The organism is Peribacillus frigoritolerans (assembly GCF_030676415.1).
GTDB classification, from domain to species: Bacteria; Bacillota; Bacilli; order Bacillales; family DSM-1321; genus Peribacillus; species Peribacillus frigoritolerans_A.
In genome coordinates this window covers 1-43,181 of record NZ_JAUUTW010000039.1, presented here as the reverse complement: position 1 = coordinate 43,181, position 43,181 = coordinate 1, and the positions used below count along the sequence as shown (strand labels likewise).

Sequence of the window (43,181 nt, the reverse complement as noted above, 5' to 3'; positions counted from 1 at the left end):
TTCGCAGATGCAAAAGAAAAGCATGGTATGCGTTGGACTACTTTAAGGGGACTTAAAAAATTGTCGATGCAGGCGATGCTTACTTTCGCTGCCATTAATTTAAAGAAGATGGCCAATTGGACATGGCAAGGTCCAAAAATGGCCTAACATAGTGGGCTCGTAGAGCCCCAATCTCTTAACTTTAGGAGAAAATTCAAAGGGAATTTCAAAAGGGGTTCAGAATTTTTTAATTCCGAACCCCTTTTGTCTACAAACTGAAAACAAAACTCTATTCTATGATAGAGTTTTTTTATTATAGTATTCCGTATTTTTTTACAGGAAATCAATCGTTAGAAACATAGAGTGAAGTTTATATTATAATAAAGTTATTAGTTTTTATTTAAACATATTTGTTTTATGATTGTTTTAGAAGATGATACTGTATAAATTCTTATACTTTCTCATAAAATATATAATAAAAGGGGTTTATTATGTTTAAAATGGAACAAATTAACCTAGACAACTCCTTCACTATAGTGAAACCCTATACATCTTTAATTGATATAAGGAACAACTTTTTAAAGTTTGATTTTGTGATTATTTCAGCGAAAGAATACTACATTATTTCAAAGAAAGAATGCAATTTCTTGGCATTAGTGGATGATTCACTGTCTGTAATCGAGTGGATTGAAAAGGTAAAGTGGACTCCTTGTACCATTTCTACAATCGCTGAACTTTCTATGTTACAAACTGATTGGAGCAGGCCCGTTCTGATTAAAGATCCAGATAAAGAAGAAATTATCGGAATTATAACTGCAAATCAATGGGTTCAGCAGCTGGAATTGAAAAATGAGGAGCTATCCGCTTACTTTTCTACATTGGCGGAAACCATTAATGACGCAGTCACAGCTGTTGATCAAGAGGGGAAAGTCATCTGCTGGAATACCGTTGCTGAGGGAACATACAGCATTAAACGTGAAAATATCCTTGGTCAAAAGATTGGAGAGCATTTTCAATCAGAGTCCATTATATTACATCGTATATTAAATGAGGGGCGTCCCGTTCGTGGGGCTTATCATCGCCCTAATAATGATAATCACGTATTAGTAAATGCCTCTCCAGTTATAAAGGGTAATACAGTTATTGGAGGCATAGCAACAGAACATGATATTACTCAAATTGTTCGTTTGAACGAGGAACTTGATTCTTCGTTACCGTTACTTATTCATCAGGACAACCCTTTTTCCTCTATCATTGGAGTTAATGGAGAAATTCAAAAGGCAGTGAAGGTAGCGCAAAAAGTTGCCTACGCAGACATTCCTGTCCTGTTAACCGGAGAACCCGGTTCAGGAAAAGAGATGTTAGCGCAAGCTATTCATTACGGCGGTTCAAAGCGTACCGGTCCTTTTGTATCTATTAATTGTTCGGCCATTCCTTCCACTCTTTTAGAGATTGAATTATTTGGATATCAAAAAGGAGTTTTTACAGCTGATAAGAAAACTGGAAAAAACGGAAAAATTGAACAATCACATAATGGAACATTATTTATAGAAGAAATTGATAAAATGCCATTAGACATTCAAGAAAAATTTCTTCACTACTTAGAACATGGATCATTTTATCGTGTAGGTACAACCGAATTATTGACGACACATACACGTGTTATTGCTTCTACTTCTCAGGCATTAGAAGCAATGGTAAAGGAAGGGAAATTCAACGAAAATCTTTATTATCGCTTAACTGTAATTAACATTGATATTCCCCCTTTACGTGAAAGACCAGAAGATATTGTTAAATTAGTTGAACAGTTTGTGCAAGAGTTCAGTTCTAAGTATAAGAAACCAATTCCAAAAATTGCATCAGAAGTTATAACTATATTAGTTAACTATGAATGGCCAGGAAATGTCCGCGAGCTTAGGAATGTAGTGGAACGTGTCATCCTTCTGAATGATGAAAATATTATTAAAAGCAATCATCTTCAAAAAAACATAACTAGTAACTATTATGTTCATAATAGCGATATCTCAGGCCCACATGAAACCTCATTACAGGAAGAGGAAAAAGAAGAGTTATTCATGATTCAAGAAGCCTTAAGCAAGACATATGGAAACAAAAGTGCGGCTGCAAAATTACTCGGTATGTCTAGAGGAACACTCTACAATAAGATTAAAGAATATGGATTAAACTGATTTATTTGGTAGGATTTTTGAAGAAAAAGTAAGGATCTTTACAAAAACAACATGGTATCGAAACTCTTGTTATGGTTAATAACAAATTAAAACGAGAGCTAGTTTCCGAAGACTGTTTTGATATTATCCCCTTAAGGGTTCAGTGTGAAAATACCACAAACAATCGTGGATATTGCACTACTACCTGGAGGGGATTTTATTATGGCTTAAAAAGGGCAAAATTTCGTGAAAATTCAAAGGAAAGAAAATGAAAGCTGTACAGATGTATTTGAATGGGAAGTCAGTTTATGAAACGATTACGAAGAACGTAGGCCTTGGAGCAGCACTCAATTGAAAGCATGGGTAAAGTAGTTTTTAAAGAAGATGGAGAATTCGAAGGTTTACAATGGTCTGATGATAATAGAGGCGAAAATCACTACTTCAATAGCTTGGTATTAAAGGAAACGACCATGATAATGTCTGAGTGGAATCGTTCCCCCATTATAAAGCAGGGATGTTGTATCTAAATCATTTAAAAAAACAGAACAAGAATTGATTCAAGGCGTGGAAGAATATCTATATATTACAACAACAAACGATTCCAAAAACGACTCAGCCACCGAGCTCCGATTGAATATCGAATCTCGATGACTGTAGTCTTTTTATGACTATCTACTTGACTGGGGTATATCAAATGACTAATTTGAGTTGGGATTTTTTAATGCGCTAGCCGTGCCTAAGTTCTATAGGAATAGAGTCGATTGTTTATGACATATTTCCTTTTGTTTTGTTATTAAGAGGCATTTTTTTCTTTGTTCGTTGATATTAAGTCTGATGATTTATTTTTCTTTAAGACAAAGAAAGAACCGACAATCAGAATAGTGATAAGTAGTGTTAAAAAGAACTGTAAACGTAAGGAATCAATAAATATCATCGCGATAAAAATACTAGTGATCGTAATAATCGTGGCATATGTTAAATAAGGAAATAACCACATTCTGATCTTAAGTGCTTCAGGATTTTCTTTTTCGTATGTTCTTCGCATACGTAACTGAGAGAAGGCAATCACTAGATAAACAAGAAGTGCTATCCCTCCGGAGGCATTAACTAAAAACAGAAATACTTTATCTGGAGAGACGTAATTGAACCCAATACTAATATAAGCAATAACGGTACATCCTAAAATCGCATTCATTGGTATCCCCTTCTTATTTACCTTTAAAAACATTCGGGGAGCATCTCCATTTTTCGCCATCGAAAATAACATACGTGAGCTCGTGTAAATACCAGAATTTAAACAAGAAAGGACTGCCGTAAAAAGAATGAGGTTCATGATTTGAGCTGCTGCTGGTATATTTAAAAGTTCAAGGACAGAAACAAAAGGACTTTTCATCAAACTAGTAGAGTCCCATGGAAGAACGGTTACGATTATTAAAATTGAACCTAGATAAAAAGTTAAGATACGATAGATAACGGAATTTGTAGCAATCTTCATGGCTTTTTCAGGATGTGATGTTTCCCCTGCTGCAGTCGCCACAATTTCACTCCCCATAAAAGAGAACATAACAAGGGCAACTCCTATAAAGACAGAACTTATTCCAGATGGCAGGAATCCCCCTCTATGTAGAAGGTTTGAGGTTCCTGGTGATTCTATACCTGGTATGAATCCGAATATAATGGCACCTCCAAGGATTAAAAAGAGAACAATACTGACAACTTTGATCATAGAAAGCCAATACTCAAACTCACCAAATGATTTAACAGAAAATATGTTAGTTAGGGTTAATAGAAAAGTAAGCACAAGGCTGACTGACCAAGAAGGTATAGAAGGGAACCAATATTGAATAATTGTCGCACCTGCTATTGCTTCAACTGCAATTGCAATTACCCAGAAAAACCAGTATAACCAGCCAATCGTGTATCCGGCCCATGGGCCGATCGCTTCTCGGGCGTAAGTGGAAAAAGAGCCACTTGATGGATTTGCTGTTGACATTTCCCCAAGCATCCGCATTACCAAAATTACCAGTAATCCTGCTAGCGCATATGAGAAAATAGAACCTGGTCCAGCCGTATTAATTAACGGGCCACTTCCAACAAATAACCCAGCACCGATGATTCCTCCAAGAGAAATCATGGTAATATGCCGAATTTTCAACTCTTTTTTTAATTCAGGTTGTTGATGATTCATATCCTACATCCTCTCTAAAAAAACGTAAAAACCAATAATTATTAAGGGGATTCAAATCTTTTTAAAAAAAATAGCAGAAAGTGAAAACCCTTAAAACAAGAAACAAAATAATTAACAAATCTCCTCTTTTATTTCTTCTACTTATTAGAATTAAAAATTCAACATATAGACTGCTAATAAAAGATGAAAAAATATTAAGAATTATATGATAATACATTTTGTTCATATTTGTCCATTTATTTCCCGAAACGAAACACACGCTATACAGTTTTGTTTACTTTATAGTTATTTGGAACATAATCATCGGTTTATTAAAAAGCGAGCTCGTTCTGATATTAGGATTGAAGGCTTCCTCCAGCCATTTACATACTGTGTGGGTTTAAAAATTTAAAAAGAAGCGGGTTAATATAGGGTGAATTCTGCTCAAGATAAAATGAATTCATCCATTTACTGTATTGAGTAGCTTCATAAGCTAGTATAATATCTACTTTTCGAAAAAATAAATACAATCGCTTTATTGATTGAACAAAAGTGTGTAATTTTATTTTTTTGTTAAAAACAGTATACAAAAGTGTATAAACAGAATTATAATATGTTTAGATTAAGTTTTTGAATATTGTTTGTATTATAAATTTTCCGTTAATAAAGGAGGGCAATATTGTATTAGCAAACTTTTTTCACAAAAATTAATAGAAGAATTAGTATTCAGTTAAAAAAATTAGAGACAGCTTCTATCATTTGAAAATTATGCATTACATTTAATTAACTTATGAAAAGCACTATTACATCGATTATACAAATCTATTTTTTAGGGGAGAGAATAACATGATTACAGCAAACAATACGGACATTAAAACATATAAACACGAACCATTTACAGATTTTACGCTTGAAGAAAATAAAAGTGAATTTAAAAAAGCTTTAGAAGTTGTAAAATCAGAGCTAGGAAAAAATTATCCACTTGTCATTGGAGAAGAATTTATTACCACAAATGAACAAATTGTATCGATTAATCCAGCTAATAAGGAAGAAGTAATCGGTCGAGTTTCTAAAGCGAATAAAGATTTGGCAGAGAAAGCAATGCAAGCAGCATTATCTACATTCAACACATGGAAAAAAGAAAAACCAGAAGTACGTGCAAACATTTTATTTCGTGCTGCGGATATCATTCGTCGTCGCAAACATGAATTTTCAGGCTATCTTGTTAAAGAAGCTGGAAAGCCATGGAAAGAAGCTGATGCAGATACGGCTGAAGCAATTGATTTCCTTGAATTCTATGCCCGTCAAATGATGCAATTAAAAGATGGAGTACCTGTAAAAAGTCGTGAGGGAGAAGCAAATAAGTTCAATTATATTCCACTTGGTGTAGGTGTCATTATTTCTCCATTCAACTTTCCATTAGCTATTATGGCCGGAACCGCAGCTGCAGCGATTGTTGCTGGAAACACGATTCTTCTGAAACCATCAAATAACACACCAGTGATTGCAGCGAAATTCGTTGAAGTGATGAAAGAAGCAGGTCTTCCTCATGGTGTACTTAACTATATTCCAGGAGGTGGCGCGGAAATAGGTGATTATCTTGTTGATCATCCGAAAACTCGCTTTGTTTCCTTCACAGGTTCCCGTGAAGTAGGATGCCGCATTAATGAGCGCGCGGCAAAAGTTCATCCGGGTCAAATTTGGATAAAGCGTGTGATTGCCGAAATGGGCGGAAAAGATACTGTAGTCGTAGATAAAGACGCGGATTTGGATGTAGCGGCCTCTTCGATCGTTTACTCTGCTTTTGGATTCTCCGGACAAAAGTGTTCGGCTGGTTCCCGTGCAGTGGTACATCAGGATGTTTATGATGAAGTACTTGAAAAAGCAGTGGCATTGACTAAGACTTTAACGGTTGGCTGCCCTGAAGATGTAAATACCTATATGGGCCCTGTTATCAGCCAGGCTTCTTACGATAAAATCATGAAATATATCGAAATAGGTAAGGAAGAAGGCAAGTTGATGACTGGTGGAGAAGGGGACGACTCCAAAGGGTACTTAATTGAACCGACCATCTTTGCGGATATTGATGAAAAAGCCCGTCTGATGCAGGAAGAAATTTTTGGACCTGTTGTAGCCTTTTGTAAAGCACGCGATTTCGATCATATGATGGAAATAGCGAACAACACAGACTACGGCTTAACAGGTGCGTTACTTTCTAACACTCCTGATCATATTGGACGAGCAAAAGAAGAATTCCACGTAGGTAATCTATATTTTAATCGCGGTTGTACAGGAGCAATCGTTGGGTATCATCCGTTTGGTGGGTTCAACATGTCTGGGACGGATTCGAAGGCAGGTGGCCCTGATTACTTGATTCTGCACATGCAAGCGAAAACAACTAGCGAAACACTTTAATAAGAGCTGGGGCAATTTAAAAAGGTTGCCCCATTTAATAAAACGAGGACATATATTTAGGGGGATATATTCATGTTAGCAGATGTTTCAAAAAATATTTTTCTTCACGCTTCCCACAACAAAGCGTTAAATAAAGCTGCGAAAAAATGGGGCCTTCGATTTGGGGCTTCCCAAGTTGTAGCAGGAGATACTATCAAAAGTGCGATTACAAAAGTTCAAGAGTTAAATGAAAAAGGCTTGGTTTGTACACTGGATCATTTAGGGGAATTTGTTTCAAGTAGAATAGAGGCGATAGAGGCAACGGAATATAACGTAAGAACGTTAGAAGCTATGGGTAGTGTAGGAGTGAATAGTAATTTATCTGTAAAAATGACCCAACTTGGTTTGGACATTGATCGGAATTTTTGTGTTCAAAATATGCATCGAATTCTTGATACAGCCAAAAAATACAACAATTTTGTCAGAATCGATATGGAAGATCATGCACATTGCCAAATCACGTTAGATATCCTGAGAGAATTACGCGAAACATATGATAATGTAGGAACAGTGATTCAATCCTATTTATTTCGAGCTGAACAGGACGTAAAAGAATTAAAAGGAATTCCCCTTCGTTTAGTTAAAGGAGCTTATCAAGAATCTCCTTCAGTGGCTTATCAAGAGAAAGAAGAAGTAGATAAAAATTATATGAGAATCATTGAAGAGCATTTGCTGAGTGGCAGCTATACGGCGATTGCGTCCCATGATCATCGTATCATTGCCAGAGTAAAAGAATTTGTACAAAAACACAATATTCCCCGTAACCAATTTGAGTTTCAGATGTTATATGGATTTAGAACAGACATGCAACTAAGTTTAGCTAAAGAAGGATATACCATGCGTGTGTATATTCCTTTTGGTAACGACTGGTTTGGTTATTTTATGCGTCGCTTGGCAGAAAGACCACAAAATATTGCTTTTGCCCTTAAAGGATTCTTTTCTAAATAAAGAGTTTATAATAATGGGTGAAGGTTTCATAGAAAGCGCTTAGTGAAGAGTATGATCTCACCCCGTCCTCCATTGACCGGTGGATTCACCAGTATGAAAAGTCTGGTTCCTTCCAAGTGAAAGACAACATTTCACTTGAACAAGGGGAGCTATGAATGCTAGGCAAAGGGCTTGAGCAAAAGAAGATGGTGAATGATACTTTAAAGCAAGCTGGGCATTCCCGGAACACTAGGCTATGTAGGCCGATAGTGTTTAAGGGTTAAAAAGCTCAAAATTGTATCATAATATAACCATATACTAAAAGTTTACATAGGTGATTTCAGGTCCCATGTTTTAGGAGGACGGGTTTATCGAAGCAAAATATTGCAAAGAATCAAGGGTGATAAGAACGAGTCGTATATTTCCAAATGATGTGAACAACCATAATACATTATTTGGCGGCCGATTAATGAGTGACGTCGATCAAGTAGCATCGATTTCTGCAGCACGTCATAGTCGAAGTGAATGTGTAACCGCTTCAACAGATTCAGTTGACTTTTTACATCCCATTCGTACAACAGATTCAGTTTGTTTTATATCTTATGTGGCATGGACAGGCACTTCTTCAATGGAGGTGTTTGTGAAAATTATTGCTGAAGATTTAAAAAGCAGTGTACGTAAAATTGCAGCGACTGCTCTATTAACATTTGTTGCTCTTGATGAAGATAAACGTCCAACACGTGTTCCAAAAGTTATTCCGGAGACAGAAGAAGAAAAAAAATTACATGAAACGGCATTAGATCGAGCAAGGATGCGGGAACAGAGAAAACAAAAAAGCAAAGATGTGGCTACGTTTTTAAATGTAGATTATCCTTAACTTTTCATATAGGAGATAAAACTTATAACCTGCGAGGTGCAAAGAAGGTAAGAGGCAATCCTTATCACTATAGATCAAGATGAAAAGCCGGACAATAAGCAAAGTCAAGTATTAGATTTACTAAGTTCAACCCAGTCTATTATAAAGAAAGCAATTTAAAAGTCAGGATATAACATCTAAATGTAGGCGTTACTGAAAGAACCTCATCAATCCTTACTGTAAGAATTCCTATTCGAATGGGTGATGGTAAAAGTTTTCACCAGCTATCGTTTTCTACATCATGATGCAGTTAGGACTACAGGGTGGAGTTCGTTTTCATCCAGATGTAACTGCTTTTTCCATGTGAGTTTAAAATAGGGGATTTTTGATCTTCCTTTTGGTGTAGGAAAAGGCGGTATTGTTTGCTATCCCGTCGTAACATGCCCTCTTCTGAATTAGAACGGTTAAGTCGAGGGTATGTGGGTGCGATTATTCAAAGTTGGTTAGTTGGAACAACCAAAGATATTTTAGTTCTGGTGGAACCCGGTTCATCTTTGAATGGGTGTAAAACAATCAGGCAATTATTGAACAGAAGAAATGGCACAAAAATTACGAAATAATAGTCGATTCTTTTCAAAAGGTTTCTTCAATAGCACAAAATTATCACATATATCTGCGTCTAGCTGCATACATGGTAGGGTGTAAGTATGATAAATGAAATCTCTAATTTATTTCTTTAGAAAGAGAGGTTTTTAACGTGAAAAAAGTTATAGAAACTGTCTATAGTCCTTGTTGTGGAAAAATCGAAAACATATTTGTTGGTCAAGGTTCTTATGTATATGAATGGGAAAAACTAATGGTAGTTCATACAACGGACAATAAAAAAGTAGAAATTGAGACCGGTGTAAGTGGTCATGTTGTTTCAATTGAAGTAACAAAAAATCAAAATGTAAGTAATGAAACAGTGTTAATTCAGTTACAGGATGATTTATTAATCACAGGAAGTGATTGATAAGGAGTTCAAAGGGTATTTAGGATCCTGATATGGATTTATCTAAATAAGAGTCTTGTGAAGGTATCTGCTGAATATTTAGAACATTTCGTATATTCAAATGGGGCAAAGCGGAATAAATGAATTTAAGCAAGAATTTCTAATTAGTTAAATAATTGAGTAATCCTATTTTTTTACAATGAAAAAAGCTTATTAATAAATTTGCAGGTTCATTCATTTTTTTTCCCATTCGTAAAAGTGCTAGTTGTTGAACACATGTTAAAAAAGGCTCTACGATATGGTAGAGTTTTTTTATGATAGAAATCCTTAGTTCAGGTGCAAAAACCACTCGCTAGAAACATAGAGCGATATTTGGCAATAAAGCTAATTTTTGTATTCGAAGGTAGTTTTATGGATAAAAAAAATATATATAGGGTAGTACCCGTGCTTTTAATCGAATATACAGGAAAGTTTTCCTGAAATTGGGCAAAAGTCAATGCCGGCCGCAATACACACATAGACTACTATATTGTAGGGTATGTGTGTATTTTTTTATGTGAAGGAAATATAAAAATGAATATTTTTTAGAGGAAATTGTGAAGAATTCGCGGCAATCTTTGATTCCACTCCTAGTGTTGTAATGGTGATCGTTTGGGGACCCGTTTATTAAACGGAACCATAAAAATGCATATATGTTGCAAAATTATGCAGGCCCAGGCGCTACAAAGCAGCAGTGGAACAAGATTCAAGAACGAGGAAGGTGCGAAAGTTATCGCAGGTGGTCTGGCAAGTCAGAAGGTTTGGACGGAGGCTTCTATGTGGAATCTGCTATCTTTGCTGATGTGACGAACGAAATGACCATCGAACAAGAAGAAATCTTTCGACCGGTCTTCGTATGATAGTCTTTGACGATGTCGAAGCAGCAATTGAGATTGCAAACGACACACCGTATTGATCGGCGGGGAAATATAGAAGGTACGTACAGTTTATCGTATTCGGGCTGGACATGTGTATTGATGGAAGCGGAGTGGATATCATCGACTTGACGGTACCTTTAGGCAGTTGCAATATGTCTGGAAATGGGGGCGAATGGGACGGGCCGTGGCTTTGATGAAGACCTTGATTTCAAAGCTTTCTCCGCCCACTACGTGTCTAAGTGAAAAGGCCACACTAGTGAAATTCTTATTAATCAACATAGGGTGTAATGAAACTTATTTTAATAAATACTTTATTATTTGCACAGCTATCATAAAATTGCCGTTCGTACATGCAATCTAAGCGAGGTAAGACGTGATCAACCGAAAAAAATATATCCCAAAAGCAACCTCGATAGAATATTTGATAAACAATCAACCCAAAACATCATTAAGTAAAATACTGACCTTCCATAAAGCCTATGAAAACTTAGTTTGTGGAATATTTTTAAATATTTTCCTTTACAGAGGAGATACTACCAAGAGACAAAGGTTAGAAAGGAAGACAGTATGGATCATATACAAATGGCCCGTGCGATGTTCGGGACGAATATGGCTGTACATATCATATTTGCAACGATCGGCGTCGGGTTGCCGATGATGATGTTGGCCGCGGAATTGATGTTTCAAAGGACAAAGGATTTACAGTATGTTGTCATGGCTAAACGCTGGACCAAAACATTAGGGGTTTTACTAGGAGTCGGAATTCCGACTGGTACGATTGCGGGTGTGCAGCTGTCACTATTATGGCCTGGGTTCATGGAAGTGATTGGACGTGTCATGGCGCTTCCATTCCAGATCGAGATTTATGCATTCATGGTTGAAGCGCTGTTCATGTCAATCTATGTGTATGCTGCTGAAAAAATCAAGCCATGGGCCCGTATCGTGAGTTTATTCTTTGTTGCATTCGGCGCAATGGCTTCGGCGGTTTTGATTTCGAATGTCCATGCTTTTGAGGGGACACCGGCTGGGTTCCGGTTTGAAAATGGGGAAATCGTCGATGTCGATCCATGGGCGGCATTTTTCAACCCAAGTTTCTTGGTGACGGCAGGACATACGGCCCTGACTGCTTATACGACAGGAGCTTTTGTCGTAGCGGCCGTTGCAGCCTATAAGATGCTGAAAAATAAATATGGCACTGCTGAATTTAATTTTCACCAAAAAGCATTGAGGCTCAGTATTGTATTGGGTTTGGTTTTTTCTTTTTTGACGGCATTGAATGGTCATGCGACTACACAGCATTTATATAGGGAACAGCCGGAAAAACTGGCGGCGGCAGAAGGGTTGTTTGAAACAACGGACCATGCCGGACTTACCTTGTTCGGTTATACCGATAGGGAAGCCCAGGAAGTGAAGTATGGGATAGAATTCCCATGGGTATTAAGCTTTCTATCCGGTAATAGCTTCGATACGGTCGTGACCGGTTTGAACGATTTTCCAGAAGAGTATTGGCCGCCGCTTTATGTCCATATCTTATTCAACGCCATGGTCATCATTGGTTCAGGCTTAATCGCGTTGGCACTGTTTGCATTGGTATGGAATAAGTGGCTGAAAAAGGAGACTTACCCGAAATGGATTCTCTGGCTGTTTGTTGCGGCAGGGCCGCTTTCGGTAATTTCGATAGAATGCGGTTGGATTTTTGCCTGTACAGGCAGACAGCCATGGACGATATACAGGATGCTGACCACGGAGGATTCAGTCACTTCGTACGAAAACCTTGGATTTTTATTCACGATGTTCATTATTGTATATATCATTTTATGCGTTTCTGTCGTGTTTACACTTTTGTATTATTTCAAACGTCATTCCGTGATGGATGATATATATAAGGCCGAACAGAAAGATGTAAGTCTTTTCGATTCGAATTCATAAAAGGGGGAAGGCGAATGAGTGATGCTCTTCTTGCAATAACACTGGTCTGGGGCTTTATTTTTCTTTATGCCATCATGGCCTCTATGGATTTTGGCGCTGGCTTCTGGGCAATGACTTACATTAAAAAGGAAGAAACGAATGCTACCAAGATAGCAAATAGCTATTTATCACCAACTTGGGAAGTGACTAATACTTTTGTGGTTGGTCTTGTTATTGCGATTTACAGTTTATTTCCAGGTGCGGTTTTCCCGATTGGGGTAGCCTTGATCGTTCCTGCTAGCCTTATTTTGGTCCTGCTATGTATTAGGAGTGCTTTCTTGGTTTTCTCTCATAGCGTAGACAAATATGAAAAAGCGTTAACGTATATTTCAGGATTGACGGGATTGATCATACCCGGGCTATTAATCAGTGTATTGCCAATCACCCACCTTGGATTTGTCGAAGGCGTAAGAGGAAATGAAGAATTGAATCTCTCTAAACTTTTCACGAGTCCGAATGAGTATGCATTTGTTGGGTTTGGAATTATGAGCACGCTTTTTTTATCATCTTTGCTCCTGTCTGATTACTCAAAACAGGCTGATGAAATGAAAGCATACAAAATATATCGCAGGGATGCGATGATAACGGGACCGCTTATGTTAGTCATGGCTCTGTTGGTCATGCTCACGTTAAAAAACGAAGCGAATTGGATCTACCAAGGAATGATGAAAAACTCTGCATTGTTATTCGTCTCGCTCGTTTTTTTCATCATTAGCGGGATAGCCCTGTACTTACCCTATTTTTCTAAGCAGGAGGTTAAAGGGATGCCTCGCCTCGGGGTAATAGCGATTATCATACAGTATTTAATCGGCAGTTATGTTTATGGTATCGCACATTTACCTTATATCATCTATCCAAATGTCACGATTCTTTCAGGATTTACCGATCCAACCTCATTCCGGGCCGTGTTTGCCACATATATCGTAGGCTTTGCGATATTAGTGCCAGGGTTCTATTATTTCTGGTCCATCTTCATGAAAGATCAGCGTCGAAAGTTCAAACGGCGACAAATGTCAAATTAGTTCATCTTGGAAAAGAGAGGTTATCACTATGAAAAAGTTAGATCTGCTAAAATATGCGGTTTTAGTCATCTCACTATTTTTGAGCTATCAAGCGGTTGAAGCCCATGATAAAAATTTTCAGGTAGATGGCACATATATATCAACAAAAAGAGATGTAACAGGTGACCAGAAAATAGACATCATCCAGGTTCAGGGACTGCCATATGAGGAAGGAAGCAAGTTTCTGAAGAAAATTGAGTTAAGTGTGGAAAGCAATCGCCGTACAATCAGCGTCCCGCTTGAAGCTGGGTATAATCCAGATCTTAAGGTTGCTGACTTGAATAATGATGGAGTCCAGGATGTATTGGTCACGGTTTTGATGGAAGGTAGAGAGCGGTTGATATCCAGTTACGCCTATACGTTCAAGGATGGAAAAGTGAAGGAACTGGAAATACCGCCATCCGTTCCCGTAATGGCACAATTTCTTGACGGATACAAAGGGGAAATCATTATTGAAGGTCAAAAGCCTGTGGTGATAGATGTCAGTTCCAGAAAACAAGCTTATGATGAATTGGGCATTTATCGAAATGGAAAATTGAATGAACCGACAGAGCTTTTGGTTGATCCATACTCCTCACTGGACCTCAAGACCGTTTTTGGTAAAGGAAAAGCGCTTATGGGAGTCCAAAATGTTAAAGGGCCCGATGAACGTGATCCGATACTGGAAATCAAATCAGTATGGAAGTATAACAATGGATGGCAGCTTGTAAAAGCCCAAGTTAAACCGGTCAAAGGTAGAAATAATTAGTGAATGAAGCTATGGATAGTATCGAATGTATCATGGTTCAGGCATAACTTAATGGAAGTAGGTTTACAGCCCTTGGTTTTGAGGGCTGTTTTTTGTTTAAAATTAAAAATTGACAATTTTTAAATATTTGGTAAAATCTAAATAAATCCAGTTTATACATAATCACACTCTTTTTTCTGGATGAAATGTAAGCGGATACAGGGGGGGTGCAGTCTTACGGAGTTAAAAGAAAAAATAATTGAAACATCGTTGACGCTCTTCGATCAGCATGGTTTTCATGGTGTCTCCGTTAACGAAATCGTTAAGGCATGCGGAACTAGCAAGGGTGGTTTTTATCACCATTTCTCTTCCAAAGATGAACTCTTATTTGTCATCCATGATTACTTTATTTCATATGTTTTAACAAAAGCACAGGAAGCCATTTCAGAAAGTACCCATCCAACAGAAAAAATGCAAAAGATCATTCAATCATTCGTTAAAGTTTTTGACCTCTATAAACCACACATCTCAGTTTTCTATCAAGAAAGCATGTACTTAAAACCACCTTATGTTGAAGCAATCAAAAAAAAGCGTCAAATGTATAAAGAAATCATTTTTTCCGTCATCAAAGAAGGCGTTGACAAGGGAGTATTCCGCAGCGAATTGCCGGTGGAAATTACCGGAATGTCAATTCTGGGGATGGTGAACTGGTCCTACAAATGGTACAAAAGGGACGGTGGAAAAACGATAGATGAAATCGGCGATATTTACGTGGACTTAATTCTGAATGCCCTATTGACAGATAAACAAAAAGAAGCGGAAACCACCCAGCCATTTTTACTGAAGAACCAAGTTGTTGTGGATTAAACAATTTACTTGATTTGCACAGACCAACTAGTCGGTCTTTAATAGAAAGGGGAATGAACATATGGATTTTTCACTTACAAAAGAACAGCAAATGATTAAGGAAATGGTTAGGGATTTTGCCGAAAAGGAAATTAAACCCATTGCGATAGAGTTGGATGCAAAGTCCATGTTTGCCGAGGATGTATTCAAAAAAATGGGGAAACTCGGGTTGCTTGGAATTCCATTCCCTGAAGAATATGGCGGTTCGGGCGGAGATACGATTTCGTATGCCATTGCAGTTGAAGAGGTTGGCAAGGCGTGCGGGGGAACCGGCTTAAGTTATGCAGCAGCCGTTTCGCTCGGAGCAAGTCCAATTTACTATTTTGGAACCGAAGAACAGAAGCAAAAATATCTGGTTCCAATCACGACAGGTGAAACTCTGGCAGCTTTCGGGTTGACAGAGCCTAATGCGGGTTCCGATGCTGGCGGTACGAGAACGACTGCCGTGTTGGAAGGTGATGAATATGTGATTAATGGCGAGAAAACATGGATAACAAATGCCAGCTATTCAAGAACGATTACCGTCACTGCTGTATCGGGGAAAGATTCCAAGGGCAAGAATATCATCTCGGCATTCATCGTGCCAACCGATACCCAAGGCCTTACGATCAATAGCAACTATGAAAAAATGGGAGTTCGGGCTTCCAATACTTGTGAAATCATACTGGATAATGTACGTGTACCAAAGAAAAATTTATTGGGAGATCCAGACAAAGGGTTCAAACAATTCTTATTCACACTGGATGGAGGAAGGATTTCCATTGCGGCTTTGGCCGTCGGTATCGCTCAGGCTGCCTTTGATAAAGCTTTAGCTTTTTCAAAAGAGCGCATTCAATTCGGTAAATCCATATCAAATTTCCAGGCCATTCAATTCAAGCTTGCAGACATGGCGATGGAAATTGAATTGGCGAGGAATATGGTATATAAGGCTGCATGGTTAAAAGACAATAAAAAACCTTTTGCAAAGGAAGCGGCATACGCCAAGCTTTTTGCAAGTGAGACCGCGTTCCGGGCCAGCAATCAAGCGATTCAAATACACGGCGGCTCTGGTTACATGCGCGAATATGAAGTGGAACGCTATTTAAGAGATGCTAAGTTATTGGAGATTGGCGAAGGTACATCCGAAATTCAAAGAATCGTTATCGCCAGACAATTAGGCTGTTAATCTTTCGGAACGTAAAATGAACAATGACGCTGGGGTTCATTTTGGTGAAAAGCAGATGTTATCTATACAGCAAAAAGCGTTCATTCTTACTTTTATTTGATAGGAGGAGTTTGATGTCTGATTTGCTAGATATTACTATCGGGAAACTGCTTGAAAGGACAGCTGAACAATATGGTGATAATGAAGCGGTGGTGTACCATGAACTAGGCCTGCGCCATTCCTATCGCGAATTTGAAAAGATTTGCCGAAAGGCGGCCAGGGGGTTCATGTCACTCGATATTAAAAAAGGGGAACATATCGCCATTTGGGCATCCAATAAACCGGAATGGCTTATATCCCAATTTTCGACCGCGAAAATGGGCGGGGTGCTGGTTACGGTCAATACTAATTACCGTACAAGTGAACTGGAATACCTGCTCAAGCAATCGGATTCGACGACGATCATCCTGATGGAACAATATAAGGATCATTCATATATAGATACGCTGTACGAAATCGTACCTGAATTGAAAAATGCAGAACCAGGAAAATTACAATCTGAGAAACTGCCAAAATTGAAAAATATCATCGTTTTAGGAGAAACGCGTTATCCCGGAACGTTTTCGTGGGATGAAGTCATTAGCGGGAGCGAATCCGTTACAGAGGAGTCGCTGGACATGAGAATGGAGGAATTGGCTCCCGGTGATGTGATTAATATGCAATATACATCAGGGACGACAGGATTTCCAAAAGGAGTGATGCTGACGCATTCCAACTTGGTCAATAACGGATTGAATGTCGCGGAATGCATGAAGCTTACCGAAGCTGACAGGCTTTGCATCCCGGTTCCGTTTTTTCATTGTTTCGGCTGTTCCCTTGGTACGATGGCCTCTGTTTCTGTAGGGGCAACAATGGTGCCCATCGTGGAATTTAATCCACGCGTTGTTCTTCAGACCGTTGAAGCCGAGAATTGTACGGGACTTCATGGTGTACCGACGATGTTCATCGCTGAACTTAATCTCGATGACTTTGACCAGTATGATTTACGTTCATTGCGGACTGGTATCATGGCAGGCTCCACATGTCCGATAGAAGTCATGAAAAGCGTGGTGAATAAGATGGGAATCTCGGAAATTACAATTACTTATGGTCAAACGGAATCTTCTCCAGGAATTACGATGACAAGAACGGACGATCCGATCGAACTTCGTGTTTCCTCAGTCGGAAGGGCTTTGCCGAAAGTGGAAGTGAAAATTGTCGATCCAGCTACCGGGGAAGAGGTCCAGCGAGGCAAACAAGGGGAACTCTGTTCAAGGGGGTACCATGTAATGAAGGGATATTATAATAACCCGGAAGCCACTGAGCAGGCGATTGACCGGGAAGGCTGGCTTCATACGGGAGATTTGGCGGTCATGGATGAAAGGGGTTATTGCAAGATTACAGGCCGGCTGAAAGATATGATCATTCGCGGAGGGGAAAATATTTATCCTCGTGAGATTGAAGAGTTCCTCTATCAACATCCTGCAATTGTCGATGTCCAGGTACTCGGCGTTCCTGATCAGAAGTACGGGGAAGAGGTCGCGGCATGGATCATTTTGAAAGCAGGTGAAACCCTTACGGAGAAAGAATTGATGGAGTATTGCAAAGGGAAAATATCTTTTCATAAAATTCCCCGTTACATTCAATTTACCGATGCTTATCCAATGACTGCATCCGGAAAAATCCAAAAGTTTAAGCTTCGGCAACAAACTCTTGACCTATTATCAGAACGCACTAAATAAGGAGGATATCGAATGATTCGAAAAATTCTTATCGCAAACAGGGGAGAAATAGCATCACGCATTATTCGTACATGCAGGAAGTTGGGAATAAAAACGGTCGCCGTCCATTCGGAAGCAGACTCGGATTCGCCATTTGTGGGATTGGCGGATGAGGCATATTTATTGGGTGGTCCGAGAGTACAGGAAAGCTATTTAAACGTCAATAAGATTTTGGAGATAGCTGAGAAAACCGGAGTGGAGGCCATTCATCCTGGATACGGATTTCTTAGTGAAAATGCAGATTTCGCACGTTCATGTGAAGAAGCCGGCTTGATATTCATTGGTCCAAAACCAGAGATCATCCAGCAGATGGGCAATAAAGTCGAGGCGCGGAAAAAGATGGAGCAATCGGGACTGCCTTTGGTGCCTGGATTTTCACGCCCGTTAATTGATAGTGCAGAAGCGGCAGCCGTTGCCGAAAAGATTGGCTATCCAGTCATGTTAAAAGCAGCAGCAGGCGGCGGGGGAATCGGCATGCAGGCTGTTGCTAATGAAGATGAACTAACCAAAGCCTTCGAAGGGAATCAAAAACGTGCCCAATTGTTTTTTGGCAATGGAGATATGTTCATAGAAAAATTGATTGAGAAGCCTCGTCATATCGAAATTCAGGTATTGGCGGATTCCTTTGGGAATGCTGTTTACTTATGGGAAAGGGAATGCTCCGTTCAAAGGCGCCACCAGAAGGTGGTGGAAGAGGCGCCCTCTCCTTTCCTTGACGCAGAAACTAGAAAAAGAATGGGAATGGCTGCAGTGAAAGCGGTAAAATCCATCGGTTATAGCAATGCGGGCACCCTCGAATTTTTAGTTGATGCGGATAAAAACTTTTATTTCCTGGAAATGAATACACGCCTTCAGGTAGAGCATCCTGTCACCGAAGAAATTACGGGACTGGATTTGGTCGAACAGCAAATTAAAATTGCATCGGGCAACAAATTGGAATTCACTCAAAGTGAGATTAAACAGGATGGACACTCCATTGAAGTGCGCATATATGCTGAAGATCCGAAAACCTTTTATCCAGCACCGGGGAGAATCACCAGCATGGAACTTCCGGAAGGTGAGGGGATCCGTCATGAATTGGCGGTTCATGGGACTTCCGTTGTATCCCACTTTTATGATCCGATGATCGCCAAATTGGTAGTGAGCGGCGATTCGAGGGATAAAGCGATCGAGAGATTAAGAGAAGCACTGGCAAGCTATAAAATAGAAGGAATTAAAACAAACCTTCCTTTGCTGATGGAAATAACTTCTCATGAAGCTTTTTCCCAAGGAGATACGACTACGGATTTCATTGCAAAATATATTAAAAAATTGACTGTATGACGCATATTTTAAAACATAATGATCAGGAGGAATATAAGATGGCAGAATTAAGAGCAAGCATGGCAGGAAGCGTTTGGAAAATCGTAGCGAACGAGGGGCAAAGTGTAACCGACGGACAGGATATCATTATCTTGGAATCTATGAAAATGGAAATCCCCATTGCAGCCGAGGAAGCTGGCACCATTAAAGAACTTAAAGTGAATGAGGGGGATTTTGTAAATGAGGGTGACGTCTTGGCCGTCATTGAATAAAGGGACGGAGGGGTAAGATGAATTGGCCTGAAAAAGTGACAATTAAGGAGGTCGGTCCGCGTGACGGGCTCCAAAATGAAAAGGTCATGGTACCTGCACAAAGTAAAATGGATTGGATCGATCAGCTCTCTGATACAGGATTATCTTATATAGAAGTGACTTCTTTCGTACATCCAAAGTGGATTCCCCAATTGAGTGATGCCGTCCTGGTGGCTAAGGGAATAAAGCGCAATCCCGGTATCACTTATGCGGCCCTTGTACCCAATCAAAGGGGACTTGAGTCGGCTCTTGAAGCCAATATCGATGAAATTTCCGTGTTCATGTCATCCAGTGAAACGCATAATCTTAAAAATATCAATAAATCGATTTCCGATACCTTTCCAATAATGAAGGATGTCATCGGGACAGCAGCAAACAGCGGGAAAACGGTTAGGGGCTATATTTCAACCGTTTTCGGCTGTCCTTATGAAGGGGAGGTTACGACCGAACAGGTTTTCCGTGTTTGTGATCAACTTTTTGAATATGGAATCAATGAAGTCTCATTGGGTGATACCATTGGCGTCGCATCTCCAAGACAAGTTGCCTTGTTCCTTGAACAGGCTGTAAAAAGATATGATATAAGCCGAATTGCCCTCCATTTTCATGATACAAGGGGAATGGCACTCGCAAATGTTCTTGAATCACTGAATTATGGTGTGGACACTTTCGACTCTTCGCTCGGAGGTTTAGGAGGATGCCCGTATGCACCAGGGGCGAGCGGAAATGTGGCTACGGATGACCTGATTCATATGCTACATAAAATGGGAATTCACACGGGAATCAATCCAGAAAAACTAATGAAGGCTGCAGCCATGATGCAAAGCTTTTTGGAAAAACCACTGCCTAGCCATCAAATGGCTGTTTATAACGCACAATAAGAGAAATTGAGGTGAATTTATGACTTCATTAGTTGAAATAAGTCATGGGGAAAAGGGAATTGCCCTCGTGACTTTGAATCGGCCGGATGCTGCTAATGCTTTATCCACGGAATTGCTTCATTGCTTAGTCGAAGGGTTGGATGAATTGAAAAGAGATTCCAATTTACGAACAGTCATTTTAACGGGAGCAGGTGAAAAGGCGTTTTGTGCAGGTGCGGATCTTAAGGAACGAGCAGGTATGAATGATGATAAAGTCAAGGAGACAGTCAAGTTGATTGGAGACACGATTACGGCTGTAGAAAACCTTCCAGTTCCAGTCATCGCCGCGATTAACGGATCGGCTTTTGGCGGAGGGCTGGAGTTGGCACTCGCCTGTGACATACGCATAGCATCGGAAACGGCAAAGGTGGGACTGACAGAAACGTCATTAGGCATCATTCCAGGCGCCGGCGGTACGCAGCGCCTGCCGCGGGTAGTTGGAATGCCGACAGCGAAAGAACTGATTTATACAGCAAGGAGATTGGATGCGAAAACAGCACATGCCTTGAAAATCATCAGTCATGTATATTCACCCCAACATTTACTTGAGGAAGCGAAAAAATTGGCTGGGGAGATTGCGGTCAATGCCCCATTAGCACTCAGGGCTGCTAAAGCGGCGATCAATCAAGGGGCTGAGACTGACTTGAAAACGGGATTGCAAATTGAAAAAGACTGCTATCAGACAACTTTAAAAACCCATGACCGACTGGAGGGTCTGTCTGCATTCAAGGAAAAGCGCAAACCGGTGTTTAAGGGCCAATGATTTCATTTGAAGGAGGAACAGGGATGGTAACGACGGATAAACTAACCGAAACGGTTGAAACGATAAAAAAAGGCGGCTTAGAAAAATATCATCAAAAAAACGCTGAAAAAGGAAAGCTTTTCGTACGTGAACGGCTAGAGCTGCTTTTCGATGAAGGGGTTGAAATAGAGGACGCATTCTTTGCCAATTGTGCCAGTGAGGGTCTGCCTGCTGATGGTGTGGTTACAGGTATCGGGAAAATCAATGGTCAGAGGGTCTGTGTCATGGCCAATGATTCGACTGTAAAAGCTGGTTCCTGGGGAGCAAGGACCGTCGAGAAAATCATTCGAATTCAGGAAACAGCGGATAAGTTACAGCTGCCCCTTCTTTATTTAGTCGATTCTGCCGGGGCACGAATTACGGATCAAGTAGAAATGTTTCCGGGACGCCGCGGAGCAGGACGCATCTTTTACAACCAAGTGAAGTTATCAGGAAAAGTCCCGCAAATTTGTCTATTGTTCGGTCCATCTGCCGCCGGCGGGGCATATATCCCAGCTTTTTGTGATATTGTCGTAATGGTTGATGGCAATGCATCCATGTATTTAGGTTCACCGAGAATGGCAGAAATGGTCATTGGCGAAAAGGTGAGCGAAGAGGAAATGGGCGGGGCGAAAATGCATTGTTCCGTTTCAGGATGCGGGGATGTGCTTGTCAAGTCGGAAGAAGAATCCATCGCGTTTGCGCGCAGGTACTTAAGCTATTTTCCAGGAAATTATCAAGAAAGGCCTAAAAGCGTAAAACCTGAGCTGCCTGCGGATTTCGAAAAAACTTTGGAAGAATTGATTCCTAAAAATCAGAATGCAGCCTTCAATATGTATGACCTGATCGATAGGGTTATAGACAGGCAATCGTTTTGCGAAATCAAGAAGCTATTTGCCCCTGAATTAATCACTGGGCTTGCAAGGCTAAATGGACAAACGATAGGGATCATAGCCAACCAGCCGCGTGTCAAGGGCGGCGTGCTGTTCCATGATTCAGCTGATAAGGCAGCCAAGTTCATCAATTTATGTGATGCTTTCCATATACCGCTGTTGTTCCTGGTGGATATTCCAGGATTCATGATTGGGACGAAGGTCGAACAGGCAGGGATCATTCGCCATGGTGCGAAAATGATTTCGGCCATGAGTGAAGCCACGGTTCCCAAGATTTCTGTCATTGTCCGTAAGGCTTATGGTGCTGGACTATACGCGATGGCAGGTCCCGCTTTTGAACCGGACTGCGTTCTTGCCTTACCGACGGCATTGATAGCGGTCATGGGGGCAGAAGCTGCGGTCAATGCCGTCTATGCCAATAAAATCAATGCGATGGAACCAAAAGAGCGCCCTGCATTCATCGAACAGAAGCGCAATGAGTATAATGAAGATATTGATATCTACCGCTTAGCCTCCGAGATGATTATTGATGGCATCATCCAGCCAAATGACCTGCGTGATGAATTGAGCGCCCGCTTTGAAGCATATAGCAGTAAGCAATTGACATTTACCAATCGTAAACATGGAGTCTATCCCGTTTAAAGAATTCAAAAAACAAGCCCGGTCATCATGACCGGGCTATTTATGATGAGATAAAATAAATGATTATTTAAATAATTAGAAAATTTTTCTGATTTAGAGTTGCTAAATCACACAAGGAAGAGTACTATAATTAGTAATTAATGATTTACTAATTACTTAATCCCATACTTAGTGAAAGAAAGTGAGAGTTGCCATGGCTCAGCAGGAAAAAAAGAAATATATTACACCAGATGGATACACAGCAGATATTGCAATCTTTACTATCACTACAAAGAAAACGGCAGAGAAAGCCCCTCCTGAAATGTTTTTGAAGCTATTATTAATCAAACGTGCCACAAAAGATAAGGAAGGAAGCCCCAATGTTGAAGGAGGTAAATGGGCTTTGCCCGGAGGCTTTGTCAATGCTGGCGAGACTGCCTATGAAGCAGCTAAACGAGAATTGAAAGAAGAAACGGGCGTAGCTGGATTCCATGTCAAGCATTTCGGGGTTTATGACCGGCCAGGACGCGATCCCAGGGGATGGATCATATCCAATGCTTTTTATGCAATCGTCCAGGAAGAGTTTCTTCATCAAAGAAAAGCGAATGACGATGCAGCCGAGGTTGAATTGTTCACGATTCAGGAAGCCTTACAATTAGATCTTGCATTTGATCATTATACAATAGTAAAAGATGCGATGAATTTAATGAAAAAAGAAATGGTGCAAACGACGATAGCCCAAAAATTCCTGCCGGATGAATTTACACTTTCCGAATTGCAACGGGTTTTGCTGACAGCCAGAGATGATGCAAAAATCAGCGCAGACTCACTTTTTTATGCAAAGGCCCCGAAACTCCCGTTTTTGGAGAAAGTCTTGGATGAAAAGGGAATGCAGAAGAAAACGAAACGTAATTCGTATCGGCCTTCACAGCTTTACCGGTTTAATGCAGAGGTTGTCATGGACTCTATTTACTATTAAGGGGGAATTGGTGATATGGGAAAAAAGGCATTGATCAATATAGATTATACGTATGACTTCGTGGCAGACGGGGGTTCATTGACCTGCGGGAAGCCAGGCCAGGATATTGAGAAGGAACTTGTCAGTATAACCAAGGATTTTATCAAACAAGGAGAATACACGGTATTCGCGATTGATTTACATGAAGAGGGAGACCGCTTACATCCCGAATCGAATTTGTTTCCACCGCATAATATTAGCGGTACAATGGGTAGAGACCTATACGGGGCGTTAAAAGAGGAATATGAAACAAATAAAAATCAAAAGAATGTTCATTATATAGATAAAACACGCTATTCGGCCTTTGCAGGAACGGACCTTGATATCCGCCTGCGGGAACGTCACATTACCGATGTATATTTAGTCGGGGTTTGTACAGATATCTGTATTTTGCATACGGCAATCGACGCTTATAATCTAGGCTATAAAATCTTTGTATATGAAAATGCAGTGGCCTCGTTCAATGATGCCGGTCACCATTGGGCGCTTGGACATTTTAAAGGATCTCTTGGAGCAACCATTCTATAAAATCCATTCAACGCAACAGAATAGAAGGGAAGCGAATGCTTCTCTTTTGGGAGGAACTATCCATGGAAAAAAAGTACAACGACGACAGTTACGCACTACACACTGACCTTTACCAGATCAATATGGCCCAAACTTATTGGCAGGACAAAACACATAACCGAAAGGCAGTTTTTGAGATATTTTTCAGAAAGCTACCATTTAACAGCGGATATGCGATTTTTGCGGGACTTGAAAAAATTGTCCATTACCTTCAAAACTTTTCCTTCTCGGAAAGTGATATCGACTATTTAAAAAATGATCTGCACTATGATGAAGAATTTTTGAATTATTTAAAGAACATCCGTTTCACGGGAGCGATCCGCTGCATGAAAGAGGGAGAGCTCGTCTTCGGCAATGAACCGATTTTACGCGTGGAGGCACCGCTTGGTGAGGCTCAACTCATAGAAACTGCGTTGCTTAACATTGTGAACTATCACACACTCGTGGCAACAAAAGCTTCGCGCATCAAGCAGGTCATCGGTGAAGAATCTGCCCTTGAATTCGGTTCAAGACGGGCGCAAGAAATGGATGCTGCAATTTGGGGTGCGAGAGCGGCCTATATTGCTGGCTTTGATTCCACTAGTAATGTACGTGCTGGAAAGCTGTTCGGCATTCCGGTTTCAGGGACGCATGCACATTCCATGATCCAAGCTTACAAAGATGAATATACGGCTTTTCATAAATACGCTGATTCCCATAAAGACTGTGTATTCTTGGTTGATACTTATGATACACTGCGTTCTGGCATCCCGAATGCAATCCGTGTTGCCAAGGAACTGGGCGATAAAATCAATTTCATTGGTGTCCGTCTTGACAGCGGTGATTTAGCATACTTATCAAAAGAAGCACGACGTATGCTTGATGCTGCAGGGTTCCATGATGCGAAGATTGTCGCTTCCAATGACTTGGATGAATATACGATCATCAATCTAAAACAACAAGGAGCAAGAATTGACATTTGGGGCATAGGAACCAAATTGATTACGGCTTATGACCAGCCAGCGCTCGGTGCTGTTTATAAAATGGTTTCAATAGAGGGCGAAGATGGGAATATGAGAGATACCATCAAAATTTCTTCTAACCCTGAAAAGGTTACGACACCTGGCTTAAAACGAGTATATCGAATCATCAATAAAGTGAACCATCATGCTGAAGGTGATTATTTGGCGATGGAATATGAGAAGCCGCAGGAACAGGAAAAATTAAAAATGTTTCATCCTGTCCATACCTTCCTAAGTAAATTCGTCACGGATTTCGATGCGGTTGATCTGCATGTGGATATTTTTAAGGATGGAAGTTTGATTTATGAATTGCCTACCATAGATGAAATCAAGGCATTCACGCAAAAAAATCTCCAAGTATTATGGCCGGAGTACCTTCGTGCACTTAATCCTGAAGAATACCCGGTAGATCTAAGCCAGGATTGTTGGGATAATAAAATGAGGAATATAGATGAAATTAAAGCCAATGTAGAGAGAATGCTAACGAAATGACCAATCTATTTTATTAGAAAGCGGGGCTATGCCAATGCGTCCATTACAAAAAGAAATCGTAAAAAAATTGCTTGTCCAACCAACGATCGATCCTAAAGTCGAATTCAGGAAAAGTGTTGATCTATTAAAAGGGTATATGAAGAAAAATACGTTTCTGAAAAGCTTTGTACTTGGAATATCTGGGGGTCAAGATTCAACGCTGGCAGGGTATATTGCCCAAACCGCTGTCAACGAATTGAATGAAGAAACGAATGGCAGCGACTATAAGTTTGTTGCTGTAAGCTTGCCATATGGAGTACAGGCTGATGAAGATGACAGGCAGCTGGCTTTAAAATTCATCAAGCCAAGCCAAACCGTCACGGTCAACATCAAGGAAGCGGTGGATGCATCAGTAAAAGCTGTGGAAGCAGCAGTTTCTGAAAAGCTATCGAATTTCTTAAGGGGAAATGTCAAAGCACGTGAGCGAATGAAGGTACAATATGATTTAGCCGGACTTTACAAAGGCGTCGTGCTTGGTACGGACCATGCAGCTGAAGCGATCACAGGTTTCTTCACGAAACATGGTGATGGTGCAGCGGATATCATTCCATTATACCGCTTAAATAAAAGGCAAGGAAAAGAAATCCTGAAATTCGTCGGTGCTCCTGAGCGTCTTTATACGAAAATACCAACGGCCGATTTAGAAGATGACAAACCGTTACTTCCTGATGAAGCGGCTTTAGGCGTAAGCTATGATGAAATCGATGATTACCTTGAAGGCAAGGAAATCAGAACGGAAGCTGCCGAAATCATCGAAGGATGGTATACTAAAACCGAACATAAACGCAATGAAGCCATTAACGTTTATGATACTTGGTGGAAATAAAAGAACGAGTGAAATCTGAAATAAGTTATCCCGCATCAAATAGATGCGGGTTTTTTTGCAAGACGTAACGTGCACCTTGGCCAACACATCAGTAATGAAAATTTTACCAGCAAAGGGGAAAACTAAATGTCGACTCTGCGTATGGATTTATCCAGGCTTATTGAAGAAACGAGCAAGGAAATTGAATTCTCGGGTGTAATCGGTGTGAAAGCTGGAGATGACCTGATCCATAGCTCAGCACATGGCTATTCCAATCGAGCGGATGAAATCATGAATACGACCGAAACAAGGTTTGGAATTGCTTCTGGGTGTAAACTGTTTACGGCGATAGCCATTTGCCAGTTAATACAAAAAGGGAAACTTAGGTTTAATTCTAAGCTTAAAGACTGTCTTTCGATCGCGTTTCCTGATTTCCATCAAAATGTAACCATACATCACCTCTTAACACACACTTCGGGCATTCCTGATTACTTTGATGAAGAAGTGATGGAGGATTTTGAAGAGCTATGGCAGAAAAATCCAATGTACCATATGAAAAGATTAAAAGATTTCCTGCCATTGTTTCAAGATGAGGTAATGAAGTTTGAACCTGGGGAAAGATTTCATTACAATAATGCAGGCTATATTTTATTAGGATTGATTGTTGAGGAATTAACCGGACTTGAATTTTCTGAATATATAAATAAAAGCATCTTTTTGCCTTGTGAAATGAAGAATTCCGGTTATTTTTCCATGGATCAGCTTCCTAAAAATACTGCATTAGGGTACATAGACGAAGAAAATGGAGCATGGAGAACAAATGTTTATTCCCTTCCGATCAAAGGCGGTGCGGATGGAGGGGCTTATATTACCACATCAGATATGTTCAGGCTTTGGGATGGGTTATTTTCCAATCAGTTACTGAATCAAGAATATACCAATCTTTTATTTGAACCCCATATTGCTGCAGGAGATAAAGGGGAATACTATGGGTATGGTATATGGATTCGTAAAAAAAATGACGCGATTTTCAAATATCATCTTATGGGCTATGACCCGGGTGTAAGTTTCAATTCAGCGGTTTATCCGGTAAAACGAATGAAAACCGTCATTACTTCTAATAAAAGCATGGGTCCATACGATATTACTTGCGCGATTGAGAAAGAATTATAAAAACAAATGGAACCTTTCTTCATGGGAAGGGTTTCATTTGTTTTTAGTTAATTTGAATCAATCATGCAAAACCTATATAGATTTAAGAAAGGGACGAGTTCGCATTCAATTGCTTGATTGTTTCCAGAACTTCTGGATCTTTCGAAGGAAGAAACATCACCTGTACCTTTATTCAAGAACGCGGCTATCACTTTTCCATTTATTTCCCTGTAAAGCTCTTTAAGGAGGTAGTTTTCTTTAGGTTTCAAGGCTTTTCCAAACAAAGAATTTGTATATTTAGATATCTTGAAGTAAAGTATATTTAATATATATTATTTTAACCGGTATTTTCCGATGGAGGTTCTTTTTACTTTATGAAGGCAAGATATGAACTCGCGAACATGAACTTAACAGTAAGCAATGTGACTTTACGTAATGCTGCGGATAGTTATGTCCTCTTGAAAGCTGCAGATGATCAAAATAATGAAATCACGATCAAGCTTTCCCATGGTCAAGCGGAATTTCTGGAAGCGGAATTAAAGGAAGTTAATCGCCGTCGCAGGGATAATAGTCCTGATATATCCGGAAATGACCAGGAACGTATTAATGACGACGATTCATTTAATCTGTTTAGCATTGATTTATTCAATGAAAGTGAACCGAAGTAATTGATAGTATAGGCTTATTTACCCCGAATCAAATTTGCTTCTCTGTAACCTTCCTTCCGATTTAAGATGATGCTACAGAGAGTTTTTATCATTCCCGCCAATACAAAATCCGAAATTCTAGTTATTGAAAGGCCATTAGGAATGTTTTAAGCAAGGTGACCTATCGTTACCTTTATTTTGATTGCTTGAAAAAGTTCTTCACCAAAATGAATATGGATGATAGTACAGCAAAAACCATGAAAAATACGATGAATCCCCAAAGGCCTACCGCCGCATCTTGAAACTCCATATTCCCCCTGCTGGTAAGGGCTTGCTGAATTTCAATGGCAAATACTAAAACAACCATGACTGTAAAGGTATAAAGGAAAGATAGTATCGTTATACCAAAACGCATCCGGGAAATTAAATTGGATAAAAATAATACGAACAAAAATATGATGATACCGATGATTCCCATTATCCAAAAATGCAAATCTTTGTCTGTTGCATTTGAATTTAATGTGTCGCTCACAAAGAATAGGATGAAATCGTGAAGATTATTGACGATTTCAGCTAATATCTGGATGATTTCTTTCATTTCTCACACCTCCAATCCTTAGATTATAGCAGGTTATAAATCTATATAGAAGAGGGGAGGTCCTCGGGGTTGCCAGACTGACCTTCGATGGTAGTAATGTGAAATCATAGTAAAAAGCATAAGTGAATGAATTGAGAAGTCAAGACATGCATCGTCAGTTAAACAAGGTTATAGTTAATAAATGGTGAATAGATCAACAAAATACATAGAAAAATAAAAAATAAGAGATTACATTAAAAGTAGGTGTACCTGATTTCCAATATGATAATGCCTTTAGCGATCTTAATCATGATTGTTTTGATCGTTTCTTTATTTATAAGGTTAGTAAAAAATAATTTGTGTGATCTTATCCTTACTTAATGCTTTCATGGTTGGAGGAAAAAGAATGAATGATGTACATAATCATGTGTTAACGGTAATTGATTTTATGAAAACCGGACATAAAACTTGCTTTGTGAAAGTAATCGGTTTTGATGCTGAATCAGGACAGGATTTTGAAGGCGAAGTTAAGTTTGTCGGTGATTTGCCTTTTGGAGATTTGATACATCCCGAACGGTCACAATTATCTTCCACTTGCAGGGAATTTGTTCGGGATGATTTGTTGCACAGATACAGTTTAGGGCAGTTTGAATGAAGTGGTTGCAATTTTATAGAGAATCCAATGAGATGACATTCTGTTCACTTGTTTAAAATTGGTAAAGTGGAGGGTATAAAGAATAGGGTATGTAGGAACTTTTTTATGCCAATCTTCTCTTTCAACTGACAAAATAGCATATTTATCCCTATTTAACTCTCGGACTTTAATCCTTATAATGTTAAATAAGAAAAATATGACAGTTAGTCTAGTATTATACTGTTTCTGAGGTGAGTTTCATGGTATATGCAGATATTTTGAGTAATTTACACTCTGCTATCTCCAGTAAAAAAGCTGATTTACATGTGAAAATTGAACGTTTAGAAAATGCCAAGAACGATATTATAAAAGAGCAGAGCATGTGCCTGAACGAGATCAGGAAAATAAAAGACCCTGAGCTAGGTGGCAGCTGGACAGGGAAGCGCTCGGATCAATTTCAGGAAGCCCGTCATGATGCCTATAATGTGATGTTTAGTATCATTCATGACGATTATGACGATTACCAATGGAAAATCGAGGCGATGATTACAAAGCTGAACGCCGAAAATACGCTTCTGAGCATAGCAGGGAATATAGCCCAAGAAGCCGACTCCCTTTTGAGTAAAGGAGAAGAGGCATTTGAGCAGCTGGAAAGTAAAATATCAGATTTAAAAAGGCGGTTGTTTTAATGACGACAATCAAACTGAATCATCCTGCCGTAACGAAGCAAGTCGATCAGGTGAAGACGGCACTTGGTACAGTCACGCTAGGAAATTTGCCGGCAGGCGAGCTTGGCAGCAATAAATTGGAATTCACCGCGAAATGGATCGACCGGGAAACGAACCTGGAGAAGGTCTTCGAGCAATATATCAAAATCGTCCAGAAAAATGTGGAAGATACCCGTGCCAACATTAACTTATTAAAAGAACAGGATGAAGCCATCACCCATACGTCTTCACATGGGTATCAGCCGCGATGAAAATATATGAAGCCGAGACATTGATGGCTGCAACCAAGTCGCGCGCCAAGCAATATGAAGAACTAAAGAAGGAAGTCGCAGCCCTGAAAAAGGAATTTCAGGGCATCGTCGGCCTGGATAACGAGTTTCAGGGAGCCGGTGCTGCCGCTATCAAAAGCTTTTATGAAGCGCAAATCGAGGTGGCGGACGCCTGGATGGAGCTATTCACGACCCAGATCAGTTTTTTGGAAGGCATTCCAGCCAGTCTGGAAGAAGCGGACCTATCCGGAAATACGGTGGTCGAGGTTCCCTTTTTAGATGGTGAAGTCTCGACAGGCATTAACCAAGCGAAGTCACTTGTCGAGGAACAAGCGAGCGATCTCCAAAGGATCCTGAACAGCATTGACGATATCCTGCCTCTTGATATGTTCGACCAAAAGGACTTTAATGAAAAAATCACGCTGGCCGGGCAGAGACTGGATGACACCGTGACAAAGGTCGAGAATGTCGACCGGCAATTGGTCGAGGAATATGATGTGTCCGTCGGGCAGGAAAACGTGGCCGTTGGCCTCTTCCGCGCCTTGCTTGATGCCACCAAACAGGACGGCAACATATCGCCGATGACATTCAATCAATTGGCATTCAAGAGCAGTGACGTCTATCAAGTGAAGGATGAAGTCGCCGGTCAGATGAAAGACTATCAAACCTTCAAAAAGCAGCAAGACGAAGCCCGGAAAATCGAACAAGAAATGGAAGATCTCGAAAACCGTCCATGGTACGAAAAAGCCTGGGATACGACAAAAACCTTTACAGGGGAATTCACGGGATATTATGATTCTATCAGGGCCTCGACCGGAGTCGATCCAGTAACGGGCCGCAAGCTGTCCGATGCCGAACGAATCGCCGCCGGCGCCATGGCCGCCGCTGGATTCATCCCCGTCGTCGGCTGGGCCGGCCGGGCCATCAAGGGCGGCAGCGCCATCTACAAAACGGCCAAAGGACTCAACGCAGCGGACCACGCGCTCGATGCCTATAAAACGACAAAAGGCTTTAGCCTCCTCCAGAAAACCGAATACGGGATATACGGACTCCTCGCAGCCAACGGCCTCGGCGAAGCGGCCACAGGCAAAGACATGTTCGGCAACCAACTGACCGAGGAACAGCGCCAGAACGGACTGTTGATGGCACTCGGCATCGGCGGTGTGGCAGGTGCTGCGAAGGTCGCAGATAAAGTAGCAAGTGGTTCAAAGTTCGTCCCTTATAGCAAGGAATTTGCGCAAAAGCAGGTTCAGAAGGTTCAAGCTGCAATAACAGACATAGCGAGATCAGGAAAAACCACGTTAAAAAATATAGGTGAAGAACTAGGTAAAAAGGAAATTCCTAAACGGATAAGTATGGAACAAGTATCCCTCGCAGGAGGACCAACCCTTCGCCAAGTTATGATGGAAAAGCAGACAATTAAGGAAGCCTATCAGAAATTTGCGGTGAAGGATAGCAAAGTAGAGGGTGTTTTAGGGGAGAATATTTCTAAGGGTGTAGATAATGTTAAACCAGGAGATAAGAGTTCTCTTGCACCTGGTGGTGGACTGGCTGTACATGAGTCAAGAGGTGGGCATTTGATTGAAAGACATGTTGGGAAAACTGATGAAGAATTATTAGAAAGGATAAGAAATAATCCAAGAATTACTGGTTCTTCTACTTTTATAGATAGGCCAACAGCTGAGAAAGTTGCTTATACAGTCTTAAACAATCCCAAAAATATTGAGAAAATACAAAAGTGGCTTTCAGACCCTAATAGTAGACCTACATTACCATTAAGATACAAGGGTGATGGAGAGATAATTGGTAGAAGTGTATCAAGAAACTCCAAAGTTGTAGAGAATGTTACAAATGCAAAAATTGTACTTAAAAAGGATTCAAACGGTAATTTTATTCTAACAGGATATCCAGAAAAATAATGAAGCGAGGAATTTAAATGGACGAAAGTTATGATTACTTAGAAGAGTTAGAAGATTTTTTAGGTGGAACATTCCACCAGGATATTAGTTCGCCTGAACAAGCATTAGCTGAGTTTATAAACGAAGCTAATAAAGAATGTTTGCTTTTTACAATAAAGTATTGTGACGAATTTCTAACTAGTAATAGAACAAAACAAGAAAAGGAAAACTATATTCAAACTAATGCTGAAATTTATTTTCCCGCAATTGGATTAACTCCTATACAGTGGCTTAATAATGTCGTAGAACAAATAAAAGAAGCTGTGAAATCAAAATAGTATTTTTTTTGAAAATCTTGGGTGGAAAATAAAAGGACCTTAACGTATGTTGTTAAGGTCCTTTTATTATAGTGATTGAAGGACTATAGCCTCCTCCAGAAAACCGAATACGGGATATACTCCTCGCAGCCAACGGCCTCGGCGAAGCGGCCACAGGCAAAGACATGTTCGGCAACCAACTGACCGAGGAACAGCGCCAGAACGGACTGTTGATGGCACTCGGAATCGGCGGTGTGGCAGGTGCTGCGAAGGTCGCAGATAAAGTAGCAAGTGGTTCAAAGTTCGTCCCTTACAGCAAAGAATTTGCGCAAAAGCAGGTTCAGAAGGTTCAAGCTACAATAACAGATATAGCGAGATCCGGAAAAACCACGTTAAAAAATATAGGTGAAGAACTAGGTAAAAAAGAAATCCCTAAACGGATAAGTATGGAACAAGTATCCCTCGCAGGAGGACCAACCCTTCGCCAAGTTATGATGGAAAAGCAGACAATTAAGGAAGCCTATCAGAAATTTACTGTTAAGGATAGCAAAGTAGAGGCTGCTTCAGGCGAGAGTGTTCCTAAGGGTACGGGTGAAGGTAGTAAGAGTATTGATGGTGTAATTAAAGACGGTAGTCATTTTTTAGATAAGTTTAAATTAAAGCCAAATGTTAAATATGAAACAAATGGATATCGATATCAAACAGACGATTTAGGAAGAATTGAGAAGGCTTCAGGAGAGTTAACGTTGGAAATGGGTATTCGTGATACCAAACATCAGTTAGCTGCTGGAGGAGATGAGAGAATTATAGCTCCTAGTACTAAAGGTGATCATGGAGGACATTTAATCGGTACTCAATTTAATGGTTCTCCTCTTATCGATAATATAGTTGCAATGAATGGCAATGTTAATGTAAGTGCTTATAAAAAACTTGAATATGCTTGGGCAAAAGCTTTAAGAGAAGATCAACAAGTTTCGGTAGATATAAAACCAATATATGAAGGGCAATCTTTACGACCAAGTAGATTCGAAATAAAGTATAAAATTGATGGTAAAAAATTTGTGGAAGTCTTGGAAAACATATATGGAGGTAAATAAATGAATAAAGAAAAAATGGAGCAACTATATCAAAAAATAGGGCGACAATTAAATTTTATTATTCCTGAATCTTGGGATAAAGTATTATTATACTCCGAAATAACAGAGTGGAGCAATCGAACCTATTTCTACTATTATCCTCATAATAAAAAGACACCTATTTATAGTTTAGATATTGAAGACATGGATAATGTTAATGAGGACGAAGTTAATAGGCAATTACACCAATTATATGAATATCTAAGAGAATTATGGGATGAATTTAAAAATCAAAAACAAGAACAGTGGACTAATTTAACATTTGAATTAACATCAAACGGAAAATTTGATTTTGACTATAATTATAGAAATTTGGAAAATGATGATAGTTATGAGCAACAAGTAATTTGGGAATATGAAAAATTAGACATAATGCCAAATGAGAATAGAAAACGGGATTTCAAGATAATTGAAGAGTATAAAAACACTAAGAATACTACTAAATAAACATATCTAAATTAATAAAATTCTAATAAAATTTAAACCTTGATTGGCTATATGCCTTTCAAGGTTTTTAATTTTATGGTTATGAAAAATATATGTTTTAACCAAGATCCAATGATGGAATCTGTATAAGGGTGCTCATAGAAAACTACATAGCCTTTTTTGAAAAGGTGATTCTCTTTGAAATACTTAATCCAAGAAGATACAACCATAATGAGGTGTTAAACAATATAAGTAGGACAAGTACGAACGATAGCATACAAAAGAATGATCAATTAGCCCCCGCAATCATCAAAACATAGAGTATAAAATTGACGATGGTCATTGGGAGTTAAGAACATTGAAAATAGAGCTGAGGGATAAAAAAATGAATGAATCAAAACTGAATGATTATTATCAGAAAATAGCTCAAACTGTAAATGAGATGATTCCAGAAGAATGGAGTAAATTTAAAGGTTCTGATGAAATTGATAACTTAGTACCTATGAATGCTACTTTAAATAGGAGTGAATCTAGAGAATACATGGAAGAAGGCTCTATTAGAGGGGAAAGAAGTAACTATTAAAGTATAACCAATATATGAGGCGCATTCAGCTAGACCGAGTGAGTTTAAATTCACTTTGCAATAGATGGTGAAAAATATCAGATAGATTAACTAATTATTTAGGAGGTTAGTGGGATGGAAACTAAAATAATGGAGCAGACATATCAACAAATTGCGAATACATTAGTAAATATAATTCCAGAGGATTGGAAACAAATCATTTTATACGCTGAGTATAGAGAAGATTATAAAAAAGTTTTTTTCTACTATTACCCTGAAACTGGAGGGGAACCAGTATATAGTCTAGATATAACTGATTTATTTAATGTTGATGAGGAAGAGTTTGAGGGGCTTGATAATGAATTGTATAATTGTTTTTCGAGATTACACGAAGAATTTAAGGAGCAAGAACAGGAACTATGGACTAACCTAACTTTCATTTTAGATAACACAGGAAAAATGAAAATGAATTATGGATATGAGGATATCTCGGAACTTAGCCCTGTAGAAAAACAAGATAAATGGGAAGCTGAATATCTAAACTAAAACATATATATAATGAAACCTTGAAATGCTTTTTTAACCCCTTGATTGGCTAAATACCTTTCAAGGTTTCTTTTTTTGGGGGCTACATAGTGCCGAATAAATAGTTTGGTACTAAGAGAGTATAGATAACACTTGGTTATAAATAATGTTTGACAAAATTTATCGTACAGAAGTTTGCGGTGAATGACGGTGGTAAAGCTAACCGAGGAACAGCGCCAGAACGGCCTGTTGATGGGACTCGGAATCGGCGGTGTGGCAGGTGCGGCCAAAGTCGCCGATAATGTAGCGAGTGGTACAAAGTTCGTCACTTACAGCAAGGAATTTGCGCAAAAGCAGGTTCGGAAGGTTCAAGCCTTAGGCAGGGAAATCGGTAAGGTGGAAGTACCTCTCCGGATTAGGGTCGAAGAATTAGCTACGGCGTATGGAAACAACTATAAACATGTCACATTTAAGTATTTTGAATAAAATTTATAACCAAAAAAGAACAGCTAGATTTAGATTTAATAGAGAGAATGAAAGAATTTGAAGAAAATTAAACAAGAAGGACACTTGATTGCCTGTTAGTCATCAAGTACTTTTTTGTTATTCTAAGAAGAAGTTCAAGTGTTAAACACATTAAAGAAGGAATTCTCATTTAAAGAATTCCTTCTTTGCATACTATTTGTTAAGAAATGATTTTTCGAAAAATTCCAGAAGGTGCTCTAAAGTGATTGGATCACTGTAGGTGGATGCTTTACTATTTATTTCAAATACACGATCGTTCTTAACTGCAGGTATATTTTTCCACGTATCGGTCTCCACAAATGAATTAACAACATCTGGGTTTTTACTAAAGATAATATAATCTCCAGTATACTCAGGAAGCACTTCCGATGAGAGGACATAAATGCCGGATTTAAGTGCCTTTTCTTTTACTTTTTCAGGCATTTTCAAATCCATTGCTTGATACAATATTTCTGTTCCGCGTGCATAATTATTTCCAAATACATAAAATTCTTTGGCATCATTTTCAATTACAGAAACGGTTGCATCTTCACCAATTTTTGCACGTATCGCTTTTCCTGCTGATTCTGCACGCGTTTCGAAATCATTAACCCATTCTTTTGCTTCCTTTTCTTTGTTTAAGAGTTTTCCGATTTCTATTTGCTGTGATAAATAATCTAATTTTCCCCAAGTGAATACTACAGTTGGAGCAATTTCATTTAGCTTTCCAATATTTTTCATCTCGGAACCCGCTATGATTAGATCCGGTTCCAGTTCAATGATTTTCTCGAGGTTATCTTCTGATACGACTTCCACTCCCTTTAGTCTTTCTTTAAAAAGTGGATTCATATTAGTCCATTGGTCTATCCCAACGACATTACCTTCTAAAGCCAATACATTAGGTCCATTAGAGAGAGCAATTATTCTTTTTGGGTTTTTAGGAATCTCAATAGGGCCAGTTTCTGATTGATATGTAACTGTTTCTTTTTTAGCCTTGGATGCATTATTTTCGTTCGCTGTCTCTTTGTTCCCGCAAGCACTAAGAATAAGTACGAACAAGAGTAGGAAGGGGATGAATAGCTTTTTCATTCTGATTTTCTCCTTATTAATTATAGAGTAGGTTAAAAACATATCAAAAAAGTTTCTAATTGGTAATGATATTCATTTTCAATGACTATATCAACATATTAATAGGAATGATAATCATTGTCAATAAATTTAGCCAGATTGCTAAACTCTGTGTACAACTGTCACCCTTACTTGTAGAAACATGTTTGAGCTGGTTGGGACGTTGATTTCTTATGACAAGCGAAGCTATGGCAATACATGCAGAAATAGGGGAACCCAATACCGCAAAATATCTTCCCTTGTATAAAAAATACAAAGTTTAGCGAGGTATTTCATCCCGTTGATATTCCTGTATTTTCACTTTCGCATAAAGCAACCCTTATTTTGAAAAATAAGGGTTGCTCGTACTGATTTGATAAAACATTGTTTCAAAACATATTTGCTGTGGACCCTGGTTTTTCGCTAAATCGATTTTTCGTACTTTTCGTTCTAGTTTTTTTATTGATTTATGTGTAAAATCAATTTTTTTATCTATTTACATAATTATATTATGATTTAACCGTTGGGAAGTCATATATATTTGAACTAAAATTTGGAAGTATATATAATTCTATAAATATAGTATAGAAAGGAAGAGTTATATGAGTTAAAAAAAGGGTTTTTAATAGCAAGTTTTTGTTTTTTATTACTAAACATTGCGACACCGGTTTCAGCACTTGAAACAAAATCAAAAAACGGTAATAACCAGTGAGGATGGATCAGTAGTTCTAACTCAATTAAAAAAGGATGTATGGGTACATACAACATATACAGAAATCCAAGGTAATAAGATTGGTGCGAATGGTCTGGTTCTTAATACTTCAAAAGGAATCGTCTTAGTTGATGCAGCTTGGGACGATATTCTGGCAAAGCAATTATTGAATATAATAAATAAGGAATTCAAAAAACCTGTCAAGCTGGCTATAATAACTCACCACAAATACGATAGAATCGGTGGTATACAGGCTTTATTGGATCAAAAAATAAAAACGGTAAGTACTCTGAAACTGCAAGATTGGCAGAAGAGTTCAACTATCCTATGCCTGATCCTTCACTGAATTCAATGGCATCCACTTTAAAAGTTGGGAATATGAAAATCGAAATATACTTCTGATAACATGACGATATGGCTTCCAAAGTATAACTTATTAATTGGTGATATGATTTTTGCACTGGAACAAAAGAATTCGGGGATCATTTATGAAGCTAACATGGAAGCTTGGCCAAATACAATGAAGAATTTAAAGATACGAAAATCGTTATTCCTGGTCATAAAATGGGGAGATATCAGTTTGCTTCCACATACATTGGAAATTGTCCAGAATCATGGAAAATGAATTAATTCGCATTCACTTCTAAATTTTCAGCAACTTGTCCACACCTTCAATCAGTCTATGCATATACAATAGTAAGGAGGGTGTTAGGATGGAGCTAAATTGTTGTTATGAAGAAAAATGTTTTGAGAACAATGATCCAAGTACAGTATGGTTTCCTGGAAAGCGTTGTAAATGTAAATGTAAATGCAAAAAAAACAAGCGACGTTTTTATTAATCACTAAAAGAATGAAGCAACTGTAAAAAAGTTGTTCGACAGAGGCGGTCCTAGTGGCTGCCTTTTTTATTTGGATGTGAAGTTGTAGATTGTGTGGGATATATTAGTGGAAAGTGCGCTGGAAATATATAAAGATGAAAAAACACTCAACCGTGATGGCTGAGTGTTTTTAAGCTAGTCTTTCTTAAGGATCTGCCTGCTTTGCTGAATGATTTCATTATTTTTATTAATCGCTTCGACATTGTTTAACTTAACATGGTCATTGATCAATTCATTGTCTTCCATATATTCAAGTAGCAATTCGATGGATTTATCAAACAATCTTTCCAGTGGGATATCCCTTTCTTCTGCCAAACGAGTAAGCCGCATGTTTAAATGAGAAGCGAGTGAAGAAACGAATGGATCTCTACCTTCGTTCATTTGTATTCCCCTTCCTTTTTAATAATTTAATTATAAGATGGAAAGCATTGGGAGGCAAATGGAACAAAGCGAATGAAAATAAATAAATAGAGAGCTGGTTATGGATTGGCGAAGTGTGCTGGGAGGTGGATGATTTTTGGATCGGACGCTGTCAATTTATTATTTATATTACGTAATTCTTAGAAATAATTTTGCGTAAAAAATAGAAGCAACCCATAAAAAGATAGCTCATCATTTGTTATAGTTTATTCCAATTACTAAACTGTTTATTGCAGCTTCAACTACATCTGCAGGTAAAAAAGATGAAACCATTAAGGTTCTCTATAGAGATTTAAAATTTATGATGTAAAGTAAGGGATATAGAATAATAAAGGTTTATTGAGCTAAAGTTAATCCCTGGAAATTGAACAGCAACTGTATTAGTTTATATAACGGATTGCACAGCCCCAATGTCTTATTTTAGTTTAACTAAAATAAGACATTGGTCATCTTTACGCTGGTCAGTGTCCTCTTCATTTCTAAGCGAATGTATAATTTCCTCTTTAAGTGCAGATAAAGGGACAGCCGAATAGTTCTTTAACAATGAGCATAAACGGTCTGAACCTAGAGGTTCTTCAACTCCATCTGTATAAAGGCACAGCTTACTGTCCTTATTGTATGTAAGGGTATTTGTTTTAAAAGTTATATCTTCAAACATCCCGAGTGGAGGCCGATTGGAACGCAAGTGATATTGTTTTCCGTTTATATCCTGTAAAAGAACGGAAGGATGGCCTGCATTGATATAATTAATTTCTCTCTTATCAGTATCGATTAAAAGGTAGACGGCTGTGCAGTAATGCGAAGATTCACTTGTGTTTTTGAATAAAGAATGAAGATGATCATCTAATTCCTTCATCACAGTTTTCACTTCAGAACCTTTCAAAATTAATCTCTGAAATATGGAATGAAGTGACATGGTTATTAGAGCTGAAGAAAGCCCGTGCCCCATCACATCAAGTATGATAAGGCCATACCTTTGGGCGTCAATTTGGTAAAATCCATATAAATCACCTGATAATTGATTGGAGCCTTTATAATACGCTTGAATTTCAAGGTGTTCATTAATGATAGGAACAGTTAATAGTGTCTCTTGGATTTTTTTGGCAAGATCCAATTCTCTTTCTATATCTACTTTGTATTTTTCGTTTTTTTCGTTCAATTCAATAAGTTTATCCTTTTGCATTTTCATCGTTTCATGAGCATTCTCTAAATCAGAATAAGCCTTATTCCTAGCATTTAGAGCTGTCACTGCCTCTTTTTTCGCTCTAAGAAGCTCATTTTCCAATTCGTTTCTTTTTCGCATTGGAATCACCACACACTCAATAATAGTTCTTCCATCCCGCTCTCTTCGAACAGCGTTGAGTAACACAGGTATTTCTTCATCATCTACAGACTTTAAGGATATATATATTTCCTCAATGCGATTTTCTAACTTAATCAGAGGAACCAGGTAAAGCTGATGAAAGAGTACAGCAGAAGCCGAAAGGATAAAATTAATATGCTGTCCTTTCAATTGATCGAGATTATATCCCAATATTTTATGTAAGGTTTGGTTAACGGATAAAATAGTATCTTCTTCTGATAAAGTCAAATATCCGCAGGGTGCCTCATTTAATTGTTCATTCACAAAAATTCACACCCATCCCTTTCTTTAAATCGTTTGTTGGAAATTCATCCAAATACTGACGGATTAGGTATATCGTCTCTTCAGGATGACTAATATGTGGACAGTGTCCTGTTGCTTTCATCAATTTCAATGTACTATGAGGAAGATGCTTATGAATATAATCACCTACTGCTGACGGAGCAATAACATCTTCTGAACATTGTAAAATGAGTGATGGTACTTCTACTTTTGGTAAGTCTTTACGGTTGTCTGCAAAGAAGGTAACCTCCGCAAATTGTCGAGCGATAATAGGATCAGTAGAACAAAAACGATTCTCTAGGTCCCGTTTAAGCTCTGGTCGATCTGGATTATTCATTACCGTTCCAGCAAAGGCGGTTGCCCAGCCTATATAATTTTTGTCCATCATATCAATCAATCCTAAAAGTTGTTCTTTCTCGAATCCTCCGTAATAATCATTAGGGAGATTCAGGTAGCAAGGGGAAGGACCAACCAGAACAAGTTTAGAAAAATATTCAGGATGTTTAATTGATGCCAGCATGCCAATCACACATCCAACAGAGTGTCCAACAAATATAGCATCTTTTAGGTCTAATGCGGAACAAACATCAAGTACGTCTTGTGCATACCCTTCAAGAGTACTGTATCTTTCCACGTTATATGCCTGTATATCTGAATTACCTGACCCAACATAGTCAAATAGGATAATTTGGTATTCATCTTCGAAGTCTTTTGCAACTGATTGCCAGACATTTTGATCACAACCAAAACCTGGGGCAAATATCATTGGGCGTGTACCACTTCCTTTAAACTTTACATTATTACGTAATAAAATATTGGGATTCATAATTAGCTCCCTTCATTAGAAGATATACTCACTATATGTTAACACTAACCTTATTCGAATTAAAGAATTACACTTTAGTAGTAAATCGGTGGAACTTATCTTTAACTTCACCATGATTTACTTGAACTGAAAATTGTCTTAGCATCTATTTACCTTTAAATTTCTGTCACCCTAATATACGAAATAAAACTGGATTGGTTGTATTCTTAATCGGGAATAAAGTAGCCTTCATTATAATCCAGGATCTTCTCAGATTTGCTGGTCGGTGAGTATGAGGAACCACATTATCTCCTCAAACCATCATATAAGATCTATTAATAAGCATGAATAAACATCAATCTACTGATTTACAAAGGCAGTAAGATAAATTTACTCGCTTTAAAATGACTTGGAATGGGGGGGAGATTGATATATCGTGGAGTTTCAAGACTTTTGGAAACTCTTGTCTTACGTATACACGAACCTCTTATACCCGGAAAAGGTTGACAACGTTCCTATATCATTAGCCTTTGCAAAGCCTAATGATAAAAGGGTTATGTAAAGGGGATCCATAAGGGATTTTTTAATTAGATCGAAATATATGGCCATGATGTGATTCATTCCACTGTTCTAGAGTGTAAATTCTTTTTAGAAAACATTTTGTAGAGAACAGAGATAAGTGGGGTTTAGAGAAGTATTGACTGATTATGTGAAGTTCTTTAATTCAATTTATCTATTTTATTATCATGTTAGAAACGTAACAAAAAATATATAAACCCTAATTTATGTCTATATTTGAATAGATAAAATAAGGGTTTTTATAATGGGTAATTTAAACTTCTCCCTTTTTCTGATTCAAATCCTTCAATATTGTTTTACCCTATCCTTAAGAAATTTTCTGATGACTAATTGGTGCTATTAAAATGTTGCTAGCTTCAGGTTTTTTGCGCAATTTAAATAATAAATGGATATCGGACGCCTTCTTTGTTTTTCCTGTATAATAATACTATATTTTACATTTGGGAGGAGGAATTATTAATGGATCAAGCCAGCAGTTTAATAGGGCTTTTTGCAATCATACCGATTTTGTTTTATCTAGGACTTATTGTTTTAAGTGTTTATTTCATAATTAAGATCATTAAATTCATCAATGCAAAGACAAGATTAGATCAAGAAAGAAATGAAAAGCTGGATGAATTGATAAGAGTAATTGGTAAAGATAAAAAAGATCAAAATATGCCTTTATAATAGACCAAAAGCACAGCCCCATTTAGGGTTGTGCTCAGACTGTAGACAAACTCGATGAAAATCGAGTTTGTCTATTTTTATGGCTTGTACAATTTGGACGTTGATTTCCACTCCAGGCACTCGCTTTCCGCGGGCGGTCGGGGAGCCTCCTCGGCTTTC

The 43,181-nt window shown here is 38.7% G+C and carries 42 protein-coding genes and 1 pseudogene; 37 read left to right on the top strand and 6 right to left on the bottom strand.

The annotated features are described in order from the left end of the window. Positions 1–147, top strand: a 147-nt coding sequence (locus Q8G36_RS24800) for a transposase (protein ID WP_305162442.1), incomplete at its 5' end; no start/stop codon positions are given. Between the two features lie 323 nt (positions 148–470). After that, positions 471–2,168, top strand: coding sequence for a sigma-54 interaction domain-containing protein (locus Q8G36_RS24795; protein ID WP_305162405.1), 1,698 nt, complete (start codon positions 471–473; stop codon positions 2,166–2,168). A 772-nt stretch (positions 2,169–2,940) separates the two neighbouring features. Here the strand turns inward: Q8G36_RS24795 and Q8G36_RS24790 are convergent. Next, a complete protein-coding gene (locus Q8G36_RS24790) occupies positions 2,941–4,335 on the bottom strand; it encodes an amino acid permease (protein ID WP_305162406.1) in 1,395 nt (464 codons plus the stop codon). A gap of 825 nt (positions 4,336–5,160) precedes the next feature. On the opposite strand from Q8G36_RS24790, the gene pruA reads away from it, so the two are divergent. The 23 genes and pseudogenes from pruA to Q8G36_RS24680 all read left to right on the top strand — a co-directional run bounded on the left by pruA (position 5,161) and on the right by Q8G36_RS24680 (position 28,652). Further along, complete coding sequence (pruA, locus tag Q8G36_RS24785; RefSeq protein WP_305162407.1) at positions 5,161–6,729, top strand: L-glutamate gamma-semialdehyde dehydrogenase; 1,569 nt, start codon at positions 5,161–5,163, stop codon at positions 6,727–6,729. A 72-nt stretch (positions 6,730–6,801) separates the two neighbouring features. Then, complete coding sequence (locus Q8G36_RS24780) at positions 6,802–7,716, top strand: proline dehydrogenase (RefSeq protein WP_305162408.1); 915 nt, start codon at positions 6,802–6,804, stop codon at positions 7,714–7,716. Between the two features lie 349 nt (positions 7,717–8,065). Beyond that, entirely contained in the window at positions 8,066–8,572 is a 507-nt protein-coding gene (locus Q8G36_RS24775) for an acyl-CoA thioesterase (protein ID WP_305162443.1), read from the top strand. A 189-nt stretch (positions 8,573–8,761) separates the two neighbouring features. Next, positions 8,762–9,078, top strand: a pseudogene (locus Q8G36_RS24770) (Glu/Leu/Phe/Val dehydrogenase dimerization domain-containing protein); the annotation flags it as partial. A gap of 230 nt (positions 9,079–9,308) precedes the next feature. Further along, positions 9,309–9,563 (top strand): biotin/lipoyl-containing protein, encoded by a 255-nt coding sequence (locus Q8G36_RS24765; RefSeq protein ID WP_305162409.1) that lies wholly within the window; start codon positions 9,309–9,311, stop codon positions 9,561–9,563. A 671-nt stretch (positions 9,564–10,234) separates the two neighbouring features. Continuing rightward, positions 10,235–10,441, top strand: coding sequence for an aldehyde dehydrogenase family protein (locus Q8G36_RS29430; protein WP_370694117.1), 207 nt, complete (start codon positions 10,235–10,237; stop codon positions 10,439–10,441). Between the two features lie 585 nt (positions 10,442–11,026). Then, the gene (locus Q8G36_RS24760; RefSeq protein WP_305162410.1) at positions 11,027–12,388 is read left to right on the top strand and encodes a cytochrome ubiquinol oxidase subunit I; all 1,362 of its coding nucleotides are present in this window, start codon (positions 11,027–11,029) and stop codon (positions 12,386–12,388) included. Between the two features lie 14 nt (positions 12,389–12,402). Continuing rightward, positions 12,403–13,449: a cytochrome d ubiquinol oxidase subunit II gene (locus Q8G36_RS24755; RefSeq protein ID WP_305162411.1), complete on the top strand. Its 1,047-nt coding sequence runs from the start codon at positions 12,403–12,405 to the stop codon at positions 13,447–13,449. A 28-nt stretch (positions 13,450–13,477) separates the two neighbouring features. Then, positions 13,478–14,236: a hypothetical protein gene (locus Q8G36_RS24750; protein WP_305162412.1), complete on the top strand. Its 759-nt coding sequence runs from the start codon at positions 13,478–13,480 to the stop codon at positions 14,234–14,236. A 180-nt stretch (positions 14,237–14,416) separates the two neighbouring features. Further along, positions 14,417–15,082: a TetR/AcrR family transcriptional regulator gene (locus Q8G36_RS24745; protein WP_305162413.1), complete on the top strand. Its 666-nt coding sequence runs from the start codon at positions 14,417–14,419 to the stop codon at positions 15,080–15,082. A gap of 61 nt (positions 15,083–15,143) precedes the next feature. Next, on the top strand, positions 15,144–16,286 hold the full coding sequence (locus Q8G36_RS24740; RefSeq protein ID WP_305162414.1) for an acyl-CoA dehydrogenase: 1,143 nt from the start codon (positions 15,144–15,146) through the stop codon (positions 16,284–16,286). A 122-nt stretch (positions 16,287–16,408) separates the two neighbouring features. After that, positions 16,409–18,046: an AMP-binding protein gene (locus tag Q8G36_RS24735; RefSeq protein WP_305162444.1), complete on the top strand. Its 1,638-nt coding sequence runs from the start codon at positions 16,409–16,411 to the stop codon at positions 18,044–18,046. 12 nt (positions 18,047–18,058) lie between these two features. Then, positions 18,059–19,408: an acetyl-CoA carboxylase biotin carboxylase subunit gene (locus tag Q8G36_RS24730; RefSeq protein ID WP_305162415.1), complete on the top strand. Its 1,350-nt coding sequence runs from the start codon at positions 18,059–18,061 to the stop codon at positions 19,406–19,408. Between the two features lie 38 nt (positions 19,409–19,446). Further along, a complete protein-coding gene (locus Q8G36_RS24725; protein WP_305162416.1) occupies positions 19,447–19,659 on the top strand; it encodes an acetyl-CoA carboxylase biotin carboxyl carrier protein subunit in 213 nt (70 codons plus the stop codon). 17 nt (positions 19,660–19,676) lie between these two features. Continuing rightward, positions 19,677–20,576 carry a hydroxymethylglutaryl-CoA lyase gene (locus tag Q8G36_RS24720; protein ID WP_305162417.1) on the top strand — a complete coding sequence of 300 codons (900 nt, stop codon included), beginning with the start codon at positions 19,677–19,679 and terminating at the stop codon, positions 20,574–20,576. 19 nt (positions 20,577–20,595) lie between these two features. Continuing rightward, positions 20,596–21,378 (top strand): enoyl-CoA hydratase, encoded by a 783-nt coding sequence (locus Q8G36_RS24715; protein WP_305162418.1) that lies wholly within the window; start codon positions 20,596–20,598, stop codon positions 21,376–21,378. Positions 21,379–21,401: 23 nt separating this feature from the next. Beyond that, on the top strand, positions 21,402–22,931 hold the full coding sequence (locus Q8G36_RS24710) for an acyl-CoA carboxylase subunit beta (RefSeq protein ID WP_305162419.1): 1,530 nt from the start codon (positions 21,402–21,404) through the stop codon (positions 22,929–22,931). A gap of 193 nt (positions 22,932–23,124) precedes the next feature. Further along, positions 23,125–23,889 carry an NUDIX domain-containing protein gene (locus Q8G36_RS24705; RefSeq protein ID WP_305162420.1) on the top strand — a complete coding sequence of 255 codons (765 nt, stop codon included), beginning with the start codon at positions 23,125–23,127 and terminating at the stop codon, positions 23,887–23,889. A gap of 15 nt (positions 23,890–23,904) precedes the next feature. Further along, positions 23,905–24,456 (top strand): cysteine hydrolase family protein, encoded by a 552-nt coding sequence (locus Q8G36_RS24700; RefSeq protein WP_305162421.1) that lies wholly within the window; start codon positions 23,905–23,907, stop codon positions 24,454–24,456. Between the two features lie 62 nt (positions 24,457–24,518). Then, positions 24,519–25,988, top strand: a complete 1,470-nt coding sequence (locus tag Q8G36_RS24695; RefSeq protein ID WP_305162422.1) for a nicotinate phosphoribosyltransferase — start codon at positions 24,519–24,521, stop codon at positions 25,986–25,988. A gap of 34 nt (positions 25,989–26,022) precedes the next feature. Further along, positions 26,023–26,853 carry an ammonia-dependent NAD(+) synthetase gene (nadE, locus tag Q8G36_RS24690; RefSeq protein ID WP_305162423.1) on the top strand — a complete coding sequence of 277 codons (831 nt, stop codon included), beginning with the start codon at positions 26,023–26,025 and terminating at the stop codon, positions 26,851–26,853. A 126-nt stretch (positions 26,854–26,979) separates the two neighbouring features. Then, on the top strand, positions 26,980–28,005 hold the full coding sequence (locus Q8G36_RS24685) for a serine hydrolase domain-containing protein (protein WP_305162424.1): 1,026 nt from the start codon (positions 26,980–26,982) through the stop codon (positions 28,003–28,005). A gap of 353 nt (positions 28,006–28,358) precedes the next feature. After that, a complete protein-coding gene (locus Q8G36_RS24680; RefSeq protein ID WP_305162425.1) occupies positions 28,359–28,652 on the top strand; it encodes a hypothetical protein in 294 nt (97 codons plus the stop codon). A gap of 172 nt (positions 28,653–28,824) precedes the next feature. On the opposite strand, the gene Q8G36_RS24675 is transcribed toward Q8G36_RS24680, so the two are convergent. Further along, positions 28,825–29,229, bottom strand: a complete 405-nt coding sequence (locus tag Q8G36_RS24675) for a hypothetical protein (protein ID WP_305162426.1) — start codon at positions 29,227–29,229, stop codon at positions 28,825–28,827. A 385-nt stretch (positions 29,230–29,614) separates the two neighbouring features. On the opposite strand from Q8G36_RS24675, the gene Q8G36_RS24670 reads away from it, so the two are divergent. The 10 genes from Q8G36_RS24670 (at position 29,615) to Q8G36_RS24625 (ending at position 36,189) form a co-directional block, all read left to right on the top strand. After that, positions 29,615–29,863 carry a hypothetical protein gene (locus tag Q8G36_RS24670; protein ID WP_305162427.1) on the top strand — a complete coding sequence of 83 codons (249 nt, stop codon included), beginning with the start codon at positions 29,615–29,617 and terminating at the stop codon, positions 29,861–29,863. Positions 29,864–30,102: 239 nt separating this feature from the next. Further along, positions 30,103–30,531 (top strand): YwqH-like family protein, encoded by a 429-nt coding sequence (locus Q8G36_RS24665; RefSeq protein ID WP_305162428.1) that lies wholly within the window; start codon positions 30,103–30,105, stop codon positions 30,529–30,531. Further along, entirely contained in the window at positions 30,531–30,821 is a 291-nt protein-coding gene (locus Q8G36_RS24660; protein ID WP_305162429.1) for a YwqI/YxiC family protein, read from the top strand. Before Q8G36_RS24665 ends, Q8G36_RS24660 begins: the two co-directional genes overlap by 1 nt. Next, positions 30,818–32,758, top strand: coding sequence for a ribonuclease YeeF family protein (locus Q8G36_RS24655; RefSeq protein ID WP_305162430.1), 1,941 nt, complete (start codon positions 30,818–30,820; stop codon positions 32,756–32,758). The genes Q8G36_RS24660 and Q8G36_RS24655 overlap by 4 nt, the downstream gene beginning before the upstream one ends. A 17-nt stretch (positions 32,759–32,775) precedes the next feature. After that, complete coding sequence (locus tag Q8G36_RS24650; RefSeq protein WP_144527849.1) at positions 32,776–33,075, top strand: contact-dependent growth inhibition system immunity protein; 300 nt, start codon at positions 32,776–32,778, stop codon at positions 33,073–33,075. 212 nt (positions 33,076–33,287) lie between these two features. Beyond that, positions 33,288–34,151 (top strand): DNA/RNA non-specific endonuclease, encoded by an 864-nt coding sequence (locus tag Q8G36_RS24645; protein ID WP_305162431.1) that lies wholly within the window; start codon positions 33,288–33,290, stop codon positions 34,149–34,151. Then, entirely contained in the window at positions 34,152–34,637 is a 486-nt protein-coding gene (locus tag Q8G36_RS24640; protein WP_305162432.1) for an immunity protein YezG family protein, read from the top strand. Positions 34,638–34,974: 337 nt separating this feature from the next. Next, positions 34,975–35,199 (top strand): immunity protein YezG family protein, encoded by a 225-nt coding sequence (locus tag Q8G36_RS24635; protein ID WP_305162433.1) that lies wholly within the window; start codon positions 34,975–34,977, stop codon positions 35,197–35,199. Between the two features lie 114 nt (positions 35,200–35,313). Continuing rightward, entirely contained in the window at positions 35,314–35,724 is a 411-nt protein-coding gene (locus Q8G36_RS24630; protein ID WP_305162434.1) for an immunity protein YezG family protein, read from the top strand. A 183-nt stretch (positions 35,725–35,907) separates the two neighbouring features. Beyond that, a complete protein-coding gene (locus Q8G36_RS24625) occupies positions 35,908–36,189 on the top strand; it encodes a hypothetical protein (RefSeq protein ID WP_305162435.1) in 282 nt (93 codons plus the stop codon). A 192-nt stretch (positions 36,190–36,381) separates the two neighbouring features. Here the strand turns inward: Q8G36_RS24625 and Q8G36_RS24620 are convergent, their stop codons facing one another. Further along, on the bottom strand, positions 36,382–37,296 hold the full coding sequence (locus tag Q8G36_RS24620) for an iron-hydroxamate ABC transporter substrate-binding protein (RefSeq protein WP_305162436.1): 915 nt from the start codon (positions 37,294–37,296) through the stop codon (positions 36,382–36,384). 695 nt (positions 37,297–37,991) lie between these two features. Here Q8G36_RS24620 and Q8G36_RS24615 point away from each other — a divergent pair. Continuing rightward, positions 37,992–38,372 (top strand): MBL fold metallo-hydrolase, encoded by a 381-nt coding sequence (locus Q8G36_RS24615; protein ID WP_305162437.1) that lies wholly within the window; start codon positions 37,992–37,994, stop codon positions 38,370–38,372. Positions 38,373–39,039: 667 nt separating this feature from the next. On the opposite strand, the gene Q8G36_RS24610 is transcribed toward Q8G36_RS24615, so the two are convergent. From Q8G36_RS24610 to Q8G36_RS24600, 3 genes are all read right to left on the bottom strand, one after another. Then, entirely contained in the window at positions 39,040–39,285 is a 246-nt protein-coding gene (locus tag Q8G36_RS24610) for a hypothetical protein (protein ID WP_305162438.1), read from the bottom strand. Between the two features lie 454 nt (positions 39,286–39,739). After that, positions 39,740–40,951: a PP2C family protein-serine/threonine phosphatase gene (locus Q8G36_RS24605; RefSeq protein ID WP_305162439.1), complete on the bottom strand. Its 1,212-nt coding sequence runs from the start codon at positions 40,949–40,951 to the stop codon at positions 39,740–39,742. Then, positions 40,944–41,795 carry an alpha/beta fold hydrolase gene (locus Q8G36_RS24600; protein WP_305162440.1) on the bottom strand — a complete coding sequence of 284 codons (852 nt, stop codon included), beginning with the start codon at positions 41,793–41,795 and terminating at the stop codon, positions 40,944–40,946. The genes Q8G36_RS24605 and Q8G36_RS24600 overlap by 8 nt, the downstream gene beginning before the upstream one ends. Positions 41,796–42,812: 1,017 nt before the next feature. Between Q8G36_RS24600 and Q8G36_RS24595 the strand changes: the two genes are divergently transcribed. Next, the gene (locus Q8G36_RS24595; RefSeq protein WP_305162441.1) at positions 42,813–43,022 is read left to right on the top strand and encodes a hypothetical protein; all 210 of its coding nucleotides are present in this window, start codon (positions 42,813–42,815) and stop codon (positions 43,020–43,022) included. Positions 43,023–43,181: the final 159 nt, after the last annotated feature.

Excerpts from the sequence above, each read along its gene's own strand:
- Q8G36_RS24795 (WP_305162405.1), top strand. The coding sequence starts at position 471 with ATGTTTAAAATGGAACAAATTAACCTAGACAACTCCTTCACTATAGTG.
- Q8G36_RS24790 (WP_305162406.1), bottom strand. The coding sequence starts at position 4,335 with ATGAATCATCAACAACCTGAATTAAAAAAAGAGTTGAAAATTCGGCAT.
- pruA (WP_305162407.1), top strand. The coding sequence starts at position 5,161 with ATGATTACAGCAAACAATACGGACATTAAAACATATAAACACGAACCA.
- Q8G36_RS24780 (WP_305162408.1), top strand. The coding sequence starts at position 6,802 with ATGTTAGCAGATGTTTCAAAAAATATTTTTCTTCACGCTTCCCACAAC.
- Q8G36_RS29430 (WP_370694117.1), top strand. The coding sequence starts at position 10,235 with ATGTTGCAAAATTATGCAGGCCCAGGCGCTACAAAGCAGCAGTGGAAC.
- Q8G36_RS24760 (WP_305162410.1), top strand. The coding sequence starts at position 11,027 with ATGGATCATATACAAATGGCCCGTGCGATGTTCGGGACGAATATGGCT.
- Q8G36_RS24755 (WP_305162411.1), top strand. The coding sequence starts at position 12,403 with ATGAGTGATGCTCTTCTTGCAATAACACTGGTCTGGGGCTTTATTTTT.
- Q8G36_RS24750 (WP_305162412.1), top strand. The coding sequence starts at position 13,478 with ATGAAAAAGTTAGATCTGCTAAAATATGCGGTTTTAGTCATCTCACTA.
- Q8G36_RS24745 (WP_305162413.1), top strand. The coding sequence starts at position 14,417 with ATGAAATGTAAGCGGATACAGGGGGGGTGCAGTCTTACGGAGTTAAAA.
- Q8G36_RS24740 (WP_305162414.1), top strand. The coding sequence starts at position 15,144 with ATGGATTTTTCACTTACAAAAGAACAGCAAATGATTAAGGAAATGGTT.
- Q8G36_RS24730 (WP_305162415.1), top strand. The coding sequence starts at position 18,059 with ATGATTCGAAAAATTCTTATCGCAAACAGGGGAGAAATAGCATCACGC.
- Q8G36_RS24725 (WP_305162416.1), top strand. The coding sequence starts at position 19,447 with ATGGCAGAATTAAGAGCAAGCATGGCAGGAAGCGTTTGGAAAATCGTA.
- Q8G36_RS24720 (WP_305162417.1), top strand. The coding sequence starts at position 19,677 with ATGAATTGGCCTGAAAAAGTGACAATTAAGGAGGTCGGTCCGCGTGAC.
- Q8G36_RS24715 (WP_305162418.1), top strand. The coding sequence starts at position 20,596 with ATGACTTCATTAGTTGAAATAAGTCATGGGGAAAAGGGAATTGCCCTC.
- Q8G36_RS24710 (WP_305162419.1), top strand. The coding sequence starts at position 21,402 with ATGGTAACGACGGATAAACTAACCGAAACGGTTGAAACGATAAAAAAA.
- Q8G36_RS24705 (WP_305162420.1), top strand. The coding sequence starts at position 23,125 with ATGGCTCAGCAGGAAAAAAAGAAATATATTACACCAGATGGATACACA.
- Q8G36_RS24700 (WP_305162421.1), top strand. The coding sequence starts at position 23,905 with ATGGGAAAAAAGGCATTGATCAATATAGATTATACGTATGACTTCGTG.
- Q8G36_RS24695 (WP_305162422.1), top strand. The coding sequence starts at position 24,519 with ATGGAAAAAAAGTACAACGACGACAGTTACGCACTACACACTGACCTT.
- nadE (WP_305162423.1), top strand. The coding sequence starts at position 26,023 with ATGCGTCCATTACAAAAAGAAATCGTAAAAAAATTGCTTGTCCAACCA.
- Q8G36_RS24685 (WP_305162424.1), top strand. The coding sequence starts at position 26,980 with ATGTCGACTCTGCGTATGGATTTATCCAGGCTTATTGAAGAAACGAGC.
- Q8G36_RS24680 (WP_305162425.1), top strand. The coding sequence starts at position 28,359 with ATGAAGGCAAGATATGAACTCGCGAACATGAACTTAACAGTAAGCAAT.
- Q8G36_RS24675 (WP_305162426.1), bottom strand. The coding sequence starts at position 29,229 with ATGAAAGAAATCATCCAGATATTAGCTGAAATCGTCAATAATCTTCAC.
- Q8G36_RS24670 (WP_305162427.1), top strand. The coding sequence starts at position 29,615 with ATGAATGATGTACATAATCATGTGTTAACGGTAATTGATTTTATGAAA.
- Q8G36_RS24665 (WP_305162428.1), top strand. The coding sequence starts at position 30,103 with ATGGTATATGCAGATATTTTGAGTAATTTACACTCTGCTATCTCCAGT.
- Q8G36_RS24660 (WP_305162429.1), top strand. The coding sequence starts at position 30,531 with ATGACGACAATCAAACTGAATCATCCTGCCGTAACGAAGCAAGTCGAT.
- Q8G36_RS24655 (WP_305162430.1), top strand. The coding sequence starts at position 30,818 with ATGAAAATATATGAAGCCGAGACATTGATGGCTGCAACCAAGTCGCGC.
- Q8G36_RS24650 (WP_144527849.1), top strand. The coding sequence starts at position 32,776 with ATGGACGAAAGTTATGATTACTTAGAAGAGTTAGAAGATTTTTTAGGT.
- Q8G36_RS24645 (WP_305162431.1), top strand. The coding sequence starts at position 33,288 with ATGGCACTCGGAATCGGCGGTGTGGCAGGTGCTGCGAAGGTCGCAGAT.
- Q8G36_RS24640 (WP_305162432.1), top strand. The coding sequence starts at position 34,152 with ATGAATAAAGAAAAAATGGAGCAACTATATCAAAAAATAGGGCGACAA.
- Q8G36_RS24630 (WP_305162434.1), top strand. The coding sequence starts at position 35,314 with ATGGAAACTAAAATAATGGAGCAGACATATCAACAAATTGCGAATACA.
- Q8G36_RS24625 (WP_305162435.1), top strand. The coding sequence starts at position 35,908 with ATGACGGTGGTAAAGCTAACCGAGGAACAGCGCCAGAACGGCCTGTTG.
- Q8G36_RS24620 (WP_305162436.1), bottom strand. The coding sequence starts at position 37,296 with ATGAAAAAGCTATTCATCCCCTTCCTACTCTTGTTCGTACTTATTCTT.
- Q8G36_RS24610 (WP_305162438.1), bottom strand. The coding sequence starts at position 39,285 with ATGAACGAAGGTAGAGATCCATTCGTTTCTTCACTCGCTTCTCATTTA.
- Q8G36_RS24600 (WP_305162440.1), bottom strand. The coding sequence starts at position 41,795 with ATGAATCCCAATATTTTATTACGTAATAATGTAAAGTTTAAAGGAAGT.
- Q8G36_RS24595 (WP_305162441.1), top strand. The coding sequence starts at position 42,813 with ATGGATCAAGCCAGCAGTTTAATAGGGCTTTTTGCAATCATACCGATT.